Raw genomic sequence first — 57,671 nt, forward strand, 5'->3', positions numbered from 1 at the left:
GTGTCGGAAAACGGGCCTTCACCCGTGCAAGCAGCTCATGTCCATCCATGGGCTTCATCTGTACATCGCTGATAACCAGACCAATCTGATGAGAATCCAGCACCTTGAGTGCACTCTTCCCATCAACGGCGGAAACGACGCGATAACCTGATAACTCGAGGGTGTCGCTTAACGCCTCGCGCAGCGTTGCATCATCTTCAACGATCAGTACCGTTGCATCACTCATGCAGAACTCCTTACAACATTTTTTTGACCGCACTCTTCATAGCCCGCGCAGGCGGGTTCCTGCTCTTCATCAAGGTGCGACGACAGCGGTAATAGAATGGTAAAACAGGCACCTTCGCCGGGTGCGCTTTTAACGGTAAGTTTTCCCTGATGGCCCAAGACCACCGATTGCACAACAGCAAGCCCCAGCCCGGTACCATCCGGACGGGTTGTAAAGAAGGGATCAAATATTTGACGCTGATTCTCTCGACTAATACCCATGCCGTTGTCGCTTATTTTGATCAGCAGATCCCGCACCTGCTGCCGTACCTCTACTTTTAACGCCACCCGGCACTCTTGTTGCAGCGCATTCACAGCCAAATTCATCAAAGCACCTGAAAGCGCCGCCGAATTTCCGTCAATCCGTAGCGCGTCGACCGAACTGAAGCAACAGGTCAACTCGGCCCCCTGCTCCTGACAGAGCAACTCCAGGGACGGAATCCATTCACTCAACAGTTCTTCAACCCATAGCGGGGTCAATTCAAACTGCCCACCCCGGGCAAAATTGAGCATGTCGTTAACTTGGCTTTCCATGTGATGCAGGCGCCCAATACAGCGCGTGGAGAAACGCTGACGCTGCTCGGCGGTTAGATCATCACGAGACAGATGGGAGGTATAAAGCAGTGCTGAACTAAGCGGCGTACGAATCTGATGAGCCAGCTGGGCCGCCATCTCGCCCATGATACTCAGGCGCTTTCTGCGAGCGATACGCTCCTGCAACTGATGTGTTTCGGTCACGTCCAGCAACAGCAGGATTCTTCCCGATTCCGGCGCCAGGGAACGCTGTGTCAACGAAACCAGCCGCCCGGATATCAACCACTGGTCGCCTTCGCGCTGACCCGGCTTAAAATGGCGCTGCTGAATCTGCGGCCACGCGCTATGAATTTCGATGCCGGGCAACAGTTCCCGAGCGGCGGGATTGATCTGGGCGACCTGATCTTTACCGTCGAGTACCACGACGGCGGCGGGAAGCGTTTCCAACAGATGAGTAAGACGGTTGGCCAGTGACTCTTTCTCTGCCAGTTGTCGCAGACGCTCGCTTCGGGCTTCAGAGAGTTCCTGGGTCAGGCGGGAAACTTGCTGCTGCAACTGCTGGTACGAATCGACCAGCTGACCGGACACCTGGTTAAATATCTGAAAGGCGTCTTCCAGTTGTTCGCGCTGTACACTGTTGGGTGTTGCCATCGGCATGTTCCGTAATTTGACGCTGGTGGAGTAAATTCCACGTTTAGCAATCAGATAACAATAAACATGCCAATTTTATTATTCTTTAATTTTCAATGAGTTATTTTTTATAATAAAATGCTTGTCAAATATTTGTCGTTTCATGCGTACGCTGAAGACCGAATTTACGCAACTTTTCGACCAAGGTGGTTCGCCGCATATTGAGCCGTTTTGCGGCATGTGCCACGACACCATCCGACTCATCCAAAGCCTGGCGAATCAAATTCAGTTCCAGATTGTTGAGATGTGTTTTCAGGTCAATCCCCTCGTTGGGCAATCGCGGCACACTCTCCACAATCCCCGGCTCTTCCCCGGAGATCGTCACCTCGGGAAGATCACAGGTTGATTCCGGAGTGACGATGCCTACCCGGAACTTCTCCGGCAAATCCTTCACATCGACAACACCATAAGGATAAAGAATCGCCAGTCGTTCGATCAGATTGGCCAGTTCCCGTACATTCCCCGGCCATTTGAACTGGGTCAGCGCCATAACCGCCGCCGGTGTCAATCGTACTGAGCCGCGCTTCTCCTTTTCAATTCGCGCAATCAGATCATTGACCAGCACCGGGATATCATCCCGTCGCTCACGCAGCGGCGGCATTTCGATGGGAAATACGTTTAGCCGATAATAGAGGTCCTCGCGAAACCGGTCCTCTTTGATCGCTTCTTCAAGATTGCGGTGGGTGGCGGCGATGATCCTGACATTGCACTGAATCGTTTTGTTGCTACCAACCCGCTCAAAGGAGCGCTCCTGGAGCACCCGCAATAGTTTCACTTGCATCGGCATGCTCATATCACCGATCTCGTCCAGGAACAGCGTCCCACCATCGGCCATCTCAAAACGCCCCTGTCTGGCGCTAATCGCACCGGTAAAGGCCCCCTTTTCATGACCGAACAGTTCGCTCTCCAGCAGATCGGCAGGAATCGCCCCACAATTGACCGGGACGAAGGGTTTGCCACGCCGGGACGAGTTGTAGTGAAGCTTCCGGGCGACCACCTCTTTACCCGTTCCGGATTCACCCAACACCAGTACCGTTGCCTCGGTATCGGCTACCTGTTCGATCATTTTGTTGATCTGTTTGGTTGCCCGACTGTTACCCGACAGGCTGCGAAACAGTTCCAACGGGCGCTGACCGCTATTCTGGTTCCGGCAGTTTTCCTGGAAAAGTTGCGCTTTATACAGCAGGCCGATCAGCTCTTCATACTGTGTCGGCAGGGAAAGTGCCCCTATACAGGGTGACTCAATATGGGTACCGGAGGAAGATTCATCTTTAGATAAGAGTTGCAGGAGCGCCACATCACCCGCCTCTTCTTTGATTACAGACTGTAACCCTATTTTCTCATCGCTGGATAAATCAGGTCCGACCATGACAGAGGTGCACTGATCTTTGTTCCGCTCCACCAGCCTTTTTCTCAATGCGTCCAGGTTACTGACGGCTTCCAGTTCAAAATCGATAAAGTGGAATATGACGCGCAGGTAATCGATTCGTTCTTGCTCACCATCCAACAGCAATACGCAACCGTTATGCAACATTTTCAAGGCCTCTAACAGTTTACTCTCCATTGCCCATATCCTTGGACCCGGTGAAACTGCGTTGTTTTGACAAATCCCCCATGAGGCAAGGAGTTAACCAGCTTATGCGCCAATTGTCAAAATATTGTCGCCCATCAATGCGTTGACGTATGCGGGAGAGAAAAGAAAAATAGTGGCCTACAGACAGCTAACTAGCTTAACTAGTTGATATCATATTTTAGATAAGTATTGCTTTACATTGTTTATTAAAGATTTTTTAGTATTTTTATTCGATTTTACTAATTTAGGAATCCGATCGTCTGTCGGCCTTTTGTTGTGCGATCATGCGTCGATGATGACGGAATATCAGCCGGCTTAATAGCTCTTCGACCGGTTCATCCAGCACTTCAAAGGCAACCACTATTTCAGACTGCGCCGCTTGCTGCTTTACCTCGGTCACTACGGCAGGCAGTGTCAGGGGTTGTGCGAGGCGGCTGTCGATAAAGAGTGAGAGCCAAAGCGGATCACCCACAGCCGGAAGCTGTTCATCCGCCGTTAACCAAGAAGCTCCCTCCAACCAGAGCAATACCGACGCTTCCGTGGCTGCACGCTGCTCATTGCGCAGCAGCTGGGATACCATATCGAGTAACAGATCGAGTTTCGCCTCAACGCGCGCCAAATCTGCTGCAGCCCGTTCACCGGGTTCATCAGCATACTCATGATGAATATCCTGTGACAGTAACAGCGCCTTCAACACGCGCTCATTTTTCTCAACACTTTCCAGCCGATGAGATGGCTCATCGATCGTCCGCTGCTCCCAGCGCAGCAGCATATTGCCCTTGAACGACACGCCCCGGGAATTATGACCACCCTGCTCAGTTTCCATCCTATCTCTCATTTCGTCACGGTATTGATGTCATCGATCGACTATGCGCAACGATTCAGTCTACACAGTTGGCGTCGGCTTGACATCACCCAACAGGCAGCTTAGAAATAACGTTCAGTTATTATTATAGAAGGCGCGTCTTTTGAGTGACATCTCAACCGGTATGCTATTTGGCATACTCATCTTCCTGATCCTGTTATCGGCTTTCTTTTCGGGATCGGAAACGGCCCTCATGACGCTAAACCGTTACCGCCTGCGCCATTTATCCAAAATCGGACATCACGGCGCTGTCCGGGCAAGCAAGCTGCTGGAACGGCCAGACAGATTGATCGGGCTGATCCTGCTCGGCAATAATTTTGTCAACATCATGGCTTCATCACTGGCGACGGTGATCGCGCTCAGGCTGGGCGGCGAAGCCGCAATAGCCGCAGCCGCTTTCCTGCTCACGCTGGTGATTCTCATTTTTGCCGAAGTGGCCCCCAAAACCCTGGCAGCATTGAAACCGGAGCAGTTGGCGTTTCCCGCTGCCTTCGTCTACACCCCGCTTTTAAAAATACTCTATCCCCTGGTCTGGATAGTCAACAGTATCGCCAACAGGATCCTCCGCTTTCTGAACGTCTCTCCGGATGACATGGACGATCAGTTTCTCAGCAAAGAGGAACTCAGGACCGTGGTGATCGAAGCGGGCGCCATGATTCCAAAACGCCACCAGAAAATGCTACTCAGTATTCTCGACCTGGAAAAACTGGCCGTCGAAGACATCATGATTCCCCGCAACGAGGTGGATGGTATCGACCTGGAAGAGCCGATTGAGGAGATCGTCAAGCATCTGCAAAACAGTGCCTACACCCGCCTACCGATCTTTGACGGGGGTATCGACAACATCGTCGGGACCATCCACGTCAGAAAAGCGATGCACGCCCTCACCCACGGGGAACTCACCCACCCCGTGATACGTGAAATTTGTGATCCGCCCTATTTCATCCCTGAAGGCACCCCGCTCAACCGACAACTGATCAACTTCCAGCGAAAAAAACAACGCATCGGCATGATCGTGGATGAATACGGTGACCTGCTGGGACTGGTTACCCTGGTTGATCTTCTGGAAGAGATTGTCGGTGAATTCAGCACCGATCCCGCCGACAACATCCAGGAAGTCCAACCGCAGGAGGACGGCAGCTTTTTGGTCTCCGGCAGTGCCAACGTCAAAGAGCTGGTCCGCACCTATCACTGGGACCTGCCGGTGGATGGCCCACGCACCATCAGCGGGTTGATTATCGAATACATGGAGACTATCCCGGAACCCGGCACCAGCTTGTTGCTGGCCGGGTACCCGGTGGAGATTTTACAGATCAAGGACAACATGGTGCGTATGGTACGGATTCAGACCCAAAAACATCCCCAGTAGCCCAAGCTGGAGCGTTAGCCGATTCACAGAACCAACCACCGACCTCGTTCAATCCATTGTTTGCAACCCGCCGAAGCCTATACTTAGCGTTGTAGCGGACAATTTTCTATTTATTCCATTCAAAGACCGTGATCTCTTTCACATTGGCCACCAACACGCCTACAGTCTGCCACGAATCGGCCGTTAAGAGTGGTGCACCAAGTCGTTCCCAGGATAAGAAGACCATTAACACAAGAACCATCGACTGCCATGCCTAAGTTAACGTTATGTTTCAAAGGCCGCTTTATCGGACTGCACAATCTCGCTGCAGGGAGCAACATTATTGGCCGGGATGTGGATGCCGACATCCATATTGAAAGCCTGGCCATTGCCGGTCGGCATGCACAAATCACTATCAAAAGCGAACAGTGTCATATCTCACCACTTGATGACAATCTTATCCGTATCAATCAACGTCCAGTCTCTGAAGAGACCCAGCTAGCCCATGGAGATACCATCCAGATAGGCAAGCATGAACTTTTCTTTGCCGATGACGTTATCGAACTGGCCCCACGTGATAACGTCCATGCGATTGGAGACCCAGACAGAAAACCCAGAACTGCCGACAACGCCTTCGATCAACTCATCAGCAGCATCAACACGCTGCCAAGCGGCACTATCCAGATCCTGAGCGGCCGACACTTGGGAAAGATCATTCCGTTACAGCGGGGACTAACACGACTCGGCCTGACAGGAAATGAGTGTGCCGTCGTTGCGCATCGGGACGATGGGTATTACATCTCTCACCTGGAAGGCGATGTGCCACCAAAAGTCAACAACCGCTCCATCGACAATCGCTCCGTGCGACTGGAAGATGGCTGTGAAATCCTCCTGGGCAATACCCGCATGCGTTTTCATGAAGAAATTGAACAATCTGCCGCTATATGATTGACTCGGGATCAACCCCCATCCACTCAATCAATAGCCGGTATCGCCATGACCTCACAAGAACAAGACGACCGACGTCACTTTCAACGAATACTGTTCGATGCCCCGGTAGTCGTTTCAGTCGATGACAGGCCATTCCAGACCAAGCTGATCGACATTTCACTAAATGGTGCACTGATGGAGTCGGTAGACGGATTCGCGTGCCAACCCGGTGACAGGGTGACGCTCAATATCCGGCTCGGGGATGAGGCATCCATCGATATGGAAGCCCAAATCTCCCATCTGGAAGGCAATCAGGTGGGGATGCACTGCCTGCATATCGATATGGAGAGCATCGGCCACCTACGCCGGCTAGTGGAATTGAATCTGGGTGACCCCGAACTGCTAGAGCGCGAACTGTCTGCGTTGGGATAACCGGCTCAGCGGAACTGGCTAAAAAAGATCCAATACGTCCGACAACCGGTCTACGGCGGAGACCGTTATCCCTTCAATCGTCTTTTTCGGTGCATTGGCGCGCGGCACTATGGCGCGTTTAAAGCCATGCTTTGCCGCTTCCCGTAGTCGCTCCACCCCGTTCGGCACCGGGCGGATCTCCCCGGCCAGTCCCACTTCGCCAAATGCCACCAGTTCCGCCGGTATCACGCGATCACGAAAACTGGAGAGCACCGAGAGCAACAGCGGCAGGTCGGAGGCAGTTTCTGTAATCCGCACACCACCCACCACATTGACATAGACATCTTGATCAAACATAGCGACTCCGGTGTGTCGATGCAGAACCGCCAGCAACATGGAGAGACGATTCTGCTCCAGGCCAAGCGTGACGCGACGTGGATTAGAGAGCGGGCTCCCATCCACCAGGGCCTGCACCTCCACCAGCAGCGGCCGACTGCCTTCCCGCGTCACCAGTATTACGCTGCCGGGAACGGCTTCTCCATGTCGGGAAAGAAAGATAGCTGAAGGATTGTTCACTTCACGCAAACCCCGATCCGTCATGGCAAATACACCTAATTCATTGACTGCTCCAAAGCGGTTTTTGATGGTGCGGACAAGACGAAACTGGCTGCCTGACTCGCCCTCGAAATAGAGCACGGTATCCACCATATGCTCCAACACCCGCGGGCCGGCCAACGCCCCCTCCTTGGTAACATGGCCCACCAGAAACACCGTGGTACCGGTCTGCTTGGCAAACCGGACCAACTGGGCAGCAGACTCCCTTACCTGGGCAACGGAACCCGGCGCGGATTGTAGCTGCTCGGTATACAGCGTCTGGATCGAATCCACCACCATCACTGCCGGGCACTCTTGCCGCGCCAGCGCGATAATCCGTTCGACACCGGTCTCCGCCAGCAAGCGAATACCGCCGCTCTGCAAGCCCAGCCGTATGGCGCGCAGACTGATCTGTTCCGGCGACTCTTCGCCGCTGATATAGAGCGTGCTCATCCGTTCGGAGAGCTGGGCCAGTGTTTGGATCAGCAGCGTCGATTTACCAATGCCTGGATCACCGCCAATCAGCACCACCGAACCACCTACCAGTCCGCCCCCAAGCACCCGATCCAACTCCGCCAGACCAGTCGCCTCACCGCTACGTTGCTCGGGAGAGACATCGGACAAATTCCGTATCAGGTTCTGGTTGGCCTCTCCGGCATAACCGGCAAAACGTGAGCTGGCCGGCGCTGCGGTGGGAGCGATGGACTCCTGTAAGGTATTCCACCCTTTACAGTCGCCACACTGTCCGGCCCATTTCTGAAACTGACCGCCACAGTCGCTGCAGATATAAATCGTTTTCCCGCCCTTCTTACCGCTTACGCTCGCCATGCATCACCTATCCATTGGTCTCTTCAAACTGCACCCGCTGGGTCACGCCGCAAAACAGCTCATAAGCGATGGTACCGGCATGTTGTGCGATCTCTTCCGCCGGCAGCCCCTCTCCCCAAAGGGTCACCGGGTCTCCCACTTTGGCATCCGGTTGACTGCGCAGATCGATATTCAACATATCCATGGAAACCCGGCCTACCAGCGGTACCCGCTGGCCGTTAAGCAACACCGGTGTGCCGGAAGGGGCGTGGCGTGGATAACCGTCACCATAGCCGGCGGCGACCACACCGACCGACATCGCCTCCGGACAGACCCAACTGCCGCTATAGCCGATCGGACTCCCCTTGGCGAACCGATTCACCGCAATCAGCCGGCTCTGCAGCGTCATAGCGGATCGCAATCCGATCTGCTCACCGGTCTGACCCAGCATAGGAGAAGCACCATAGAGCATAATCCCGGGCCTGATCCAGTCACTCCGAGCCTCCGGCCAACCGATAATACCGGCCGAATTGGCCACAGAGCATTCCGTCCCAAAGCGATCGGCAAAGCGACTGAACAGTGCCAACTGGGTCGGCGTGGCCGGGTCACTCAGGTCATCGGCCGAAGAGAGGTGGGTCATCAGGCGCACCTTCTTGTCCACGGACGGATCATCCTGCAACGCTTGCCAGGCGGCCTCGACCGCATCCGGCTGAAAGCCCAACCGATGCATGCCACTATCGATTTTCAACCAGCAGGTCAGAGGGTGGGATAAGGGGTTGTCATGGAGGAGCGCAATCTGCTCCGGCTGCTGAACCGCCACTTCCAGCCGGTAGTGTGAAGCGGCCGCCAGTTCAGCCGCATCGAAGAAACCTTCCAACACGAGAATCGGGCGATCAATGCCGGCCTGCCGCAACTTGACCGCCTCCTCAACCCGGGCGACCGCCAAGGCGTCCGCCCCCGCGAGGTGGGGCGCCACCCGCAGCATGCCATGGCCATAGGCATTCGCCTTGATGACGGCATAGACGCGACTGCCTGGCGCCAGTTCCCGGGCTCTTTGCAGGTTATGCCTGAGCGCAGAGAGATCGATGCGTGCCGTGGGGCCCATCAGTACCCGGGGTCACCGTAGACATCATGGGCATAATTTTCGAATTTGGTGTATTCGCCCAAGAAAGTGAGACGTACGCTGCCGATAGGTCCGTTTCGCTGTTTACCGATGATAATCTCGGCAATGCCTTTATCCGGACTATCCTCGTTATACACCTCGTCACGATAGATGAAGACCACCAGATCCGCATCCTGCTCAATAGCACCGGACTCACGCAGATCCGACATAATGGGTCGTTTGTTGGTGCGCTGCTCCAGGCTACGGTTAAGCTGAGAGAGGGCAATGACCGGGACATTCAACTCTTTGGCCAACGCCTTGAGTGAGCGGGAGATGGTGGAGATCTCATTGGTGCGGTTATCGCTCATACCGGGTACCTGCATCAGTTGCAGATAATCCAGCATAATCAGCCCCAATTCACCGTGTTCACGCATCAGTCGGCGGGCGCGGGCTCGTACCTCCAAGGGGCTCAAGGCCGGCGTATCGTCGATATAGAATTTGGTTTCCGCCAGCATGCTCACGGCCGATGTGAGCCGGGGCCACTCATCATCCTCCAGCTTGCCGGTTCGCACCCGGGTCTGGTTGATCCGCCCCAGGGAGGACATCATACGCATCGCCAACGCTTCGCCCGGCATCTCCATACTGAAGACAGCGACCGGTTTACCACTAAGCAGTGCGACATTCTCCGCCACATTCATGGCGAAAGTGGTCTTACCCATGGAGGGACGGCCGGCCACGATGACCAGGTCTGCCGGCTGCAACCCGGATGTCATCTTGTCCAGATCGGCAAAGCCGGTGCTGAGACCGGTAATCGGCTGATCCTGGGCAAACAGGGTCTCGATCTTGTCCACCGCCTTGGTCAGCAGTGATTTAATACCTTCGAAGCCGCCCTTGCCCTTGGCGCCTTGCTCGGCGATCTCAAATACCCGACTCTCGGCCGCATCCAACAGTTCGGAGCTGTCACGCCCTTCGGGCCGGAAACCGCTATCGGCAATATCAGTCCCCACGCGAATAAGCTGACGCATCACCGAGCGCTCGCGAACGATATCGGCATAGGCGCGAATATTGGCCGCACTGGGGGTATCCTTGGCCAGCCCGCCCAGATAGGCGAGCCCACCGGCACTCTCCAATTGGCCGTGTCGCCCCAACTCCTCGGACAGGGTAATCACATCAAACGGCCGCTGTTGATCGGCCAAAACCTCGATCGCCCGAAAAATCAGTTGATGTTCGCGTCGATAGAAATCCCCTTCTGATACCCGATCCGCTACATGATCCCAGGATTGATTATCCAGCATCAGACCGCCCAGCACGGATTGCTCCGCCTGTATCGAGTGCGGCGGTACCCGCAACTGGTCGGTCATACCACTTTCATCGGGCATATCGGAAGGGAAAACGGAATTTTGCATGCTTCTCTGACAATCTGGCTTCTGTAACAGCAAAGGATACGGCAAAAATCGCTTGTCTGGAATTCTTCAGCGATTTTTTCGATCTGACGTGGCAATCGCCTCCAGCAGACCGCTACTGGGGAATCTGAAACAAAAAAACGCCGGGACCGAACGTATCGATCCCGGCGTTATTCGCTCAGCCGCAGGGCTTTATCAGGCCACTTCAGGCTTGATCACAACCTTCAGGGTTGCATCCACATCGGTATGTAGATGGACCTGAACGTCAAATTCACCGGTGTGGTGGAACGGACCCTCAGGAAGTCGCACTTCACGCTTCTCCAGCTCGCCACCTGCCGCAACAGTCGCTTCCGCGATATCGGCGGTACCGACCGAACCAAACAGACGGCCTTCATCGCCCGCTTTACGCTCGATGGTCACGGTCAAGGTTTCCAACTTGGCCTTGCGTGCCTCCGCAGCGGCCAGCGCTTCGGCTGCCTGCTTCTCAAGCTCTGCGCGACGCGCCTCAAATTCCTCAACGTTGCTCTTGGTTGCCGTAACGGCCTTACCGGAAGGAATCAGGAAGTTGCGACCGTAACCGGACTTCACGTTGACCTTATCACCCAGACCACCCAGGTTATCTACTTTCTCTAACAGAATAACTTCCATCGTTATTTCCCCTGTAACAGGTATTAAATCTTTAGCCCGCTTTGCCCGAACCACGCGGATTAAGGCGAGCCCTGAAATCAATCCATGCGTCTGTTATGCCAAGCGTTGCCAGTACAATCACTGTATGCGGCAAGGCAAACAACAGCAGCAGATATACGCCAATTAACCAACCCCTGCTTGAACCCAGCTTACCGACGACCCCATGTGCGACAGCCAATCCCTGGATGAACCAGGCCGCCAGCAACAGGAGCAGTACATACTCCGGAACCGACACGGCGGTTTGGCTCTGCGCCCAGCTCAATAGTGCCGCCAGGAGCAGTGCCATTGATAGCCACTTGGGTAGACGCAGCTGGTGAAACTCGCTGCGAAATCCACCTGGATTAAACAGCAGAGCCTGCCACCAACGCGCCAGAAGCAGAGACATCGTCAACTGCAGAAAAAATCCTGCTGCCACGACGCCCGGCATCCAATCTGCCATCAATGAAACCAGTGTCGCCTGCTGGCTGCTGTCCACAAGTTGGGCATCCACCAGCGACCCCACAAAGGGGCCCAGTAACGCTTTCCACTCAGCAACCGGATCAGCCGACTCGACAAACTGACCGCCAAGCATCACAAAACCCAAAACCATTGCCGCCAAGACGGCCAAGGCCAAAGACCGGCTCGATCTGAGCACCACCGCCACCAACCAGGCGGGGAGCCACATCAGGATTAAAAATCCAATAGCCAGGTTGACTCCACCTAATGCCAGCAGGGCAATAAAGCCGCTGGCGGCGGTGGCAACCCCCCATACGAGGGCCCCAGGTAGTGTGCCTTTCCGCAAGGTAACCAAGGCCACCACGGATGTGCTGAGTACACTCGCCGGCGGTATCAGCAGTGACAGAGCCGCCAACAGAATGGTTAACATCGCCGCCTGTGGTAACCCGCGCATCGCCCAGGATGCTAAAGCCTGCATTTACTCCGATCCGGCTAATTCAAGCAGTGCCTGCCGCATCAATTCGACGCGACGGGCAAAACAGCCTTAGTGGCTGTCGGTATACGGCAACAGCGCCAGATAACGGGCGCGTTTGATAGCCGTTGCCAATTGACGCTGATATTTGGCTTTGGTGCCGGTAATACGGCTGGGCACAATCTTGCCGGTTTCGCTGATGTAGGCTTTCAGCAGATTGAGATCCTTATAATCGATCTCAGTGATCCCCTCAGCGGTAAAACGGCAGTATCTTCTGCGACGGAAAAAACGTGACATATTAATCTCTCTATTCAATTCATGTTACCGGTCATCAAGCAAGCTGAATGACCCGAAATCTTCGCTATCACTGCCGTTTAGGCAGAAGCGACCTCATCTGCATCCTCGTCCTCATCATCGTCTTCATCGGAAAGATCGTCGTCCGAAGAGGATCTGGCATCATCACGATCATCCTGGGATTTCACCAGTGGTGAAGCTTCAGTAATAGCGTTATCGCATTTAATGACCATGTTACGCAGGATAGCGTCGTTATAGCGGAATACACTCTCAAGCTCTTCGAGAACCGCCGCACTACACTCGATGTTCATCAAGACGTAATGGGCTTTGTGCAGTTTTTGAATTGGATAGGCGAGCTGACGGCGTCCCCAATCTTCCAGACGGTGAATACGGCCGCCATCTGTCTCGATCAGTGAGCGATAACGCTCGATCATGCCGGAAACCTGGTCGCTCTGGTCCGGATGGACCATGAACACAACTTCGTAGTGTCTCATTATTTCCCCTTTCGGATCATAGAGCCTCCCACAGATGTGGTGAAGCAAGGAGTAAAGCGCGGAGATACCTCCACGCCAGGAAACCGCGAATTCTACATCGCCCCCGGGTGACATGCAACTAAACAGATGTATGGGTAATGGGCCTGCCTAAATAAGGCTCAATGGGTACTGGAGTGGCCCATACGTCAAGACCAAAAAAGGATCGGAAATCCGCTCAGTCAGGATGCATTCGCTGTCTGACCGCTTCGAACAGCGCGATACCAGCCGCCACCGACACATTCAGGCTCTCAACAACCCCCGCCATCGGCAGTTTTACCAGGACATCGCAAGCTTCCCGGGTCAAGCGGCGCATACCCTTTTCTTCTCCTCCCATCACGATCCCCAGCGGCCCTTTTAGGTTGGCCGCATAGAGGGAGGTTTCCGCCTCACCCGCAGTTCCCGCCAGCCAGACGCCCTGTTCAGTCTGCAACCACTTTAGGGTACGTGACAGGTTGGTAACCTGAATAAAAGGTACCGTCTCGGCGGCACCACTCGCCACCTTACAGGCTGTAGGAGTCAAACCGACGGAGCGATCCTTGGGTGCGATCACCGCATGAACCCCGGCGGCATCGGCGCTTCGCAGGCAGGCACCCAGGTTATGCGGATCCTGTACACCATCCAGAATTAACAGGAATGGAGCCACGTTCAATCCGGCCAGCAGGGTTTCCAGACTTTTCTCATCCAGCGCAGCGGGAACCTGTGTGCGGGCCACCACACCTTGATGGTTGGATCCCGCAGAAATCTGCTCCAACTGCTCGCGGGCCACGTAGTTGACTGGGATACCCGCCTCCCTGGCAAGTGTGATGACTTCCCGGATACGCCGGTCCTGCTTGCGCGCAGCCTCAATCCAAACCTCTACCAACGATCCCGCACCGTGCTTCAGCGCCGTTCTGACGCTGTGCAATCCGGCAATCAACTGACTTTCACTCATCCACAACCTCTTTGTAGCCAGGCTTGGCCGAATTTTTTATCTTCATCTCTCTGAATCGCCCATTTCAGGCTACTCATACATCACAGACGCTGGCTATTTTGCCTTGGGCTTACCACGCCTTGCCGCCGAAGTCTTCTTCTGGCGGGATATTTTGGCAACCGATTTTTGGCTAGCAGACATAGCGCCCTTATCAGCCGATGCCGGGGTACGTTTTTTTCTCTGTTTTTCCCGTGACCTATTCTCCCCCACCGTTTCTGCAGCAACGCGCCTCTTGCGCCGTGAATTCACTTTGGCGTCAACCGCCTCCACCAGCAGGAAATCGATCTTTCGATCATCCAGATTGACCGCCGCCACTTTGACTTTCACCTGATCACCCAGGCGGTATACCATGCCGGACCGTTCACCGGTGAGTCGGTGCCCTACCGGATCAAAGTGGTAGTAATCGTTGTCCAGAGCAGTGATATGTACCAGACCGTCGACATAGATCTCATCCAGTTCCACAAAGATACCGAATGAAGTGACCGAAGTGATGATACCGACAAACTCGTCACCGATCTTGTCCATCATGTATTCGCATTTAAGCCATGAGGTGACATCGCGGGTTGCCTCATCTGCCCGCCTCTCGGTGGCGGAGCAGTGTCTCACCCAGACCTTGCAGTTCGGTCTGTGAGTAATCGTAGTCCTCTAGCGTTCCACCCTTCAGCAGATGCCGGATCGCACGGTGGACAATCAGGTCCGGATAGCGCCGGATAGGCGAGGTAAAGTGAGTGTAGGCGGCAAACGAGAGCCCAAAATGTCCCTGATTCTCTGCACTGTAGACCGCTTGAGACAGCGAGCGCAGCAGTACCGTCTGGATCAGATGAAAATCGGGCCGATCCCGCACTTGCGACAGCAATTCGGCATAATCGCTGCTTTGCGGTTTCTCACCCCCCGGCATACGCAACCCCAGCTCTCCCAGGAACTCCTTCAAATCCAGCAGTTTTTCCGCCTGTGGCCCATCGTGATTCCGATACAGGGCCGGCAGTTTCTTGCGCTGTAAGAAGCGTGCCGCCGCCACATTGGCGGCCAACATACACTCTTCAATCAGCCGGTGCGCATCGTTTCGAAAGACCGGGACAATACGCTCCACCTTTCGCTCAGCATTAAACAGGATACGGGTTTCGGTGGTGTCGAAATCGATCGCACCCAGTGCGCTACGCACCCGTTGCAATACTCTGAACAGTGCATAGAGCTGGTGCAGGTGAGGCAACAAATCGGCATGGGTAGCACAGAGTTCGGGCTCGCCATCCAGCAACATATCCGCCACCTGGACATAGGTCAGGCGCGCATGGGAACGCATAACCGCTTCAAAGAAGCGCGACCGGGTCACCACACCGTCCTTGTTAATATAGAGTTCGCAAGTCATGCAGAGTCGGTCGACGTGGGGATTCAACGAACACAGACCGTTCGAGAGTACCTCCGGAAGCATCGGAATCACTCGGTCGGGGAAATAGACCGAGTTACCCCGCGCCTTGGCTTCGCGATCCAACGCACTACCGGGTTTGACATAACTGGAAACATCGGCGATACAGACCAGCAGACGCCACCCCTTGGGTTTCGCTTCACAGTACACCGCGTCGTCAAAGTCCCGGGCATCCGCGCCATCAATGGTTACCAGTGGCAGGTGACGTAGATCGACCCGCCCCTGTTTGGCATCCTCATCCACTTCGCTTCCCAGATGGGCGATCTCCTGCTGCACTTCATCCGGCCACTCCAGGGGTAACTGATGGGTCCGGATCGCCACATCCGTTTCCATACCGGGCGCCATGTGCTCACCCAGTACATCCTTGATCCGGCCGATGGGCTGAGTACGTTTGCTCGGCTGCTCAACAATCTCCGCCACCACCATTTGGCCGTTGCCGGCGCCGTTAAAATCACCCTCCGGTATTACGATATCCTGGTGCAGGCGTTTGTTATCGGGCACAACAAAGCCAACCCCCCTATCCATATAGAGTCGCCCGACTACCAACTGGTTACCCCGCTCCAGCACCTCGACCACCGCCGCCTCTTTACGTCCGCGCCGATCCAGCCCCACGACCCGGACCACGGCCCGGTCATTGTGCAGAAGTTGCCGCATCTGGCGCGGCGACACGAACAGATCCTCGCCCCCCTCATCGGGCCGCAAAAAACCAAACCCGTCCGGATGGCCGATGACGCGACCGGCAATCAAATCCTTGCTGTTGACGATACAGAGCGCACCGTTGCGGTTGCGCACAACCTGGCCGTCACGCTCCATGGCGTTTAGCCGTCTGCGTAGTGCCTCCAGGTCCTCTTCGCTACGCAGTGCCAGTTGGGCGGCTAACTCTTGCTGCGCCATGGGCACACCCACGGATGCCAAGTGTTGCAGAATAAACTCACGGCTGGGGATGGGATTGGCGTATTTTTTCGCCTCCCGGACATGATGCGGATCGATTTTTTTCGCGGATTTCTTACCAGAACTTCTAGCCAAAGGAGTTTCCCTGAATTTTGTTTATTGAAATGCCATTGTACCGTTGACAAGGATTAAATGTCGCTGTAAAGTTCGCGGCCTCTGGGATGTGAGCGCTAATTGTGCTGGCCAGACCGGATAAGCCGAGGTGGTGAAATTGGTAGACACGCTAGCTTCAGGTGCTAGTGGGGGAAACCCCGTGGAGGTTCAAGTCCTCTCCTCGGCACCAGCTTAAAAATCAAAGGGTTGCGAGAAATCGCAGCCCTTTTTTTATTTTCGGATGTAGCCACAACCTCACCCTATTGATCCGTTTCCAAATCGGATATCGGCGAATTGGGGATGTTTTGTGGATACTGCTTGAGAAAATCAAGAAACGCAGGCTCCGGCAACGGCCGGCTATAATAGTAGCCCTGGAAGATATGGCAGCCCTCGCTCAACAGTAACGCCGCCTGGGCCTGCTCCTCGACCCCCTCTGCCACCACAGTCAATCCCAGACTGCTGCCCATACCAATAATCGCTTTGACGATCGCTTTGTCATTATCGTCCACTTCCAGGTCTCGAACGAAAGAGCGATCGATCTTCAGCTTATTTATCGGTAACTGCTTGAGGCTACTCAGCGAAGAGTAACCGGTGCCAAAATCATCAATAACCAAGCCAAGCCCCCGCTGTTTCAGGCGTTCTAGCGCTTTGGCAACCGGCGCTGTAATCTCCATCACCAGACTTTCGGTTACTTCCAGCTCCAATACCTCCGGCGTCAGGCCGGTATCATCGAGTACCTCCGATATCAGCTGAGGCAGCGATTCCCGTTGTAATTGCCTGGCGGAAAGATTCACCGCAATGTAATCCAATTCATAGCCCATCGCACGCCAATGGGCAAAACAGTGGCAAGCCTGACGCAACACCCACTCACCGATCGGCACGATCAAGCCACTCGACTCGGCCAACGGAATAAACCGTCCCGGACCGATAATGCCCTTGTCCGGATGGTGCCAACGGATCAAAGCCTCGACACCCACGATGACGGATCTCTCCACATCCACATGTGGTTGGAAAAACAGCTCAAACTGTGACGCCGCAACGGCCATCCGCAAGTCATCCAGCAGCGCTGCACGTTCAGCGGCTTGCTGTGTCATCCGGTCATGATAGTGCATGAAGCTATTCTTCCCGGATCTTTTTGCCTGGTACATCGCAGAATCGGCGTTGCGCAGCATGGTTTCCGCATCATTACCATCTTCCGGAAAGAGACAGAGCCCAATACTGGCGGAGATGTGGAACGCGTTATCATCAACCGAGAAAGGCTTTTTCAACACTCGCAACAGCTTCCCGGCAATCGCCTGGGCATCTTCCGCCTGGTTCAACAAACCGGTGATTACCATAAATTCGTCACCGCCCAACCGGGCAACAATATCCCCTTCACGCACCGTGTGAGCGATACGCTCCGCGATGGTCTGTAACAGACGATCACCGGTGGAGTGTCCGAGGGTGTCGTTGATCTCTTTGAAATCGTCGATGTCGATATAGAGAAGCGCCAACGTTGACGCCTCCTCCCGTGCATATTCGATCACCTTGGCCAGATGCTCCATTCCCTTGAGTCGATTAGGCAGCGCGGTCAGGTGGTCATGATAGGCTTGATATCTAAGCCGCTCAGTCTGAAGGTTCAGGGCGTCAATCATGCCGTTGCAACTGTTGGCCAGGATCCTAAATTCCTTAAAATGAACCCTGTCTGTGTCGATACGCACGCGGCTATCAACGGCCTTATCGAATGCGCGTTGAAACAGCCAAAAATTTAGCGATAATTTTCGACCTATAAGAAAAGCGGCCAATGCAATCAGGATAACCGCCACCAGGTATACCCCCAAGGTGCCGACGATGCGTTGTTTGAGCCGGGATGCCAAGTCGTTTTCGCGCCGTTTGATCTCCTTTTCGAGGGTATCGGTATAGGCGCCGCTACCGATAAAGATATTCCATTCATCCATACCGACAATAAACGAGATTTTGGCCGCCTCTTCACCTGATGGCTTCTTCCATACATACTCGCTGAACCCACCTTCCGGCCGCGACATGGCCAGAGCAGCATTCTCCTGCACCACTTTCTTGCCATTTACATCCGTGATCTCCCAAATATTCTTCCGGCCACCAAAATACTCGCCGTTGGTTACATAGAGATCGCCCTGATAGGAGTTAATAAAGAAGTAACCTTCATCATTCAATCCATATTTCACCGAAGCAATATTGCGAAAAATCTCTTCCCGGATATTCGCTTCAATCTCTGACAGATAATCCCCGGTACCAATAATCCATCCGTAGGGAGCAAACAGTTTGACATAACTGTATTTGCGGTAATACCGACTCTGGTCATCCGGTCTAGGCCAGTTATAACGCAGAAACCCTTCGCCATCCCGATCGACAATGTCAATCATGTCATGTACCACCTTGACCCCTTTTTCAGAGAAGATCGCCTCTGCATGCTTGCCCTCAAAGGCAGGTTTGGGTGGAAACAGGTGCTCAATACCATTCAGAGAGGTGACAAAGTAATAGCCACGACCCTCATTGAAGCGGATGCTTCTCAGCGCCTCCCGTATCATGCGCTGAATCTGAGTATCGTCCAACCGATCACGGTTAATCTCATAAAGGTGGGTGGCAATGGCATGTGCTTCGTTCACCCGCTGCTTGATCTGCTGCTCCAGTAAGCGCTCGGCACGTGCCTTTTCTGACAACAAGAAGCCTTTTATCTTGAGCACTTCAGAGCGAAGGGTGGTCTTTTGAGTCTCCAGGTACTCAGCCCGGTAGCGCGCATTTTCCTGCGCCAGGTTTTCATATTCGCCATCAATCCAGAAATAGCCGATCAGCACCGTGGACAGAACAAAGACACTGCCCAACTGAAACAGAAGCGTTCTTATTATGCTGCCTTTCATGTAATAGCCGCGTTTACTGGAGACGAAAACTGAAGAATAAACACCCCCACCGGTCAAGTCCATGGGTAGTTTAGACGCTGTTGGTCAGGCTATCAGGCAACCGGTGCGATCAATAGGCTATAGGCTATAGGCGATCGGTGATGACGCCAGGAGGTGGTACACCTAGGGAACCTCAGACACTCGCTCAACGAGGTCATCCCCGGAATCTAAGCGATATCGACCTGCATCTTGCCACTTGAGCCCGACTCGGGCAAACAACCCACCGGCCACCATTCCACCGATGGCACCACCCAGTATCGACCCCAGTGTCCGTATCAGGGCGGCAGGTTCTGTGGTAGAGGCGGCCAACTGATAGCTGGCCAACATCGCTTCGTGCACGCTCCAAATGCTGCCAGCGATCACTACGGAAAGCAGCGCAGCGACCAGTGATCCAACCATTGGCAATGGCAAACGGCACGCCAGTCTGTCAGTCAATCTATAAGTTCCGGAGACGTAAAAAGCTCCTGTAATCGGCACCAGTATGAGCGCGGAAAAAAAACTGTTCAGCACTGCTCCGACCCATAAAGATAGCCAGAGCAAACTGCCGGCAAGCGCACCGGCAACCAGCCCGGTCAACGCTTTCATTAGCGCCCCACTCACCTCCCGATGGGTATTGCCGTAGATAAACCCAGCCACCACACCCGCCACCAGAGAAACCGCGGACATTTCGCTAAGCTGGCCGTTTTCCGCAACGATCAGATAGCCGATACCGGACGCCGCCCCGGCTAACGTTCCGATAATCGCCACCTGGAATGAACCGTAGAATGCTGCGCCCACCGCACCGGCAAAAGCGGCAGCCGGAATAATCACCCAATTACCGGCAATGCTTGGTATCAACATGCCGATAAAACCAATATAGAGCCCGCCGAAGATACTACCGACAAAGCCCCAGATAATGGCCCGAATAAGAAGATCGCTTTTTCTACTGTGGTAACCGATACGAAGGGAGGCGGATGTGGCTGATGGTTGCATGCCTTCGCGAGGCATGGCTGTACGGCTGGACTGCTTCATAGATACCGCTTTGTGTTGTAGTTATTTTAAAAAAATGCCGGCGTATCGTGAACCGTTCGGTCCCCTCCCACACTCCCCGGGGGAGGAGACCGACACGCTGGCTCAGGATCAGGTGACCTTCACCTGTACCATCTCTTCACCCTCCTCATCTGACAGGTGCACCGCACAGGCAATACAGGGATCGAAGCTGTGAATAGTACGCAGGATTTCGATCGGCTGTTTGGGATCGTGCAACTGATGGTTGTCTTGCAATGCCGCTTCATAAGCTCCCGCTTTACCCTCGCTATCACGTGGCCCGGCATTCCAGGTTGAGGGCACCACTGCCTGATAATTTTTAATCTTGGTATCCTTAATGACAATCCAGTGCCCGAGGGCTCCCCGTGGCGCTTCCATGTACCCCGCCCCCTGGCATTCACTTGGCCAGCTTGACGGATCCCACAGCTTGTCATTGAAGGTCTTGCTGTCTCCCCCTTTGATATTGGCCACCAGATCGTCATACCAACCCTGCATACCGTCAGCCAGGATCTTCGATTCCAGCGTGCGAGCGGCTGTTCGACCCAGCGTGGAGAACAGGGCATCGATAGGCACATCCAGCTTTTGCAACGCAAAGGTGGCCAATGCTTGGGTCGGCTCATGCCCTTTGGCGTAGAGCATTAACACCCGCGCCAGCGGGCCCACCTCCATCGCATTGTTTTTCCAGCGTGGAGATTTAAGCCAGGAATAGGCCTGCTCGACATCCAGATGTTTATAAGGCGGTTTGGGCCCGGTGTAATTGAGGTTGGTCTCACCATCATAAGGATGCAGACCCTTGTCCTTGCCGTCATCATAGTCGTACCAGGAGTGTTTCACGTACTCCTGGATCTGCGATGCATCGTGCACGTCGATTTCATGTACTATGCTGAGATCTCGATTCAGTATGACACCGGCCGGGAACAGGAAACCGGATGGATCGTTCATACTGGTAGCGGGCAGGTCGCCATAACACATGAAGTTACCCAGCCCCTCACCCCGCTTGAACCAATCCTTATAGAAGGAGGCAACGGCCAGCGTATCGGGCAGATAAACCTGATCCACGAATTCACGCATCTGATTGATGATGTCCTGAACCTGGGAGAGCTTCTTGGCATTGATGGCCGAATCCGAATTGAGGTCGATGGGTGAAGCCACCCCACCTACCAGGAAGTTGGGGTGCGGATTCTTACCGCCGAATATGGCATGCAGTTTGGCTACATCCCGTTGCCAAGTGAGTGCTTCGAGGTAGTGGGACACCGCCATCAAATTGGCTTCAGGTGGCAACTTATAGGCGGGATGCCCCCAGTAGGCTTTGGAAAAAATACCCAGTTGGCCGCCATCGACAAACCCCTTCAACTTCTTCTTCATGTCGGCAAAATAACCAGGCGACGATTTTGACCAACTACTCAGAGATTGGGCCAACTCGGACGTTGCCTTGGGATCAGCATTCAGCGCCGACACGACGTCCACCCAGTCCAGGGCATGCAGATGGTAAAAGTGCATCACATGATCATGGATATACTGGGCACCGATCATCAAATTCCGGATCAGTTGCGCATTTTTTGGGATTTCATAATTCAAAGCATCTTCGACGGCACGGATGGAAGCCATACCGTGCACCAGAGTACAGACTCCACAGATGCGTTGCACGTAAGCCCAGGCATCGCGTGGATCACGCCCCTTGAGGATTGTTTCGATGCCACGCACCATGGTGCCGGATGAGTAGGCCTGCCCGATATTATTGCCATCCATCTGTGCTTCGATGCGTAGATGGCCTTCAATACGTGTGATCGGATCAACGACAATGCGCTCGCTCATATTTCTGTTCTCCCTTAACCGCTCCCAGATATCGGTGAACGGTGTTTCGCGCACAGTGCGCTACAGCAATCTGTTATTTTCAATTGTCCCGTTCATCGAGAACGGAAGCCATGGCTATTCATTGGGTTGCGTTGTCTCTTCATCCACCACCAAGTGGTCTGCAATCAACTCGGAAAGCCCGACAACCGGTAGTTCAACCCGGTACTCTTCAAGCCCCTCTTCAATCACCAGGCGGCAGTTGGCACAGGCGGTCACCAGCACATCGGCACCAGTCTCTTCGATCTGGTCTTTCTTTTTCTTAAAGACCTTGATACGCAGCTCTTCCGCATCTTCATTGCTCGATACACCGCCACCACCGCCACAGCACCAGGCCATCTTGCCGTGATCTTTCATGTCCACAAAGTTAGTGGTAACCATGTTCATCAGACGCCGCGGTCCCTCAATAACCCCCCCCTTACGGGCAATCGAACAGGGATCGTGGAAGGTGTAGCAGTCGGTTTCCAGGTCTTGGGTCTTGATCCGTCCGGCGGCACGTAATTCATCCAACAATTCCAGGATATGAATCACCCGGAAAGGAAAGGGTCGTCCGACCAAATTAGGACCATCCCAGCGAATGGCGGTGTAGGCATGCCCACACTCCGGGCTAATGACGTTCTTCACCTTCAGCCGTTCTGCGCCATCGACGATACGTTGCACCAGGGTTCGGGCAATATCGCTGGAACCGATCTGTATTCCGGAGTTGGTCGCCTCAAAAGCGGTGGAACAGAGGGTCCAGCTGATCCCGGCCTGCTTGAATATCTTGGCCAGTCCCTGCAGGTATTCGGGAAAATTTATGATCTCCATAGAGGAGAGCAGAGCCAAATAGTCGGCCCCTTCCACATCCACGGGGATCTTCAAACCGCTATCAGCTTCGATGTGTTTGATCTGTGCTTCCAGCGCACTCAGCTTGATCCCCATCGGGCTACCGATGGTCACGGCGCGTGTCGTTGCCCCTTTGACCCCTTCAGGCGCATTTCCGGAAGCCACCATACCTTCACGGGTTTTGCGTACCATGTAGGCGATATCGTTACCGACCGGGCAGATCATGGAGCAACGGGCACACATGGTACAACTGTCGTAGAGCAACTCTTGCCACTCCTGCAGCATCTCATCGGTTACCGGCTTATGCAGACCCAGTACCTTCTTTATCTTTCCCACCAATGTGTATTCAGACTCCCAGACCCGGCGTAAGGGCTCCAGTTTGTAAATGGGTGTGTATTTTGGATCACCCGTTTCGGTATAGAAAAGACAGGCTTCGGCACACATACCACAGCTGACACAGCTGGAAAAAAAGGCGGCAACCGGTGCATCGATCTGTTCTTTCAGGGCATTGATTCCCCGTTCAAGTGTGGCTTCACTCATGACTCAACCCCCCGGCGGCCGCTCATGGCGCCGTTATACCAGCGCGAAAGAAAGACAGTGAACGTGTGCATCAACTTGGTGAACGGGAAGGCAATCATCAAAGCTTCCACACTCAATATATGCAGACCGAGAACGAAGGCATAAGGATTCACCATGCGGTGATAAGCCAGATAGCCGGTCAGTATGGGCAGGAAAGTCAGCCCCCACACCAACCAATCTTCCCAGGTGGTAATCTTTCGCATCACCGGATTCATGATGCGGTGCCAAAGTCCCGCCAACAGACCGATAATCGCCAACACGGCCGCCGCATCGACTATCGGTGTCGGCAGGCCGGGCCAAGCGAACCCGAAGGTAGCGCGGAACAGTTGAATATGCGGGACAAACAGTATCAGGCTGACAAACAGACCGATGTGAAACATATAACCAGTGACCACGGTAAGCGGTTGTCTTCTGAACGTGCCCAGATCGGGGATAGATCGAGTGAGAACGGTCTTCATCCCCGGGCCGAACTCGGTACCCTTGGCTTCGGCCAGATTCTGCTTACGCCCCAGTGAAATAATCTCAAACAAACGTAAGATGACACCAATTACAAAGATGGTAACGGCAATATTGAATGCCGTACCACGGGTCCAAATGAGAAAGTCCATCGGTTCATTCATGATGTTTTCTCCAGATCATCAATAGTGACAGTTCCATGTGCCTTCTTTGCCTCATCCTTGGTTTTGTAGTTGAGACCAGCCGCGGCAGCGCCCAACGCCAAACCGGCGGCCGCCGCAAATGCGACGGTTTGTGAATTGTCGCTAATCGGCACGGAGAGTGCGTTGTAGAATCCGCCTGCATCCCAGAACCGCGGTTCAGAACAGCCCAGGCAACCGTGTCCCGACTCCACCGGCCAACTGGTTCCCTGATTCCATTTGGCGGTGGCGCAGGCGTTATAGGTCATCGGACCTTTGCAGCCAAGCTTATAGAGACACCAACCAGCTTTAGCCCCTTTATCATCAAAGGTCTCGGCAAACAAACCCTTGTCATAGAAGGGCCGTCGATAGCAGCGATCATGGATACTCTGCCCGTAAAACACTTTGGGGCGTTTGTACTGATCCAGTTCGGGTATCGTGCCAAAGGTGAGGAAGTGGGCCAGCACGCCGGTGATCACAGTGGGAATCGGCGGACAACCTGAAACATTGATAATCGGTTTATCCTTGATGACATCGGACACGGAGACCGCCCCGGTAGGATTGGGGTTAGCCTGTGGCAGACCGCCAAACGCGGCACAAGTCCCTACCGCCACGATAGCCGCCGCATCCTTCGCCGTCTCTTCCAGCATTTGCAGGTTGCTAACACCGGCAATGGTGGAGTACCCCGGGTTGCCCAGTGGGATCGAACCATCCACCACCAGGATGTAATTCCCCTTGTTCTCAAGCATGGCCGCCTCACGGGCTGCCTCGGCCGCCTCACCGGCGGCGGCTTGCAGGGTATGGTGATAATCCAGGGAGATATGGTCGAAGATCAGACTCTCAACCGACGGCGAATGACTGCGGGTCAGAGATTCGGTGCAGCCGGTACACTCCTGAAATGAAAGCCAGATGACCGAAGGACGCTTGGCTTTTTCCAGCGCCTCGGCAATCGCCGGGACCATGGTTGGCGGCAGCGCCATCAGTGAGGCCGTTGCAGTGCAGAACTTCAGAAAACCGCGCCGCGTAACCCCGTGACGCCTTAGGCTGTCGCCCAGGGTACTTTGTTCAGCCATGTAACCTCCCTAATCTATTACGATCTCTGTCAATACTGTTGTTATTCTCACCACGGTCCTGATCAAACAGCAGGGCCGCTGCCATCTCTCTACGTTTTCGGCAAAACAGTTATGTCGATTTCTCCATCTCGGTATCCAACAGCTCTTCTAATTTACCCATGCTTTCGTACATGTCATCCGTCTGGGCACGTAGCAGATCCGGAATATCCACCACCTCAATCTGGAAGGCTATTCGCTCCTCTTCGGTGTTGTAATGATCGACAATCCAGACGCCGCTGAACCCGGTCTCTTTGACGGTTGTTTTGCCCAAAGCATCGAGCACGGCTACCACCTCCCCTTCACCCAGGAGTGAAAGAAGGCGAGCTTCGTCACCTGGCCCGAAAGGAATAGCCCGTAGGTCAATGATGGTAGGTTCACCGGTACGTACCAACCGCTTGAGCGCGTGACGCACTTCATTCAGCAGTGGCAGTGTATTGTGTGTCATCCCCGGCATTTCAGTCCCTGTTACCGATTGAGCGGCTTTATGATCGAATACGCTCATATGCTTATTTACTTTTAACACAAGACTATCCTTATTGTGAGAAATGGTTGATGACCCAGATCATGTTATCTTTTTCTTTCGTGAATATTTTTTTATCCATTCAATAACAATAACTTAATAATATATACCCGCCATCTGCCAACGTTAATTTGGCATATTAAACCCGGTCGGAACGGCGACAGAATCAGGGATGCCCAAGCGTCCATTGATCGATCAAATCCAACACTGTTTGCACCGCCGCGGGCAGGGCTGCGTCAACCACGAGGGATGGCTGTTCACCCCAATCAAGGCTTTCCGGCTCAATGCCGATCAATGCCCGTTTTTCAGGGTAATGATCAGAAAGACGGGCAATATCCAAAAGGTCGGTGAGGCCCACTTCGTGGACACTTTGCCTATTGCCCGTGAGGTAACGGTCCATCTCAGACTCCACGTAACAGACGATGGAACCTGGTGTGCCACCTGTCCTGGCGGCATCCACAACAATTAGCTGATCATGTTCCGCCAATAAGCCAGCAAGAGAAAAACTGAGCGTGCCACCATCGATAAAAACGGCATCCTCTCTGTCTGGATACTGTTCCTGTAGTCGCCGGATGACATGCACGCCTACCCCCTCATCCGTCAGTAGCGTATTGCCGATCCCCAATACCAGCGTTGTTCTCCGTTCAGACACCTTGATTTCCATCCCGATAAAAACTACTTAGGTACATATTAATATATAATTTATTACTAATTAAATGATCTCAATCAAAATCAAATTTACCTTAAATCGTTATCCTTAACCTGCAACAGTTCGTTAAAGACAATCTAGATCGGAGGGATGATATGAATAAGAGACGCCGCTTTCTTACTGCTGCACTCATAGCCACCTCTGCGGTTATGGCTCCTTTATCTGCTAACGCCTTCTGGGGATGGGGTCCCTGGGACGACTGGGGCGGCCCATGGTCCGGTGGACCTTGGGGTGGATACCCTTACTACGGAGGCTATCCCTATTATGGCGGCTACCCGCCTTATGGATATGGTTTTGCCCCCTATGGCTACTACCCCTACTACGGGGCCCCCTATCTTCCTGCCGCCCCCCAGCAACCGGCTGTAAAACCGAAACCGGAAGGGACAGACAAGTAGGTAGTGGGAATATGCGCCAAAAACGGCCACCTGTGCGCCAGGCAAACAACCATGAGGCACAGGTGGCTATCCCTTCCCTTCTTGCAACCAACCTGTACCCTATCACTGGCGCGCAACAGATCCGCTAAATAACTAGTTGTTGTTAACAGCGTCCACTTTAAGCACAATATATTGTGTTTTTTTGATTTCCCTTTTTTTTCCGATACTTATCTAATTTATTTACCCATAGAGGAGTTATAACCTGTTGTTTTTAAAATTTATTAGTCTTTTCTTATGCAGCATAAGCAGACTTGACAGAAGTCAACAAGCGCCATAATCTCCACCCATCCAAACACAACATATTGTGTTTTCATGCCAAACAGGGAAAGTAAAGCTACTATATATAGGGGTCGCACATGAGAGCAGAATTACCCGGATACACCCCAAACCGCTGTAGTTATTGAACACCCTTAACGACGTTGTGAAGTTTTAAACTTAGAAAAGCAATAACCGCCAGTGCGCACCGGAATTCCAAGTTCCGGATCCTGACGCAAAGCTGATATATCATATAAATATAAGAGCCCAAGGATTTGTGTGACATGAAAAGTGCCCACCTTAAAGCTGTACCCACTGCCGCTGTGGAGATTCCCTTGCAACCCGCCTCTCTTGACATCTGGAACACCAAGTATCGACTGAAGGCAAAGGACGGGACACCTGTCGACCAGGATATAGACGGCACCTATCGACGCGTCGCAAAAGCGCTGGCAGAGATCGAACTGACCCCCGAATTACAGCAAGAGTGGAAAGAGCGCTTTCTCTGGGCACTCAGACGTGGTGCCATCCCGGCCGGTCGTATCACCTCCAATGCCGGCGCCCTGGAGCATAAGCCCGCTACCTCAACCATCAATTGCACCGTATCCGGCACCATCTATGATTCTATGGATGAGATCCTGGGCAAGGTTCACGAAGCAGGGCTGACACTGAAAGCCGGCTGCGGCATTGGTTACGAATTCTCCACCCTACGACCCCGCGGTGCCTATGTGAGCGGTGCCGGTGCCTACACTTCCGGGCCACTCTCCTTCATGGATATCTATGACAAGATGTGTTTCACCGTCTCATCTGCCGGTGGAAGACGCGGCGCCCAGATGGCGACCTTTGACGTGGGCCATCCGGATGTCATGGACTTTATTCGTGCCAAGCGCGAAGCCGGGCGGTTACGCCAGTTCAATCTCTCCCTGTTGATCACAGAAGAGTTCATGGAAGCGGTGAAGCAGGATGCCAAGTGGGATCTGGCCTTTCCTATTTCGGAAAAAGAGCTTCACGAAGACGGCATCGACCTGACCAACAGCAAACAGATCATCTGGCGCGAATGGCCTTATAAAGAGGGCTTTATCGTCGATGAAACCGGCACCCGGGTGGCCTGCAAGATCTATAAGACCATTCGTGCCCAGCGGCTGTGGGATGTCATTATGTCCTCAACCTATGACTATGCTGAGCCCGGTTTCATCCTGATCGATAAAGTCAACGAGATGAACAACAACTGGTTCTGCGAAAATGTTCGTGCCACCAATCCCTGTGGTGAACAGCCTCTACCTCCCTATGGAGCCTGCCTGCTCGGTTCGATCAATTTGACCAAGTTCGTACGCAACGCCTTCACCCAGGAAGCGGCGTTTGATTGGGCCGAATTCCGCGAGGTCGTCGCCATCTTTACCCGTATGCTGGATAACGTGGTTGAAATTAACGGCCTGCCTCTGGAAGAACAGCGTAAAGAGATTGAGCTCAAGCGCCGCCACGGCATGGGTTATCTGGGATTAGGGTCCACGATGACCATGCTCGGCATGCAGTACGGCGATGCGGCATCACTGCGATTCACCGAAAAAGTGACCAAAGAGCTGGCCATGGTGGGCTGGAAGACCGGACTGGAACTGGCCCAGGAGAAAGGTCCCGCACCGATAATGGAGCAGGAATTCACCGTCACCAAGGAGATGCTCACCCAGCGCCCCGAGATGGCGGTCGACAACTGGAAAATCGGCGACAAGGTGAAGGGGAAAGTCCTGCATGCCAAGTACAGCCGGTATATGCAGCAGGTCGCCAGTGAAGATCCTGAACTCATTGAGCAACTGGCCGAAACAGGTTGTCGCTTCACTCATCACAGTTCTATCGCCCCTACCGGTACCATCTCACTCTCCCTGGCAAACAATGCCAGTAACGGTATCGAGCCCAGTTTCGCCCATCATTATGCGCGCAATGTCATTCGTGAAGGGAAGAAGAGCAAAGAGAAGGTTGACGTCTTCAGCTTTGAACTGCTGGCCTATCGGGAACTGATTAACAAAGAAGCCATGCCCTACTCCGACGATGCCGACAAGCAGTTGCCGGATTACTTCATTACTGCAGACCAAATTAAGCCGAAACAACATGTGGATGTCCAGGCGGCCGCACAAAAGTGGATTGACTCATCGATTTCCAAAACGGCCAATGTACCGACCGATTTTGATTACGATGCGTTCAAGGATATCTATCTATATGCCTATGAGCAGGGTCTGAAGGGCTGTACCACGTTCCGCTTCAATCCGGAAGCGTTCCAGGGTGTGCTGGTGAAAGAGGAAGACCTCGCCAATACCACCTATCAATTCACCCTGGAAGATGGCACGGTAATTGAGGCCAAAGGCAACGAGGAGATCGAATATGACGGCGAAATACATACTGCCGCCAATCTATTCGACGCGATGAAAGAGGGTTACTACGGCAAGTTCTAGGCCGCAGTAACAAACGAACCAAAGATCGCCAGAACTTTAGTCTGGCACACAGATTCAACCGATCAGTCAATACTGACAGGGTTAAGCAAATGGCAATCAAGATTGATAATAAAATCGTAGGCTACAGTGTCGCCAAAGAGGAAGAGGCCCCGGCACCCGTCGAGGTAAAAACGCCGGAAAGCAATATTATTCATATGCATGAAAAGGTGGCGCGCCCGGAGATGTTATTCGGTTCAACCTACAAGATCAGCACACCGCTTTCCGAGCATGCACTGTACGTAACCATCAATGACATCATCCTCAATCACGGTACCGAGCATGAGGTGCGCCGTCCCTATGAGGTGTTCATCAACTCCAAAAATATGGATCACTTCCAGTGGATCGTGGCCCTGACCCGCATTATTTCAGCGGTGTTCCGTAAGGGTGGCGATGTCACCTTCCTGGTGGAGGAGCTGCGTTCGGTATTTGATCCCAGCGGTGGTTATTTCAAGAAAGGCGGCAAGTACATGCCCTCTCTGGTGGCCGAGATCGGTGACGCCATTCACTGCCATCTGGTCATGATTGGCCTGCTGAAAGAAGAAGGCCCTGACGAGCACCAGCAAAAGTTGATCGAGGAAAAGCGCGCCCAGTATGAAGAGTCCATCAACCTGCGTGACAAAGAACACGACAGTGACTTTCCTGAGGGTGCCCAGCTCTGCAAAAAGTGCAATACCAAGGCAGCAATCCTGATGGACGGCTGCCTCACCTGCCTGAATTGCGGTGATTCAAAATGCGGTTGAGTCAACCCATACCGTGATAAGAAAAAAAGGCCCGTATAACGGGCCCTTTTCATGTGGCGTGTTTAACTGAGCCTTAAATGGTGCCCGGGGCCGGACTTGAACCGGCACGGTCGCAATGACCGGCGGATTTTAAGTCCGCTGCGTCTACCAATTTCGCCACCCGGGCAGAAGATTTTAAAGCGGATAAAATGGAGGCTGAGCCCGGAGTCGAACCGAGGTAGACGGTTTTGCAAACCGCTGCATAACCACTTTGCTACTCAGCCATTTATCTGTTCAGGAGCGGAAGTATCCAGTATTTACAGAACTTTTTCCACCACCTGAAGAAGAAAACCCCGAGTCGTTGCCCGGGGTATTCCGTAACTTGGAGCGGGAAACGAGATTCGAACTCGCGACCCCAACCTTGGCAAGGTTGTGCTCTACCAGCTGAGCTATTCCCGCGTCTCCTGATGCGCGGGCTATTGTAGTCTCCCAGCCGACAGTGTCAAGCTGAAGATCACCCTGATCAGTCGTTTTTCTCTTCCTCCGGATTGGACGAGTCATTGAGGCTTGGCCAGGCCGCCCTGAGGTACATAAACATCGACCAGAGCGTCAGGATGACGGCGACATACAGCAGCACGAAACCAATGGTATACAGTGGCAGACCATAAAAATCACTTCGGTAAATCATGAAAAAAATGGCTGTCATCTGAAAAGCCGTCTTGACTTTTCCTATAGCCGAGACCGCTATCTGCGCACGCGCACCAATCTCCGCCATCCACTCACGCAGAGCGGAAATGGTGATCTCTCTGCCAATGATTACCAGCACAGGAATAGCCAAACCCGGGATGGGATCCTGTTGTACCAAAAGGATCAATGCCGCCGCTACCATCAGCTTATCCGCCACCGGATCAAGAAATGCCCCCAGGGCCGATACCTGTTTCAATCGTCTGGCCAGATAACCGTCAAACCAGTCCGTGACCGCTGCCAGCGCGAACACCATGGCACAAGCCTCTGTCGCGTACTCCCAGGGGAGATAAAACAGCACCACAAAGACCGGGATCAAAAGTATCCGCAAGAGCGTCAGTATATTGGGTATATTCTGAAACATGATTCCCTATTTTTCTTCATGAAAGGCCGCATAGATCTGCTCAGCCAGTTTATGGCTGATACCTTCGACCCGTTCCAGATCAACGATACCCGCACGAACAATACCCTGCAGACCGCCAAACTGTTTTAACAGACGTTGCCGTCGCTTGGATCCTATCCCGGGGATTTGTTCCAGCACGGAGGTTTTACGACTTTTTTCCCGCCGCTGGCGGTGACCGGTAATGGCAAACCGGTGTGCCTCATCACGAATCTGTTGGATCAGATGTAGGGCCGGCGAATCTGCAGGCAGTATAATGGGGCTATCTGCACCGAACAAGAACAGTTGCTCCATACCGGGCCTGCGATCCGGCCCTTTTGCAACACCGACCAGTTGTACGCCCACAATAGCCAGCTCATCCAGCACATTGGCAGCCGCCTGCAGTTGACCCTTTCCACCATCGATAAACAAGATGTCGGGTAATACGCCCTCCCCCGACTGGATGCGCGTGTAGCGTCGCGTTAAAGCCTGGGCCATGGCCGCATAGTCATCGCCGCCCTGGATGCCTTCAATATTGAATCGTCGATAATCGGACTTGAGCGGCCCCGTCCCATCGAATACTACACAGGAAGCAACGGTCAACTCACCACTTGTATGACTGATATCGAAACACTCCATGCGGCCGGGCGATTCATCCAGAGACAAGGCTTGCTGTAACGCCTCGACACGTTTTTGCATCCCGGCCTTACTGGCCAGTCGTGCATCCAGCGCAAGTTGTGCATTCTGTACCGCCATACGCAACCATTGAGCACGATTTCCCCGCACCTGCAGGCGCAATTTAACTTGGCGTCCCCCCTCCTGGCTCAAGACCTCCTCGAGCAGAGACCTGTCATCCACCGGGTGACTCAGAAGAATCTCTTGTGGTATCTGTTTACCGATATAGTACTGCGGGATAAAGGCAGACAGGATTTCCCCCTCCCGCTCCGCACCGGCCGTACTGGGGAAAAAGCTCTTGTTCCCGAGATTGCGTCCGTTACGAATAAAAAACAGTTGAATGCAAGCTGCCCCCCCCTTCACGGAACAGGCGATAATGTCCATATCACCCCGCTCACCGGTGATGTACTGTTTCTCCTGGATTCGACTCAACGCCGCGATCTGATCGCGCAGCCGCGCCGCCTGTTCAAACTCCAGCGCCACAGAAGCCCGCTCCATTCGCTTCGCCAACCCATCGATCACTTGCCGGGTCTTGCCCTCAAGAAAAAGTACCGCATCTCTGACATCCTCGGCGTACGTCTCGGCTGAAATCAACCCAACACAAGGCGCACCACAACGCTTGATTTGATACTGCAGACAAGGTCGCGAACGATTATTGTAAAACGTATCATCACACTGCCGCACCGGAAACAGCTTCTGCAGCAACTGCAGGGTCTCACGCATAGAGCCGGCATTCGGATAGGGCCCAAAAAAGCGCCCCTTGGCCTGGCGTTTACCACGATGGTAGGCAAGCCGGGGAAAGGTATCGGCTGAGAGATAGATATAGGGGTAACTCTTATCATCCCGCAATAAGATATTGTATTTCGGCTTGAGGGACTTGATCAGATTATTCTCAAGAATCAGCGCCTCGGCTTCAGTATGAGTAACCGTGACTTCAATAGCTTGGATCCGGGCAACCATCAACTGAATTCGCCGATTCAAGGCACGGGTAAAGTAACTGCTGACCCGCCGCTTCAGATTCTTGGCCTTCCCCACATAGAGCACCGCTCCCTCGGCGTCGAGCATACGGTAGACGCCGGGCAGTCCAGTCAAATTTTTAAGGAAACTCTGGTGATCGAATACTGCTGTGGAATTTTCTGCCGCCATAGCGCCATTATAGAGCGTTCAGCAGATTTCTGGCACGGGCAAAAACGGCATGGAACATCTCGGGTGTGAGCCGCCGTGTCTGCGTGTTGTAGCGGCTGCAGTGATAGGAGTCGATCAGTCGCAGGCCGTTTGCGAGACGATGACAAGCCGCATGGGTAAACCGATAGGGCTTCCGTTTCAACCCCAAAGCTTTAAGCACGGCATGATGGGCAACCACACCCAAGGCGACAATGACAGCCGACTGCGGCAACGCGTTAAGCTCTTCTACGAGATAGCGATTACAGGTATTGATCTCACTGGCAACCGGTCTGTTCTGCGGAGGGAGACATTTAACCGCATTGGTAATTCGGCAGTCAGTCAGCTCTAAACCATCGTTGACCGACACCGACTCAGGCTTATTGCAAAACCCAAATTGGTGAAGTGTTTCATATAACAGGACTCCGGCATCATCCCCGGTAAAAGGTCTACCAGAAGCATTGGCCCCATGCATGCCCGGGGCCAAACCAACCACAAGCAGACGCGCAGCGGTGTCACCAAAGGGCGGGACCGGCCTGGCATAGTAGTCCGGATATTCGACTTTCACCTGATCCAGAAAGGAGGACAAGCGGGGACACCGGCGACAATCGGGATCAAATGACGTCAATTGGCAGTCGAAATCAATCCGTGGCGTATCGCCAGCAAGGTCAATTCCACATCCGTCTCAACATCAAGTTTTTCAAACAAGCGGTGACGATAAGTGCTGACCGTTTTGGGACTCAGGCAGAGGGAGTCGGAGATGAACTGGGTCTTTTGGCCTTGGGTAATCATCATCAAAACCTGCATCTCCCGCTGGGATAGCCGGTTAAAAGGTGAATCAGGATTACTCCCGGTCAACATCGCCAGGGTCAATTTCTGAGAAACTTCATTGGAGATGAAAGGACGACCGGAAGCCACCATCTTGATAGCCTGAAAAAGCTCTTCAGCCGGGCAGCCCTTGGTGAGATAACCAAGCGCACCGGCCTCATGCAACTGTTCTGGAAACGGGGCATCAGCGAGAACCGTTACAGCTATCACCTGGGTCCCCGGGTTTTGGCGGCGGACCCGACGGGTCGCCTCAATCCCACCGATTCCCGGCATATTGACATCCATCAACACCAGATCCGGCTTGAGCTGTTTCGCCTTGATAACGGCATCCTCGCCGCTCTCCGCTTCACCAATAACCTCTATCCCCGGAGAATCCTGGAGGATATGGCGAAACCCCGTTCGCACGAGCTCATGATCATCAACAAGTAGAACCTTGATCACTCAATCACTCCAATTGGGCCAAACATCCACTATTCCGGCCGTCCATAGATAGGAAATTAATAACTAATTATTCAATATGGAAAGCTAACTGTAACATAGCATGATGTCAAGATTGCGTTGACGACGGGCTATGTCTAATTTACCCCAAACACAGCCTATTCAGACTAAAATCAGGCGGATAATCGATTTGGAGTCAAAGCTCAAAGGCCCTATTGGTACTGAGCCTCAAATGCAGCGACAAACTCTGCATATTGGTCTACTGGCAGTTGATTGATACCGGCGGCACCACGTCGACCGCCACCGCTCGGAAATTGGTTACATAGCACATCCGCACCGCTTTTATTATTTGCCGGCGCACGCACACTGACTTGATACCCACCCTGAGTTCTCACCGTCACAATCGCATGGGCTCTTTGTGGATGGGCATTGGCCAAGGCATTGCCGAACACGCCACTCACCCGCCTTGCCCAAGGCGCATCTGGCAAGATGAAGACAGCCACCCTATCTGTTACATAGTCCGCTTTTACCACTTCGGCCTTGGCAAGATCGTCACGATAACCGTCATAAAGCCGCTGGTAACAAGAATCCGGATCAGATATAAAGTCCACCGGATTCGGGTAGGCAAGCAATGAGCAAAACAGGCTATCCGGGGCCACATGTAAATCCGCCACCGTTTCACCATAACCATTGTAATTAAGGCAGGTTCCAAGAAGGTGCAGTTGTTGCAGTTGCTCACTGGGCAGACCGGATTGCTGCCCGATAGTCTCTGCGACTTTCACCAGGTTATCGCCAAAGGCAGCCGTTAATGCCCAAGATCTAAATCGGCCTTTCAGATATTGATCAACCAATAGACTGGTGCAGACGCCAGAATCGGTATCAATTATTGCTTTTAGGTGAGGATGCGCGGGGATTTCACCTGCCAAATGGTGGTCCACATAAAACAGTTCAGCACCTGCATCCAGTAACCGGGCAACATCCCGTTTATTCTTATCCATGGAGATATCCAGAACATTTACCCGGTCACCCTCCCCAGCCACCACTTTGCGTAGCAGATTGATATCCCGCTTGACACCCGTAACCAGGATACTCTCCTGCGGATTAGCGAGTCGCAACTGTAGTAACGCGCAGATACCGTCGGCATCTCCGTTAAAGACATCAATAGTGGCCATCCGGCTACCCCTGTAGTGATTTCACTCAACGCCAGCTTAATAACGATAACATCGGTACATTTCCGTCAATGGGTATTGTACAACCGAATGATGCAGCGCGCGTTTAGGCGGGTCAGAAAATACCAGCAGATTGAGGATTGATTCGCGCCATCCCTGGCGCTCACCCTCCGGGCGTCGCCTGCGGCAACGTCCAGATCGGCTCCTGCCGATCTGTCGAACGAAGGGTTCTCACCAAGGCCTGTGTACTCCGCCAAATAAAAAGCCCCGCACAAGGCGGGGCTTTTTATTTGGCGGAGAGACAGGGATTCGAACCCTGGGAGGGCTACAAACCCTCGCTGGTTTTCAAGACCAGTGCATTCAACCGCTCTGCCATCTCTCCAAATTTTGAGTTGCGAAGAATACCCGATCCTCCTGGGTTTCGCCAGTACTTGACGCACTATTTTTAAGGACTTGATTTATTGAAGTTCCGCCTCAATTCAGTATGCTATGATCATCCAATCAAGCCTGAACCAACGGACATTTTTGCAGTCATACTAAGCAGTTGGACTGTACTATAAAACCTGCATAACCATCGGATTTAATGGAGAAATTGCAACATGAATCGATTTAACCAGACTATCGCACAACCGGCACAGAGTGCTCTTGCGGTAAATAAAGTCATCAAAAACACCTACATGCTGCTTTCGGCAACACTGCTGTTTAGCGGCGTAATGGCCATGGTTTCCATGTTCTTGGTTATGCCTCCGATGGCTTACATGCTATCCGTGATCGGCGCCATGATTTTAGGTATGTTCGTACTGCCCCGTACCGCCAATTCATCCGCTGGTCTTGGCGTGATTTTCCTGATTACCGGCCTGCTTGGCTTTGGACTCGGCGCAATTCTGACGCTCTATCTGAAACTGCCACACGGCCCTCAAATTATTGCCACTGCCCTGGGTGGGACAGGCGTGATTTTCCTGGGATTATCCGGCTACGCGCTAACCAGCAAGCGTGATTTCAGCTTCATGGGTGGATTCGTTTTTGCCGGCATGTTGGTCATGATGGTGGCCATTATCGCCAACATCTTCCTCCACTTGCCCTTCCTCTCATTGGCGATCTCTGCCGGCGTAATGCTACTGATGAGTGCCTATATCCTGTTCCAGACCAGCCAGATGATGAATGGTGGGGAGACCAATTACATCTATGCCACTTACAGCCTGTACATGGCCATTTTCAACATCTTCATCTCTCTGCTGCAGATTCTGGGCGTGTTCGGTGGAGACGACTGACCGATCGAGCTAATGACTAACTAACCCCGGCCTGTTGCCGGGGTTTTGTTTGGAGATGTAGATGGACAATATCTGGTTGCAGATTGCTCTGGCCGTCACCATGGGTATGATGCTGTTTTTCCTTTTCCCGAAAGCCAAACAGTGGATGGAACACGGCCCAAGGGCTCAGCAAGGTGACTGGATGGCGGCTGTAATCCCCCTGCTCGCCGTAGTGGGCTTTGTGTTGCTACTGATTATGTTGGTGTAAACGAAGATTCTCTTTCCGAGTAGGATAAAAAAACGCGGCCATGTGGCCGCGTTTTTTTATGTTCATGATGCACGATTTCAGTTAAGTCGCTCCATACCACCCATGTAGGGCCGCAGCACCTCGGGTACAAGAATGCTGCCATCTGCCTGCTGGTAATTCTCCATCACCGCCACCAGGGTACGCCCGACCGCCAGCCCGGAACCATTCAGTGTATGTACCAATTCAGGTTTGCCGGTTTCCGGATTACGCCAGCGTGCCTGCAGGCGACGTGCCTGAAAGTCTTCAAAATTGGAACAGGACGAGATTTCACGATAGGTATTTTGCGCCGGCAACCACACTTCGATATCGTAGGTCTTGGCAGCTGAGAAACCGATATCGCCGGTACAGAGGGTCACTACTCGATAAGGAAGCACCAGTTTCTGCAATATTGTCTCTGCGTGGCCGGTGAGTTCCTCCAGAACCTGATAGGACTCCGAGGGCCGCACTATCTGTACCATCTCAACCTTCTCAAACTGATGCTGCCTGATCATGCCCCGTGTATCACGACCATAGGAACCGGCCTCACTGCGGAAGCAGGGAGTTTGTGAAACCCACTTACGTGGCATATCCACATCCTCAATGATGACGCCTCTTACCAGATTGGTCACCGGCACTTCCGCTGTCGGGATGAGGTAGTAGGGAAACTCACCGGACAATTTGAATAGATCCTGCTCAAATTTCGGCAGTTGTCCGGTCCCTTGCAGGCTGTCTGCATTCACCATGAAGGGGACATAGGTTTCGGTGTAGCCGTGCTCGCGGGTGTGGGTATCCAGCATGAACTGGGCCAGCGCCCGGTGCATTCGCGCCAACGGCCCCTGCATGGTAACAAAACGTGATCCGGTAATCTTGGCCGCGGTTTCAAAGTCCAACCAACCCTTGGCATCCCCAAGATCCACATGATCTTTAGGCTCAAAGTCAAACTGTTTGGGCTCTCCCCAGCGGCGCTCTTCCCGATTGTCCGCCTCATCGTTTCCGTCAGGAACTGAACTGTGTGGAATATTGGGTATACCCAGGGCAATATCACTAAGCCGATCTTGTATCTGGTTTAACTCGTCCTGAGTCGCCTTGAGCTTTTCCCCCAAATCCGCCACTTCAGCCAGCAGTGGCTGAATATCCGCACCGGCCGCTTTTGCCTGACCAATTTGCTTGGACTGGCTGTTGCGTAGATTTTGCAGATCTTGAGCGGTCACCTGCAGTTTTTTCCGTGACGCTTCCAGGGAGCGGATCTGTTCCACATCCAGCACAACTCCACGTCGTTTCAGTTGCTCAGCAGTCGTCTCGAGTTCAGTTCTTAATAAGCGCGGGTCGAGCATGTTTTATTCACCACTGTTAACAAATGCCGGCCAACTCACAATGTGGCCAGGCTTGATAAAAGAGTATAAATGTTCAAGTACGGTGGACACCTTTTCAGGGTCGTCAAAAAACTCCAACACGATAGGTAGATCCAACGACATATCGATCAATGTCGAAGAGTGCATCGTGCCGGACTGTCCAAATCCGGCAATGCCACGAAAAGCGGTAACACCGGCCACCTGCTCTTTATCGTGCAACAGCTCCAGCAACTGCTGATACTGGTGCTTCCCTTCGGTGAGATAGATTCGAACCATGGTTACCGGTTTGCTGCTCATAACTGTCTCCCTAGTATCACACCGAACCAACAGGCCACCAGACAGGCACCCACCGACACAATCATGTTCAGGCCCGCTTTGGCAAAATCGGCTTGCTCAATCAGGTTGAGTGTCTCGATGGAAAAGGTGGAAAAGGTGGTAAATGCACCCAGAAATCCTACCAGCAAGGCACCGCGGACCTCGGGGCTGACATTCATTCGCTCCAGAAACAGGATATAAAGGAAACCCATCGCCATGGAGCCCAGTACATTGACCGTCAGCGTGCCATAGGGGAACCCTCTACCAAATAGACCATAGATACCATTGGAGACCCAGAAGCGCATCAACGCCCCGACAGCCCCGCCTGCCGCAATGGTAAAAACCTGAAACACTGATCCGGCCCCTTTGATAATCCAAGTGAAGCATTTTACACGCTGTTAGATGCCCCGAACACACAACAGCGCGATTTATCCACAAATCGTACTACTTCTTTTTACTTGCCTGGAGATCCAGCGCACGTAAGCGTTCAAGCTTCTCGGCGATTTTTATCTCAAGGCCCCGCTCCACCGGATAATAGTACTGCCGGGCTGAAAGCGTCTCTGGAAAATAGTTTTCACCGGCTGCATAGCCGTCCGGTTCATCGTGGGCATAGCGGTATTCTCTACCATACCCCAGCTCTTTCATCAGTCGGGTGGGTGCATTTCTGAGGTGCACCGGTATCTCATGGGTTCCCGATTCCCGGATATCCTGCAGTACCGCTTTGTAGGCGGTGTAGACCGCATTACTTTTTGGCGCGCAGGCCAGGTAGAGTACCGCCTGCGCAATCGCCAGTTCCCCTTCCGGACTGCCCAGCCGTTCCTGCGTCTCCCAGGCATTCAGGGCGATAGTCAGCGCACGGGGATCCGCATTGCCGATGTCTTCCGAGGCCATGCGCACCACACGCCGGGCAATATAGAGTGGATCACAACCACCGTCGATCATTCGGGCAAACCAATAGAGCGAAGCGTCCGGGGCGGAGCCCCGTACCGATTTGTGTAGAGCGGATATCTGGTCATAGAAGGCATCGCCCCCTTTATCAAAACGACGCAGATTACCGCCGATTACCTCTTCCACGGCCGAGCGGCTAATCTCTTCTCCGCCTGAAAGATCAGCGGAGATCTCCAATAAGTTCAGGGCCCTTCGCGCATCCCCATCGGCCGCTTCGGCAATCAGGCGGCGCAGCGCTGGATCCAGCGTCAATCCACGCCCGCCCAAGCCGTTTACCGCATCGTTCAGGGCCTGATCGAGAATCTGTTCCAGATCATCCGGTCCCAGGCTCTTCAATACATAGGTACGCGCCCGGGAGAGCAGTGCATTATTCAGTTCAAAGGAGGGATTCTCTGTCGTGGCACCGATAAACAGCACGGTCCCATCCTCCACATGGGGCAGGAAGGCATCCTGTTGCGCCTTATTGAAGCGGTGTACCTCATCGATAAAGAGCACCGTTTTTCGGCCATCCAAACGTCGGGCATCCCGGGCCTTCTCTACCGCGGCACGGATATCCTTCACACCTGAAAGGACTGCGGAAAGATTGAGGAATTGGGCACCGGAATGGTGGGCGATCAAGGTGGCGAGGGTGGTTTTACCGGTCCCGGGCGGCCCCCAAAAGATCAATGAGTGGAGCCGATCGGTTTCGATCGCCATGCGTAGCGGCTTTCCTTCCCCGACGATATGGGCCTGCCCGAGAAACTGGTCCAGGGTACGAGGACGCATACGATCTGCGAGGGGGCGGATCGACTCGGAAACCGCTTTTGAAAACAGATCGTCTGACACTCGATGGCCTTCGCTCATTGCTGGTAAAGATCGTAATATTCCGGTCGCGCAAAGACAAAAAAACCGGATTCGAACTTGGGATTCTGCTTGATATCGTAAAATTGAAAGCGTGTTATCTGACCAAAAGCATCCGTCATCTCCATCCGCTGTAGCAGATTCTGCTGGAATGCCAGCAGCACCCGGACGAACTGGCTCTCCTTGTCGCGGGGAATCAGCTCCACCCAGGCGAAACCCTGGCTATCACCGATATCGATTACTTCAAAATGCTTTTCAACCGGATCGCCGCCGATCAGGAACATGGCCGGTGTTCCTTGTAACGCCGAATCCTGGCTCTGCACACTCACCTGCTCCAGATCCGGATCCAAAAGCCAGATCTGACTGCCATCGGCAATAATCTGCTGCTTGTCCGGTTCCGCATAATCCCAGCGAAAAAGACCGGGACGCTGCATGGAGAAAACCCCTTGCGAACGGGCCGCTTGGTGCTGTTGGGGATCGAGTACGGATTGTTCAAAGCTGGCCTGCAGGCTCTGCATATCAGATAGAAATCGCTCCATCTGCTGTAGCGAACTGCTGGCGCCAGCCGGCATCGCGGCCAGCCAGAGTAGAGGGATAAGCCATTTAAACATTCGGGTCTGTTTTTTCACATCACATCTCAGGGGGAGGAGGCGCTAACACCTCTCGATTTCCATTTGACTGGGCAGGAGAGACAATGCCGGTCCGTTCCATCTCTTCAATCAGCCTGGCGGCACGGTTGTAACCGATTTTCAAACGCCGTTGCACACCGGAGATGGAGGCACGACGCGATTCGGTTACGATCTGGACCGCTTCGTCATACAGGGGATCGGTATCTTCCGTATCACCCACTTCTCCAGAGAGACCCGGAATCATCTCGGTTGGTTCCCTGAGTATCTCTTCAATATAGTCAGGCTTACCGCTTTTCTTTAGATGATCGACCACGCGATGCACTTCGTTATCATCCACGAAGGCACCGTGCAGACGCTGGGTAAAACTGCCTCCGGGCTGCAGATAGAGCATGTCACCATGACCCAGCAGATGTTCCGCACCCATCTGATCCAGGATGGTCCGGGAGTCGATCCGGGAGGAGACCTGAAAGGCGATGCGGGTGGGAATATTGGCCTTGATCAAGCCGGTAATCACATCCACCGAGGGGCGTTGGGTCGCCAATAGCAAATGGATTCCCGAGGCCCTTGCCTTCTGCGCCAGGCGTGCGATCAACTCTTCAACCTTTTTACCCACCACCATCATCATGTCGGCCAACTCATCGATAATGACAACGATATAGGGCAAACGCTCCAGGTTCGGAATCTCTTGAGCCTCGAACAGCGGATCTGGCTGGAATAACGGGTCCTTGATCGGTTCGCCCCGTTTTTCCGCGTCACTAACCTTCTTGTTGTACCCGGCAATATTTCTCACACCTAAAGCCGCCATCAATCGATAACGACGCTCCATCTCTCCCACACACCAGCGCAAGGCGTTGGCCGCCTCCTTCATATCGGTAACGACCGGGGTCAGTAGATGAGGAATGCCTTCATAGACAGAGAGCTCGAGCATCTTTGGATCAACCATGATCAGTCGAACCTCTTTGGGCGAAGCCTTGTACAACAGGCTCAGAATCATGGCATTGATCGCTACCGATTTACCGGAACCGGTGGTACCGGCAATCAAGGCGTGTGGCATCTTGCCGAGATCGGCCACGGCGGGATTACCGGCGATATCCTTACCCAGTGCCAGGGTCAGACGGGACTTGGCCGAATCATAGGCCTCGGATTTCAAGACTTCACTCAGGTAGACCATCTCCCGATGCTCATTCGGTATCTCCAGACCGATAACACTCTTGCCCGGAATCACTTCGACCACACGGACACTGATGGTGGAGAGCGCCCGCGCCAGATCCTTGGACAGATTGGTGATTTTGCTCGCCTTGGTGCCGGGCGCCAATTGCAACTCAAACAGAGTGATGACCGGGCCGGGATGTACCGCCACCACTTCCACTTCAATACCAAAATCCTTTAACTTCAATTCAACCAGCTGGGACATGGCGGCAAGCGCCTCTTTAGAGTAACCCAGGCCACTCTTACGGGCCTCATCCAGCAATCCAAGCGGCGGCAACCCACCCGACTCCGGCGTATCGAACAGCTGAACCTGCTTCTCTTTCTCTACCCGATCACTGGTTTTCACTTCCCGAATAACCGGTTCGATCTTTGGGGGGACGCGTTTTTCAATCCGCCTTTTCTCAGCCTTGAAGGTTTCACTGCGCCGCTTCTTCACCTCCTTTGCCTGGCGTGCTTCCGCCAGGCGCCCCTGGAACGACCCCAGATACCTGACAAACCGCAGTACCAGCCCCCCTACTCCATCCATCACCTTAAACCAGGAGATACCGGTAAACAGGGTAAATCCGGACAACATCAATGCCAGCAGCAACAGACTGCCACCGGCAAAGCTGAAGACACTCACCAACTGCTGTTGGAAGAATGCCCCGAGCATGCCGCCCGAGCCGCCGGGCAGAAATGTCGCGATATGTGACAAGTGCAGTGAAGCGAGACTGCTACCGGCAGTGAGCGTGACCAGAAAGCCCACCCATCGCAAAGAGACCATGGGAATATTCAGGCTGTTGTCGGGATTTCGCTCCTTAAGAATCAGCCAACCGCTCCAGCCGATCATCAGCGGAAACAGATAACCCCAAAGCCCAAACAGATTCAGCAGTACGTCGGCCAACCAGGCACCGACCAATCCGCCGGCATTCTCCGCAAACTCCCGCGGCCCGGCATAAGACCAGCCCGGATCATTCGGGGCATAGGTCACCAACGAGAGCATCAGGTAGGCAGAAATGGCCACCAGCAGTACCAACGCACCTTCTCTGAGGCGCTGACCGGCGACGTTGGCCCGGCCACTCTGCATCTGTTCTGTTTGACTGGCTTGAGCCACCTTATCCACCGAGATAAAAAATAGATTCTAAATTATATAGTTAGAGTATCTATTTAGTCTAATTTGATAGCTATTAACTATGTAGGCGTTATCGTCCTGATCAACCCTGGATCATGGCCGAATTCATGAAAAGAGTCTTTACCCCCCATCACGCTTTACGTACCATCGTCACCCATCCTGTCTTCAACCGGGAATACCCTGAAGGCAGCGGGCTTTCTCGGTCTCGATACGGAAACCCCATGGTTTGATTTTTTGCCTGGGTCGCCCCCATCTGTGGGTGACCCAGTCTGCACGGACATTCGCAGGAGTAATTATACATGAGTGATACCAAGCATTGCCGACTTCTGATTCTTGGATCAGGCCCAGCAGGTTATACCGCCGCTGTCTACGCCGCGAGGGCCAATCTCAATCCGGTGTTGATCACCGGTATGGAACAGGGTGGACAGCTAACCACTACCACTGAAGTGGACAACTGGCCTGGCGATTTCGCCGGCGTACAGGGTCCGGAACTGATGGATCGCATGCTAAAACATGCCGAAAGATTCGATACCGAAGTGATCTTTGATCACATCCATACGGCCGAACTGACCCAACGGCCATTCCGCCTGACCGGCGACCAGGGCAGCTACACCTGCGATGCCCTGATCATCGCGACGGGTGCTTCAGCCCAGTACCTGGGACTGGATTCGGAAGAGAACTTCAAAGGACGTGGTGTCTCCGCCTGCGCGACTTGTGACGGCTTTTTCTATCGAAACCAAAAAGTGGCGGTCATCGGCGGTGGCAATACCGCGGTGGAAGAAGCGCTCTATCTATCCAATATCGCCTCCGAAGTGATGGTTGTTCACCGCCGGGATAAATTCCGCTCCGAAAAGATCCTGTCCGATCAGCTCATACACAAGGCGGAAACCGGCAATGTCACCATTGAGTGGGATCACGTATTGGATGAAGTCCTGGGTGATCAGAGCGGAGTCACCGGCGTACGGATCAAGAATGTCAAAGATGAAAGCACCAAAGAGATCGACCTGATGGGTGTTTTCATCGCTATTGGGCACAAACCCAATACCGACCTGTTCAAGGGACAGCTTGAGATGCAGCACGGCTATCTCACCATTACCGGCGGCATGGAGGGCAATGCCACACAGACCAGTATTGAGGGAGTTTTTGCCGCCGGCGATGTCGCCGATCACGTTTACCGGCAGGCCATCACCTCCGCCGGAAGTGGTTGCATGGCTGCACTGGACGCCGAACGTTATCTGGATGCCATGGAATAATCGAAGCAGTCAGTAGTCGGGCACGGGATAGAGCAAACGCTACATCCCGTGTCCTTCGGCAACTATCCATTACCACTTTTCAATTGCAGCACGCAGTTGTTGAGCAACACTTCCTGTAGCCGGTTGATTGGCATAAACGATATGCCACAGCAGTAGCGGTTATCCTCGGGATCCTGTTTATGACTGACAACCGAGCGATTGCAGATCTCGGTCAGTATCATGATCTGCTCTTTCTCTCCGCAGACATCGATATCCAGCTTCATCACCAGACGCTCGCCCTTGCGGCCCAGTGGATCGATACTCTCCAGCCTCGCTCCGGTCATGCTGAGATCCTTCACCAGCACCGGCTGCCAGGCATCATCCTCATCCGGATTCCGGGTATTGCGCACCAGCGCCGGCATGTTGGTATTGATCCGCTCCGCATTGCGCACGGCCAGACTTTCGATCTCTGCCGGATAACTCATATGCAGATGTGGATAAGGCTTGGTTGCAGAGTGAGTGACGGTGGCCACAAAACCCATCACCTTGCTACCGTGCAGCAGACGTACCGCAAAGCGGGAGCCCTCTTTTATAAACTGAACCTTATCATGCACGACAGGCGTGGTAACGATAATCCCCTGCCCCGGCAAAGCGCCGATCAGGGTGACGGTATAACGATCATTGAACTCCGGTGAAATCCGTTGCAACTGGAGTACCTTGCCAACATGTGAATTCAGAATTTTTTCGGGCATGGAATTTATTTCGAGATACCTATATTGTTCATATCGCAGAGATTCACCAAAAAGGCAAGCACCGGTAATTATGATTTCATTGCTTGATCCAGACAATCCGGAACAGCCCTTCCCCGCTGTCGAGAAGGCGGAACAGGAGCCGGACGGGCTTCTGGCAGTCGGCGGCGACCTGTCATCTACCCGCTTGCTTAACGCCTACCGCCATGGCATCTTTCCCTGGTACTCATCTGAGCAACCAATTCTCTGGTGGTCGCCTAATCCCAGAACCGTATTGTTCCCACAGCGTATCAAGATCTCACGAAGTCTGGGGAAAAGTCTACGCAACCGCGACTACCACTTCTCCTTGGATAATGCGTTTGCCGAGGTAATCCACGCCTGCGCCATGCCCCAACCCGGTCGGGAAGAGACCTGGATCACCGATGAGATGAAACAAGCCTATATTCAACTTCATCGGCTGGGTTATGCCCATTCAGCGGAAGTCTGGGAAAACAGCCGCTTGGTCGGCGGTCTTTATGGTGTTGCCATCGGTCGGGTATTTTTTGGCGAATCCATGTTCAGCCTGACACGAGACGCCTCCAAGATCGCGTTGGTACACCTGGCCCAGATACTGGCCGACAAAGGCTTCGGCCTGATAGATTGCCAGGTCTACACCTCCCACTTGATCTCGATGGGCGCAGAAGAGATTGAACGGAGCTATTTTTGCGACCTTCTCCAGCGTTTCTGCTCCCAATCGGGATACCAAGGTAGCTGGACCGGGGGTATTCATGCTCCACGAGACTAGAGAGACAAGGACCATCCAGCTCTACCAGTCCGCGGAACACCCCTGCGCCTACCTGGATCAAAAGCAGTCCCGCAGCCTGTTTGTCGATCCACACCAGGTCCAATCCATGCGGATTTATGAAGCACTTATTGACCAGGGCTTCCGACGTAGCGGGGACATCATCTACCGCCCGGATTGCCTGAACTGCAACCAGTGTATTTCGCTACGCATTCCTGTCGCCGAATTCTCCCCGAGGCGGATTCAACGCCGCATATGGAACAGGCATCACGAGCATTTCAGGGTAGTCGAGCAAACGGCCGAATTTAATCCGGACCACTTCACCCTGTTTAAGCGCTACATCCACTCCCGCCATCCGGATGGAGAGATGGAAGAGACCAGCGAAGCGGGCTATCAGCAGTTCATTGCAAGTAGTTGGTCGAATAGCCGCAGCTTCACCTTCTATTATCAGGATCGGTTAGTAGCCGTCGCCGTCGCCGATATCCTGCGGCAGGGTCTGTCTGCCGTCTACACCTTCTTTGACCCGGAAATTGAATCGCTTAGCCCGGGTGTTTTCTGCCTGCTCTGGCAGATCAACGAGTGCAAAAGACGTCATCTCCCCTGGCTTTATCTGGGATATTGGGTACCCGACTGTCGGAAGATGTCATACAAGAGTCAATATCTTCCCCACGATGCGTATATCAATGGAACCTGGGTTCGAATCCAGCGGCATGAATAACCCGCAGGTAGCTCGATGCCCTGGACATTGGTTATTCATGACAGATAAAACACTTGCCTTATGCTGATTTTCACTCATAATTGCCCGCTTAATTTAGCGGGCAATGTGCTATAATCCGCGGCCAGCAACTCAAGGGTAACCAGGAAACCGAATGGCTAAAGAAGATTTTATTGAGATGGACGGAACGGTCATCGAGACCCTTCCCAATACCATGTTCCGCGTGGAACTGGAAAATGGTCACGTTGTGACAGCCCATATCTCCGGCAAGATGCGCAAGCACTATATCCGCATTCTCACCGGAGATACCGTCACTGTTCAGTTGACCCCTTACGACCTCAGTAAAGGTCGTATTACCTACCGCGCGCGCTAATTCGGAACCGATTGCTGCGTCAGTGAATGGCGCAGCCTTCCATCTCCAGCACAAGTTCTCCCTCGACGACGGTCACTCTGATATGGCCGCCTTCTGACAAGGATCCGAACAGCAGCTCCTCCGCCATCGGCTTTTTGATCTTCTCCTGGATTAAACGCGCCATGGGTCGGGCACCCATGGTTGAATCGTAACCGTGGGTTGCCAGCCATGCTTTTGCCTCGTCATCCAGAGACAAGGTGACATGCTTCTCTTCCAGTTGACCCTCAAGCTCAAAGATAAACTTGTCCACCACGCTGCTGATCACATCGAGCGGCAAAGATTTGAACTGGATAATCGCGTCAAGCCGATTGCGGAATTCCGGCGAAAACAGCTTCTTGATCGACTCCATTCCGTCGGTTGTGTGATCCTGTGGGGTAAATCCGATAGAGGCCCTGGCCATTTCACCGGCACCGGCATTGGTGGTCATCACAATCACCACGTTGCGGAAATCGGCCTTTCTACCGTTGTTGTCGGTAAGGGTTCCGTGGTCCATCACCTGCAGTAACAAATTGAAGACATCCGGATGTGCCTTTTCTATCTCATCCAACAACAGTACCGAGTGAGGATGTTTACTGATCTCTTCTGTCAGTAACCCCCCCTGGTCATAGCCCACATAGCCGGGGGGAGCACCAATCAAGCGCGATACCGTATGCCGCTCCATATATTCCGACATATCGAAACGAATCAGCTCAATGCCCAGAATACGTGCCAACTGACGGGTAACCTCGGTCTTTCCCACGCCGGTTGGGCCGGCAAACAGGAATGACCCCACGGGCTTCTGTTCATTCCCAAGTCCTGAACGACTCATGCGAATCGCCGATGTAAGAGTGGAAATAGCTTCATCCTGCCCATAGACCACCATCTTCAAGTTCCGATCCAGGTTCTTCAACGCTTCCACATCAGAGACCGAAACACTCTTTGGCGGTATGCGGGCCATTTTGGCGACGATATTCTCGATATCCTCGACCTCGATACGCTGTTTTCGATTGCCCTCGTCCTGCAGTTGAACGCTGGCGCCAGCCTCATCAATCACATCAATAGCCTTGTCCGGAAGATGCCGATCATTGATGTAACGCTCCGACAGCTCCGCCGCCGTTCTTAACGCTTCATTGGAGTAGCTGATATGGTGATGCTCTTCAAAACGGCTTTTCAGACCCTTCAGGATTTCAATCGTCTCTTCTACCGACGGCTCTTCTACATCAATCTTCTGGAAACGACGAGCAAGGGCCCGGTCTTTCTCAAAGATGCCACGGAACTCCTGGTACGTCGTCGAACCGATACAGCGCAGCTCACCCGATGCCAATACCGGCTTGATCAAATTCGACGCATCCATGACCCCACCCGAAGCGGCACCAGCACCGATGACTGTATGGATCTCATCAATAAAGAGAATGGTGTTGGGTTCCTTTTTCAGTTGTGCCAAGACCGCCTTGAGTCTCTTCTCAAAGTCACCCCGATACTTGGTACCCGCTACTAAGCTGCCCAAATCAAGCGAGTAAATGGTGCACTTGGAGAGAATTTCCGGCACTTCCCGATCCACGATCTTTTTCGCCAATCCTTCGGCGATGGCCGTCTTACCGACACCGGCCTCACCGACCAACAGCGGATTATTTTTCCTGCGCCGGCAAAGAATCTGAATCGTGCGCTCGATCTCATGCCCCCTTCCGATCAACGGATCTATTTTTCCCTGGCGCGCCTGCTCGTTCAGATTGGTAGAAAAATTATCCAGCGGATTGGAAGAGGGGGAGTCAACCTCAATCTCCTCACTGCTCCGACTGATCTCATCACGCTCTTCCGACTCGCCGTGGACCTTGGAGATCCCATGGGAGATATAGTTGACCACATCCAGGCGGGCTATATCCTGCTGATGTAGAAAGAAAACGGCCTGGGACTCCTGTTCGCTGAAAATAGCCACCAATACATTGGCGCCCGTCACCTCATCCCGTCCAGAAGACTGAACGTGGTAAACGGCCCGCTGCAGTACGCGCTGAAAGCCAAGGGTTGGCTGCGTCTCATGCTCCGTATCATCCGGCAAAAGCGGTGTCGTCTCTTCAATGAACTGATCGATATCGCGGCGTAATATCTCCGTGTCGGCCCCACATGCGCGTAAGACATTGGCGGCGGTAGGATTATCCAACAAGGCCAGCAGCAAATGCTCTACCGTCATGTATTCGTGGTGCCTGTCCCGCGCCTCCATGAAGGCCTGGTTCAGGGTAAATTCTAGCTCTTTACTTAACATGGCTGACCTTGGCTTCCTGGTAACAAGAGTGACTGAAATGGGTGCTTAACCTATTGACTACCTAACAACCTAACAGTTCGCTATAGGGCATCAGGCCTCCTCCAACGCACAGAGCAATGGGTGCTGATGGCTTCGGGAAAATTCATTCACCTGGGCCACTTTTGTCTCCGCCACATCCTTAGTGTAGACCCCACAAACGCCAACGCCACGGGTATGTACATTCAACATGATTTGGGTTGCTTTTTCACGATCCATCTTGAAAAACGACTCGAGCACCAGCACAACGAATTCCATAGGGGTGTAATCGTCATTTAGCAACAGGACCTTATACATAGGTGGCCGCTTGAGTTTCGGCTTGGAAGTCTCAACCGCCAGTCCGCCATCGTCATCATAAGGGTTTGCTTTATCCGTCATAGCCTAATTCTAGTAAAAAAAAAATGTACGTGAATAGCTTCCGCCGATAGAGAAAAGAGGAAATTTTATTCCCGACCTTGTACGCGTCAGCCTCTGATTATCGCCTATTTCCAGCCAAATTAATCCATCCCAACTACCTTGTTATTATCACGTAAAATGTACAAAGTTTGACCAAATGTTCCGAATCGCTATACTAATTAGATTGAGGGGGGTAGAAATTTAATTTATGATCGCCCTGGGATTTTTCTACCCGCTTCGCATTCGTAATCTGCATAACTCAATGGGCAGTAATTCAATAACAATAGCCCTACCGTTTGTGCTGAGACGAAACTAAGTCTGTACTGGAGTACTGGAGGAGTACGCGTTATGGCAACTGGCACTGTAAAATGGTTCAACAACGCTAAAGGCTATGGTTTTGTAACGCCGGATCAAGGTGAACAAGACATTTTCATCCACTTTTCTGCCATCAGCATGGATGGTTACAAGACCCTCAAAGAGGGCCAGAAAGTTCAGTTTGAACTGGAAGAAGGTCCCAAGGGCCTACATGCCGCCAATCTGCAGTCTATAGCAGAAGCTTAATATCTCTCGTTGTAGTCCCCGTACCGCCTGTTGCAATCCGGGTGGTGCGGGAGGCGCGGTTGCGCCCAGCTGTTTTTTCATACCCTTCTCCCCCAATGCCCCCCCCAGGCTTATCGCCTCCCTGCCGTACCCAATCGGTTATGAAGTGCCATGGCAAGCATCTCACTGGCTCCATTCGGCTTTAAACGCTCACCCTTTAAAAACCACCCAATAAAAAAGCCCGTGACACGTGGTGCCACAGGCTTGATTTACCCGCCAGACAGCGGCTTACATGTTGGCGATCATCGCGTCGCCAAATGCCGAGCAGCTCAGCAACGTTGAGCCTTCCATCAGACGTTCAAAGTCATAGGTTACCGTCTTCGCCTTGATTGCGCCAGACATCGCCTTGACTACCAGATCAGCCGCTTCAACCCAACCCATATGGCGCAGCATCATTTCGGCGGAGAGGATCAATGAACCGGGATTCACCTTATCCAGTCCGGCGTACTTGGGAGCGGTACCGTGGGTTGCCTCAAACATCGCCACGGTATCGGACAGGTTGGCGCCCGGAGCGATACCAATACCGCCCACCTGTGCAGCCAGCGCATCCGAGACATAATCGCCATTCAGGTTCAGCGTAGCAATGACATCGTACTCGGCGGGACGCAGCAATATTTGCTGCAAAAAAGCATCGGCAATGGAATCTTTTACGATGATTTCATTACCTGTTTTCGGATTCTTGAAACTGCACCAGGGACCACCGTCAATCTCGACGGCACCAAACTCCTCTTTGGCGATTTCGTAACCCCAATTCTTGAAGGCGCCTTCGGTAAATTTCATGATGTTACCCTTGTGTACCAGGGTAACGGAGCTGCGATCATTATCGATTGCATACTGCAACGCCTTGCGAACCAGGCGACGGGTACCATCGCGCGACACCGGCTTGATGCCGATGCCGGAGCACTCCGGGAAACGGATCTTGGTGACACCCATCTGGTCCTGTAGGAAGTTGATCACTTTCTTGACGTCATCGGTCCCCTCTTCCCACTCGATACCGGCATAGATATCTTCGGAATTCTCCCTGAAGATCACCATATCTGTCAGCTCCGGACGTTTCAGCGGGCTGGGAGTCCCTTCGTAATAACGGATCGGGCGCAGGCAGACAAACAGATCAAGGACCTGGCGCAGCGCGACATTCAAGGACCGCATACCACCGCCGACGGGTGTTGTCAGCGGGCCTTTGATGGAAACAGCAAATTCCTTAACGGCTTCATAGGTCTCTTCCGGCAACCAAGTATCGCCACCGTAAAGGTTATTAGCTTTTTCGCCGGCATAGATCTCCATCCAGGCAATACTGCGTTCGCCACCATATGCCTTTTCCACCGCTGCATCGATCACCTTTATCATCACCGGGGTGATGTCGATACCGATACCATCACCTTCAATGAAAGGGATAATCGGTCGATTGGGAACACTGAGGGAGAAATTGGAATTAACGGTAATCTTTTCGCCGTCAACCGGAACTTTAATCTTATCGTATGCCATGCGTGTTTCCATCGTTGTCCAAAAAAAATAATTCTAGCATCGGCCCTATGGTTAGGCGAAATTTTTTTTGTTTTTTTATAGGATACTCATACTATTTATTAACGAACTTACATTCCATGCGCAAAATACAGTCGCCACACCGAGGCTGGACACGGCAAAAGCTCTTGGCATGCTGCACAATCAGGGCATGATACTCGTTATAAATTGCTGCATCTGCGTCAAGCGCCGCTTCAAACCGGTCCTGTAATTGATCATAGGTCTCATTACCGGACACTAATCCAAATCTTGAAAAGATACGACGCGTGTAGGCATCGATAACAAAAACGTCACGTTCGAAGGCGTACAACAAGATGGCATCCGCCGTTTCGGGTCCGATCCCGTTCAAATTAAGGAGTCGGCGACGTAGATCCCCGGTCGACATCGTATGTAATTTTGCAAACCCCTCTTCATGAAGAAATCGACAAAGATTTTTCAGGCGTTTTGTCTTGATATTGAAGTAACCCGAGGGTCGCAGAAGTGGCGCCAATTGCTCTTCGGCGCAACTGGCCAGCTTATCCGCAGCCAGGAGATTCGCCGCCTTTAAATTATTGATCGCCAGTTCCACATTTCGCCAGGCGGTATTCTGGGTCAATATGGCGCCCACCATTACTTCGAACGGTGTATCGCCTGGCCACCAATGCTGGGAGCCATAGTGATGGAGTAGGATCCGATATATATGAACAAACGCTTGCTGCACGGAACGGACGGCGTCGACACTCACCGTTTGGGAGCGACTTTCTTCCTGGGCGATTTTCGCTTGCCGCTTTGGCTGCGCCTTTTTGGAGCCGGCTCCGGTACTGGACCGGTCGCAGACAACAGTTCACTCAGCTCCTGTTGAGTCAGCTCCCGATACCGTCCTGCCGCAACGCTACTATCCAGGAACAGGGGGCCGAAACGTACCCGTTTCAGCCTATTAACCTTGAGGTCGACCGACTCCCACAAGCGGCGTACCTCACGGTTGCGCCCCTCCATGATCACCACATGAAACCAGCGGTTACGCCCCTCTCCACCGGACTCCACAATATCCTCGAAGCGGGCAAACCCATCATCCAACTCAACACCGTTGACCAGTTGTTGTAGTTTGTCTTCTGTCACCTCGCCATTGACCCGCACCGCGTACTCACGTTCTATCTGCTGGGAGGGGTGCATCAGTTTATTGGCCAACTCACCATCGGTGGTAAATATCATCAAGCCACTGGTATTCAAATCCAGACGCCCGACAGCTATCCAGCGGCTGCCCACCAGTTTCGGCAACCGAGAAAATACCGTCGGCCGGCCACCAGGGTCGTCTCGTGTCACCAACTCCCCTTCCGGTTTGTTATAAAGGATGACTTGAGCCTCTTGCTTTTTAAGCCGCCACGCACCCACCTTGGTCCTGCCTATATAGATGGTATCTTCCGGCGTGACGCGATCACCCAGTTTTGCTGTCGCCCCATTGACCGAAACTTCACCCGCTTCGATCTGTCGTTCGATTTCCCTCCGAGACCCAAAACCGGCATTGGCCAACACCTTTTGAAGACGCTCGCCGGGTACCGCTGATAGCGGCTTATTCTTCATCTGTTTTCTCATTGATATCCGCTGGTTCGGTCGGTTGGAGAGGATCTGAATCCGCTACCGCTTCTTCTTCGTCCGCATGGATCGCAATCACCTCTGCAAGGTGATCTTCCGTTTCTTCCTCATCTTCAGTCCCTTCATTGTCAGACATCTCGACCAATACCGCGGCCGCCGACTCCGCCAAATTGCTCAGCGATTCATCCGTGGCCGCTTCACTGCCGGGTTCCGCCAGCTCCAACTCCCGGTTGATAGAATCCAGGTCACGGATCTGCTGCAGAGTGGGAAGTTCGTCCAGACTCTTCAAACCGAAATAATTGAGAAATTCGCGCGTTGTCGCATAGAGCGAGGGTTTTCCCGGTACATCACGCGTCCCCACAACGCGTACCCAGTCGCGCTCCAGCAGGGTTTTGACGATATTGCTGCTGACGCTGACACCGCGGATCTCTTCAATCTCACCACGGGTTATGGGCTGCCGATAAGCGATCAGCGCTAGCGTCTCCATCAAGGCTCTGGAGTAACGGGGAGCACGCTCTTCCCATAAACGGGAAACCCAGGGGGCAAACTCTTCCCGCACATTGATACGATATCCGCCGGCGACTTCGGCAATCTCGATACCGCGTCCGCTATACTCTCCACTCAGCGCGGCTATCGCCTCACGCAAGTCCTTTTTCTCCGGACGCTCCTCTTCCAGGAACAGTTCCAGCAAACGATCCAGGGTCAGGGGACCGCCTGCGGCCAACAAGGCCGCCTCTACTATCTGTTTCAGTTTTTCCATCATCGATATTTCAGCCAGTTCGATCTCTTTATAGGCACTGCCTGCTAATTTAACTACACAAGCGTTCTGATTGCGGGTGTACCCGGTTCATACCGGACGCCCCGTTTCGTCGCCCGAACGTCACGCCCGGAGGAGAAACAGGCAGCTCAAGCGATCACAACATCGGCGATCCGTTTGCCACCTGTCGGTACTATTGCTTCAATGTTCGGCCTGTGAAACAGCCTTGACATGGATCGGCCCAAAACTCTCCGCCTGAATCAGGTCGATCAAGGAGCCCTTGATCAGCTCCAGAACCGCAAGGAAGGTCACCACCACACCCAACCTACCCTCCGCGGGATCGAACAGTTCAGTAAATTCCGTGAAGCTCTCGGCGTTGATACGTTCCAGGATACCGGACATCTTCTCCCGTACCGAAAGCGCCTCCATCTGCACATGGTGATGGCTGAACATATCGACCCGGTGCATCACCTCCTTCAGGGCGAACAGGATTTCCCGCAGATCCACATCGGGCGGTCGGCGCTGAATAATCCGATCCGGCACGTCGGCTTCAGCCTGGAACAGGTCGCGTCCCAATCGGGGCAGATTGTCGATATCCTCGGCCGCCTGTTTGTAGCGCTCGTACTCCTGCAGCCTTCTAATCAGTTCCGCTCGCGGATCGCCTTCTTCATCTTCCAACTCCTCCTGTCTGGGTAGCAACATGCGGGATTTAATCTCCGCTAGCATCGCCGCCATCACCAGGTATTCGGCCGCCAGTTCCAGGCGGATATCCTTCATCAGATCGACATACTCCATGTACTGGGTAGTGATCTCGGCGATAGGTATATCCAGGATGTCCAGATTCTGCCGCTTAATCAGATAAAGCAGCAGATCAAGCGGACCTTCAAAGGCATCCAGGAATACCTCCAACGCATCGGGTGGGATATAGAGGTCTTTGGGGATGGTGGTCCAAGGTGCACCCTGCACTACAGCAAAAGGCATCTCTTCCTGTTCAGGATGCGGGTGCAGAGGCAGATTCAATTCCTTGTCAGGCATGGTATTCCCAGTCATTGTGACTTCAGCACGTCATAATACCCCGTTCCATACACGGCAAACATCTCCAGCCATCTGCAATAATGCGCACTAACGGTAATTCAGACACATGGCGTGACGCACTTCCGCCATGGTGGATTGCGCCATATCACGCGCCGCCTCACACCCTTCCGCGATAATGTTGCGCACCAGTTCCGGCTGTGCTTCAAACTCCCGTGCCCGCTCCTGGATCGGTTTCAGCTCCTGCAGGACGGCATCGATAACGGGCTGCTTGCACTCAACACAACCGATACCGGCGCTACGACACCCCTCCTGCACCCAAGCTTTAACCGCGTCATTGGAGTAGATGAGGTGAAACTCCCAAACGGGACAGCGGCCGGGATCTCCCGGATCGATACGACGTACCCGGTTGGTGTCGGTGGGCATGGTCCGTAGCGCTTTTTCAATCACTTCAGGATCATCTCTCAGGGCTATGGTATTCCCGTAGGATTTGGACATCTTCTGACCATCCAGCCCCGGCATTTTGGAGGCCTTGGTCAGCAATGGCTGGGGCTCCGGCAAAATCACCCGCCCGCTTCCTTCCAGATAACCAAACAGTCTGTCCCGATCGTTTACCGTGATATTCTGCTGACTATCCAGCAGCGCCCGGGCGGCATCCAGGGCCGCCTGATCGCCTTGCTCCTGATAGGATTTGCGATATCGACTGTAGAGCTTGGCATTCTTCTTACCCATCTTTTTGATGGCCTGCTCCGCCAAATCCTCAAACCCAGCCTCCCGACCATAGATATGGTTGAAGCGTCGCGCCACCTCCCGGGTCAACTCGACGTGAGCCACTTGGTCTTCACCCACCGGTACCAGACCCGCCTTGTAAATCAAGATATCCGCCGCCTGCAACAGGGGATAACCGAGAAAACCGTAGGTGGCCAGGTCTTTCTCTTTCAGCTTCTCCTGTTGATCCTTATAGCTGGGTACCCGCTCGAGCCAACCCAGTGGCGTAATCATGGAGAGTAACAGGTGCAGCTCCGCATGTTCCGGCACCTGGGATTGGATAAATATCTTGGCCTCGCCCTGATTAACACCGGCCGCCAGCCAGTCGATCACCATATCCGTGACACTTTCAGGAATGATGGTGGGATCCTCATAATGGGTCGTCAGGGCATGCCAGTCGGCCACAAAGAAGAAACACTCATATTCGTGCTGGAGTTCAACCCAGTTTTTCAAGACACCATGGTAGTGACCCAGATGAAGACGGCCCGTCGGTCGCATGCCGGAAAGCACACGCGCATGTTGCGCAGGAACAGAGTTCAAGTTTCTTACCTCAACTTAATGTTTTTATTACAAAATACTAACGAAAACGGTAGAACTAAAAGCACGCGGGAACTTCGTGAACCAGCGTAGCAAAGAGTTCAATGTAAACCCACTATCCAGGTACTGAAATTCTGCACCAGAAGAACACCGGGTTGCACAACGTTGCCTAGCAATCCGGAGAACAGGAGAGCCACGACGATCATCAAACCCCAGGGTTCCAATCGCGCATACTGCATCGCCAATCGGGGGGGCAACAGCGAAGCGACTACGCGCCCGCCATCCAACGGGAGAATAGGGATCAAATTCAAGACCATAAGAAAGGCATTAATGAGGATACCCGCCGACCCCATATAGACCATGGGTAGGGCGAACCAAGCGTAATTGTCGCCGAGTATGATTCCCAGATGGATCATGCCGGCCCAAAAAACAGCCATGATCAGGTTGGCACCGGGACCGGCAATGGCCACCAGGGCCATATCCCGCCGCGGCTGTCGGAGCCGTCGACCATCAACGGGTACAGGTTTAGCCCAACCGAACAAAAAACCGGT

The 57,671-nt window shown here is 53.3% G+C and carries 53 protein-coding genes, 5 tRNA genes and 2 pseudogenes (2 of these 60 cut by a window edge); 14 read left to right on the forward strand and 46 right to left on the reverse strand.

The window, feature by feature from the left end; genetic code table 11:
• From ACQY5R_RS03995 to ACQY5R_RS04010, 4 genes and pseudogenes are all read right to left on the reverse strand, one after another.
• Positions 1 to 226 (reverse strand): annotated as a pseudogene (locus ACQY5R_RS03995) (sigma-54-dependent transcriptional regulator) (it extends 1,205 nt beyond the left edge of the window).
• The gene (locus ACQY5R_RS04000; RefSeq protein WP_428604805.1) at positions 223 to 1,449 is read right to left on the reverse strand and encodes a sensor histidine kinase; all 1,227 of its coding nucleotides are present in this window, start codon (positions 1,447 to 1,449) and stop codon (positions 223 to 225) included. The pseudogene ACQY5R_RS03995 and the gene ACQY5R_RS04000 overlap by 4 nt, the downstream one beginning before the upstream one ends.
• Positions 1,450 to 1,573: 124 nt before the next feature.
• Complete coding sequence (locus ACQY5R_RS04005) at positions 1,574 to 3,052, reverse strand: sigma-54 interaction domain-containing protein (protein WP_428604807.1); 1,479 nt, start codon at positions 3,050 to 3,052, stop codon at positions 1,574 to 1,576.
• A gap of 253 nt (positions 3,053 to 3,305) precedes the next feature.
• A complete protein-coding gene (locus ACQY5R_RS04010; protein ID WP_428604810.1) occupies positions 3,306 to 3,887 on the reverse strand; it encodes a PilZ domain-containing protein in 582 nt (193 codons plus the stop codon).
• Positions 3,888 to 4,029: 142 nt separating this feature from the next.
• On the opposite strand from ACQY5R_RS04010, the gene ACQY5R_RS04015 reads away from it, so the two are divergent.
• The 3 genes from ACQY5R_RS04015 (at position 4,030) to ACQY5R_RS04025 (ending at position 6,636) form a co-directional block, all read left to right on the forward strand.
• On the forward strand, positions 4,030 to 5,295 hold the full coding sequence (locus ACQY5R_RS04015; protein ID WP_428604813.1) for an HlyC/CorC family transporter: 1,266 nt from the start codon (positions 4,030 to 4,032) through the stop codon (positions 5,293 to 5,295).
• 249 nt (positions 5,296 to 5,544) lie between these two features.
• Entirely contained in the window at positions 5,545 to 6,222 is a 678-nt protein-coding gene (locus ACQY5R_RS04020; RefSeq protein WP_428604815.1) for an FHA domain-containing protein, read from the forward strand.
• Between the two features lie 48 nt (positions 6,223 to 6,270).
• On the forward strand, positions 6,271 to 6,636 hold the full coding sequence (locus ACQY5R_RS04025) for a PilZ domain-containing protein (RefSeq protein ID WP_428604818.1): 366 nt from the start codon (positions 6,271 to 6,273) through the stop codon (positions 6,634 to 6,636).
• Between the two features lie 18 nt (positions 6,637 to 6,654).
• Here the strand turns inward: ACQY5R_RS04025 and radA are convergent, their stop codons facing one another.
• The 9 genes and pseudogenes from radA to rnr form a co-directional block, all read right to left on the reverse strand.
• Positions 6,655 to 8,037 carry a DNA repair protein RadA gene (gene radA / locus ACQY5R_RS04030; protein WP_428604821.1) on the reverse strand — a complete coding sequence of 461 codons (1,383 nt, stop codon included), beginning with the start codon at positions 8,035 to 8,037 and terminating at the stop codon, positions 6,655 to 6,657.
• Between the two features lie 7 nt (positions 8,038 to 8,044).
• Positions 8,045 to 9,121: an alanine racemase gene (gene alr, locus ACQY5R_RS04035; RefSeq protein WP_428604823.1), complete on the reverse strand. Its 1,077-nt coding sequence runs from the start codon at positions 9,119 to 9,121 to the stop codon at positions 8,045 to 8,047.
• Positions 9,121 to 10,479: a replicative DNA helicase gene (gene dnaB, locus ACQY5R_RS04040; protein ID WP_428604985.1), complete on the reverse strand. Its 1,359-nt coding sequence runs from the start codon at positions 10,477 to 10,479 to the stop codon at positions 9,121 to 9,123. Before dnaB ends, alr begins: the two co-directional genes overlap by 1 nt.
• Positions 10,480 to 10,716: 237 nt before the next feature.
• The gene (gene rplI / locus ACQY5R_RS04045) at positions 10,717 to 11,169 is read right to left on the reverse strand and encodes a 50S ribosomal protein L9 (RefSeq protein ID WP_428604826.1); all 453 of its coding nucleotides are present in this window, start codon (positions 11,167 to 11,169) and stop codon (positions 10,717 to 10,719) included.
• Between the two features lie 31 nt (positions 11,170 to 11,200).
• Positions 11,201 to 12,121, reverse strand: a complete 921-nt coding sequence (locus ACQY5R_RS04050) for a DUF2232 domain-containing protein (protein WP_428604829.1) — start codon at positions 12,119 to 12,121, stop codon at positions 11,201 to 11,203.
• 66 nt (positions 12,122 to 12,187) lie between these two features.
• Positions 12,188 to 12,412, reverse strand: coding sequence for a 30S ribosomal protein S18 (gene rpsR, locus ACQY5R_RS04055; protein ID WP_428604831.1), 225 nt, complete (start codon positions 12,410 to 12,412; stop codon positions 12,188 to 12,190).
• 77 nt (positions 12,413 to 12,489) lie between these two features.
• Positions 12,490 to 12,903, reverse strand: a complete 414-nt coding sequence (rpsF, locus tag ACQY5R_RS04060; RefSeq protein ID WP_428604834.1) for a 30S ribosomal protein S6 — start codon at positions 12,901 to 12,903, stop codon at positions 12,490 to 12,492.
• 214 nt (positions 12,904 to 13,117) lie between these two features.
• The gene (gene rlmB, locus ACQY5R_RS04065) at positions 13,118 to 13,873 is read right to left on the reverse strand and encodes a 23S rRNA (guanosine(2251)-2'-O)-methyltransferase RlmB (RefSeq protein ID WP_428604837.1); all 756 of its coding nucleotides are present in this window, start codon (positions 13,871 to 13,873) and stop codon (positions 13,118 to 13,120) included.
• 93 nt (positions 13,874 to 13,966) lie between these two features.
• Positions 13,967 to 16,361 (reverse strand): annotated as a pseudogene (rnr, locus tag ACQY5R_RS04070) (ribonuclease R).
• Positions 16,362 to 16,482: 121 nt separating this feature from the next.
• On the opposite strand from rnr, the gene ACQY5R_RS04075 reads away from it, so the two are divergent.
• A tRNA-Leu gene (locus ACQY5R_RS04075) sits at positions 16,483 to 16,569 on the forward strand.
• 70 nt (positions 16,570 to 16,639) lie between these two features.
• Here ACQY5R_RS04075 and ACQY5R_RS04080 read toward each other — a convergent pair.
• The 8 genes from ACQY5R_RS04080 to ACQY5R_RS04115 all read right to left on the reverse strand — a co-directional run bounded on the left by ACQY5R_RS04080 (position 16,640) and on the right by ACQY5R_RS04115 (position 26,506).
• The gene (locus ACQY5R_RS04080) at positions 16,640 to 19,255 is read right to left on the reverse strand and encodes a bifunctional diguanylate cyclase/phosphodiesterase (RefSeq protein WP_428604839.1); all 2,616 of its coding nucleotides are present in this window, start codon (positions 19,253 to 19,255) and stop codon (positions 16,640 to 16,642) included.
• 162 nt (positions 19,256 to 19,417) lie between these two features.
• Entirely contained in the window at positions 19,418 to 20,305 is an 888-nt protein-coding gene (locus tag ACQY5R_RS04085; protein WP_428604842.1) for a hypothetical protein, read from the reverse strand.
• A 108-nt stretch (positions 20,306 to 20,413) separates the two neighbouring features.
• Positions 20,414 to 22,135 (reverse strand): nickel-dependent hydrogenase large subunit, encoded by a 1,722-nt coding sequence (locus tag ACQY5R_RS04090; RefSeq protein ID WP_428604844.1) that lies wholly within the window; start codon positions 22,133 to 22,135, stop codon positions 20,414 to 20,416.
• Between the two features lie 114 nt (positions 22,136 to 22,249).
• The gene (locus tag ACQY5R_RS04095) at positions 22,250 to 23,536 is read right to left on the reverse strand and encodes a (Fe-S)-binding protein (protein ID WP_428604847.1); all 1,287 of its coding nucleotides are present in this window, start codon (positions 23,534 to 23,536) and stop codon (positions 22,250 to 22,252) included.
• Positions 23,533 to 24,195 carry a hypothetical protein gene (locus tag ACQY5R_RS04100; protein ID WP_428604850.1) on the reverse strand — a complete coding sequence of 221 codons (663 nt, stop codon included), beginning with the start codon at positions 24,193 to 24,195 and terminating at the stop codon, positions 23,533 to 23,535. The genes ACQY5R_RS04095 and ACQY5R_RS04100 overlap by 4 nt, the downstream gene beginning before the upstream one ends.
• Positions 24,192 to 25,283 carry a hydrogenase small subunit gene (locus ACQY5R_RS04105; protein WP_428604852.1) on the reverse strand — a complete coding sequence of 364 codons (1,092 nt, stop codon included), beginning with the start codon at positions 25,281 to 25,283 and terminating at the stop codon, positions 24,192 to 24,194. Before ACQY5R_RS04105 ends, ACQY5R_RS04100 begins: the two co-directional genes overlap by 4 nt.
• 109 nt (positions 25,284 to 25,392) lie before the next feature.
• Positions 25,393 to 25,845, reverse strand: a complete 453-nt coding sequence (locus ACQY5R_RS04110; protein WP_428604854.1) for a hydrogenase expression/formation C-terminal domain-containing protein — start codon at positions 25,843 to 25,845, stop codon at positions 25,393 to 25,395.
• 163 nt (positions 25,846 to 26,008) lie between these two features.
• Positions 26,009 to 26,506: a HyaD/HybD family hydrogenase maturation endopeptidase gene (locus ACQY5R_RS04115; protein WP_428604857.1), complete on the reverse strand. Its 498-nt coding sequence runs from the start codon at positions 26,504 to 26,506 to the stop codon at positions 26,009 to 26,011.
• Positions 26,507 to 26,646: 140 nt separating this feature from the next.
• On the opposite strand from ACQY5R_RS04115, the gene ACQY5R_RS04120 reads away from it, so the two are divergent.
• The 3 genes from ACQY5R_RS04120 (at position 26,647) to ACQY5R_RS04130 (ending at position 30,460) form a co-directional block, all read left to right on the forward strand.
• Positions 26,647 to 26,946, forward strand: a complete 300-nt coding sequence (locus tag ACQY5R_RS04120) for a sulfur globule protein CV3 (RefSeq protein WP_428604858.1) — start codon at positions 26,647 to 26,649, stop codon at positions 26,944 to 26,946.
• Between the two features lie 578 nt (positions 26,947 to 27,524).
• Entirely contained in the window at positions 27,525 to 29,681 is a 2,157-nt protein-coding gene (locus ACQY5R_RS04125) for an adenosylcobalamin-dependent ribonucleoside-diphosphate reductase (protein WP_428604861.1), read from the forward strand.
• Between the two features lie 89 nt (positions 29,682 to 29,770).
• A complete protein-coding gene (locus tag ACQY5R_RS04130) occupies positions 29,771 to 30,460 on the forward strand; it encodes an NrdJb (RefSeq protein WP_428604863.1) in 690 nt (229 codons plus the stop codon).
• Positions 30,461 to 30,538: 78 nt separating this feature from the next.
• On the opposite strand, the gene ACQY5R_RS04135 is transcribed toward ACQY5R_RS04130, so the two are convergent.
• The 9 genes from ACQY5R_RS04135 to ACQY5R_RS04175 all read right to left on the reverse strand — a co-directional run bounded on the left by ACQY5R_RS04135 (position 30,539) and on the right by ACQY5R_RS04175 (position 36,215).
• Positions 30,539 to 30,626, reverse strand: a tRNA-Leu gene (locus ACQY5R_RS04135).
• Between the two features lie 23 nt (positions 30,627 to 30,649).
• Positions 30,650 to 30,723 (reverse strand) — tRNA-Cys (locus ACQY5R_RS04140).
• Between the two features lie 99 nt (positions 30,724 to 30,822).
• Positions 30,823 to 30,898 (reverse strand) — tRNA-Gly (locus tag ACQY5R_RS04145).
• A gap of 64 nt (positions 30,899 to 30,962) precedes the next feature.
• On the reverse strand, positions 30,963 to 31,547 hold the full coding sequence (gene pgsA / locus ACQY5R_RS04150) for a CDP-diacylglycerol--glycerol-3-phosphate 3-phosphatidyltransferase (RefSeq protein WP_428604865.1): 585 nt from the start codon (positions 31,545 to 31,547) through the stop codon (positions 30,963 to 30,965).
• Between the two features lie 6 nt (positions 31,548 to 31,553).
• Positions 31,554 to 33,383 (reverse strand): excinuclease ABC subunit UvrC, encoded by a 1,830-nt coding sequence (gene uvrC, locus ACQY5R_RS04155; protein WP_428604868.1) that lies wholly within the window; start codon positions 33,381 to 33,383, stop codon positions 31,554 to 31,556.
• 7 nt (positions 33,384 to 33,390) lie between these two features.
• Positions 33,391 to 34,026 carry a uracil-DNA glycosylase gene (locus ACQY5R_RS04160; RefSeq protein WP_428604871.1) on the reverse strand — a complete coding sequence of 212 codons (636 nt, stop codon included), beginning with the start codon at positions 34,024 to 34,026 and terminating at the stop codon, positions 33,391 to 33,393.
• The gene (locus tag ACQY5R_RS04165; protein WP_428604874.1) at positions 34,023 to 34,667 is read right to left on the reverse strand and encodes a response regulator; all 645 of its coding nucleotides are present in this window, start codon (positions 34,665 to 34,667) and stop codon (positions 34,023 to 34,025) included. Before ACQY5R_RS04165 ends, ACQY5R_RS04160 begins: the two co-directional genes overlap by 4 nt.
• 209 nt (positions 34,668 to 34,876) lie before the next feature.
• Positions 34,877 to 35,662 (reverse strand): acetyltransferase, encoded by a 786-nt coding sequence (locus ACQY5R_RS04170; RefSeq protein WP_428604876.1) that lies wholly within the window; start codon positions 35,660 to 35,662, stop codon positions 34,877 to 34,879.
• A 462-nt stretch (positions 35,663 to 36,124) separates the two neighbouring features.
• Positions 36,125 to 36,215 (reverse strand) — tRNA-Ser (locus ACQY5R_RS04175).
• A gap of 217 nt (positions 36,216 to 36,432) precedes the next feature.
• Between ACQY5R_RS04175 and ACQY5R_RS04180 the strand changes: the two genes are divergently transcribed.
• Both ACQY5R_RS04180 and ACQY5R_RS04185 read left to right on the forward strand, forming a co-directional pair.
• Complete coding sequence (locus ACQY5R_RS04180) at positions 36,433 to 37,104, forward strand: Bax inhibitor-1/YccA family protein (protein ID WP_428604878.1); 672 nt, start codon at positions 36,433 to 36,435, stop codon at positions 37,102 to 37,104.
• A 61-nt stretch (positions 37,105 to 37,165) separates the two neighbouring features.
• Positions 37,166 to 37,351, forward strand: coding sequence for a hypothetical protein (locus ACQY5R_RS04185; RefSeq protein WP_428604881.1), 186 nt, complete (start codon positions 37,166 to 37,168; stop codon positions 37,349 to 37,351).
• Positions 37,352 to 37,428: 77 nt separating this feature from the next.
• Here ACQY5R_RS04185 and serS read toward each other — a convergent pair whose 3' ends face one another.
• From serS to ACQY5R_RS04215, 6 genes are all read right to left on the reverse strand, one after another.
• On the reverse strand, positions 37,429 to 38,703 hold the full coding sequence (gene serS / locus ACQY5R_RS04190) for a serine--tRNA ligase (protein WP_428604883.1): 1,275 nt from the start codon (positions 38,701 to 38,703) through the stop codon (positions 37,429 to 37,431).
• 3 nt (positions 38,704 to 38,706) lie between these two features.
• On the reverse strand, positions 38,707 to 39,018 hold the full coding sequence (locus tag ACQY5R_RS04195; protein WP_428604886.1) for a DUF190 domain-containing protein: 312 nt from the start codon (positions 39,016 to 39,018) through the stop codon (positions 38,707 to 38,709).
• The gene (gene crcB, locus ACQY5R_RS04200) at positions 39,015 to 39,389 is read right to left on the reverse strand and encodes a fluoride efflux transporter CrcB (protein WP_428604888.1); all 375 of its coding nucleotides are present in this window, start codon (positions 39,387 to 39,389) and stop codon (positions 39,015 to 39,017) included. Before crcB ends, ACQY5R_RS04195 begins: the two co-directional genes overlap by 4 nt.
• A 91-nt stretch (positions 39,390 to 39,480) precedes the next feature.
• Complete coding sequence (locus tag ACQY5R_RS04205; protein ID WP_428604891.1) at positions 39,481 to 40,749, reverse strand: replication-associated recombination protein A; 1,269 nt, start codon at positions 40,747 to 40,749, stop codon at positions 39,481 to 39,483.
• A gap of 74 nt (positions 40,750 to 40,823) precedes the next feature.
• The gene (gene lolA, locus ACQY5R_RS04210; protein WP_428604894.1) at positions 40,824 to 41,453 is read right to left on the reverse strand and encodes an outer membrane lipoprotein chaperone LolA; all 630 of its coding nucleotides are present in this window, start codon (positions 41,451 to 41,453) and stop codon (positions 40,824 to 40,826) included.
• A 1-nt stretch (position 41,454) separates the two neighbouring features.
• The gene (locus tag ACQY5R_RS04215; protein WP_428604987.1) at positions 41,455 to 43,728 is read right to left on the reverse strand and encodes a DNA translocase FtsK; all 2,274 of its coding nucleotides are present in this window, start codon (positions 43,726 to 43,728) and stop codon (positions 41,455 to 41,457) included.
• 344 nt (positions 43,729 to 44,072) lie between these two features.
• Between ACQY5R_RS04215 and trxB the strand changes: the two genes are divergently transcribed.
• Entirely contained in the window at positions 44,073 to 45,026 is a 954-nt protein-coding gene (gene trxB / locus ACQY5R_RS04220; RefSeq protein ID WP_428604897.1) for a thioredoxin-disulfide reductase, read from the forward strand.
• A 62-nt stretch (positions 45,027 to 45,088) separates the two neighbouring features.
• On the opposite strand, the gene ACQY5R_RS04225 is transcribed toward trxB, so the two are convergent.
• A complete protein-coding gene (locus ACQY5R_RS04225) occupies positions 45,089 to 45,757 on the reverse strand; it encodes a flagellar brake protein (RefSeq protein WP_428604900.1) in 669 nt (222 codons plus the stop codon).
• A gap of 70 nt (positions 45,758 to 45,827) precedes the next feature.
• Here ACQY5R_RS04225 and aat point away from each other — a divergent pair, with 70 nt between their 5' ends.
• From aat to infA, 3 genes are all read left to right on the forward strand, one after another.
• Positions 45,828 to 46,538 (forward strand): leucyl/phenylalanyl-tRNA--protein transferase, encoded by a 711-nt coding sequence (gene aat, locus ACQY5R_RS04230; protein WP_428604903.1) that lies wholly within the window; start codon positions 45,828 to 45,830, stop codon positions 46,536 to 46,538.
• On the forward strand, positions 46,522 to 47,253 hold the full coding sequence (locus ACQY5R_RS04235; RefSeq protein ID WP_428604906.1) for an arginyltransferase: 732 nt from the start codon (positions 46,522 to 46,524) through the stop codon (positions 47,251 to 47,253). The genes aat and ACQY5R_RS04235 overlap by 17 nt, the downstream gene beginning before the upstream one ends.
• 151 nt (positions 47,254 to 47,404) lie before the next feature.
• Complete coding sequence (gene infA, locus ACQY5R_RS04240; protein ID WP_029134356.1) at positions 47,405 to 47,623, forward strand: translation initiation factor IF-1; 219 nt, start codon at positions 47,405 to 47,407, stop codon at positions 47,621 to 47,623.
• 19 nt (positions 47,624 to 47,642) lie between these two features.
• On the opposite strand, the gene clpA is transcribed toward infA, so the two are convergent.
• Together clpA and clpS are read right to left on the reverse strand one after the other, a co-directional pair.
• Complete coding sequence (clpA, locus tag ACQY5R_RS04245; RefSeq protein ID WP_428604910.1) at positions 47,643 to 49,901, reverse strand: ATP-dependent Clp protease ATP-binding subunit ClpA; 2,259 nt, start codon at positions 49,899 to 49,901, stop codon at positions 47,643 to 47,645.
• Between the two features lie 90 nt (positions 49,902 to 49,991).
• Positions 49,992 to 50,315, reverse strand: coding sequence for an ATP-dependent Clp protease adapter ClpS (gene clpS, locus ACQY5R_RS04250; RefSeq protein ID WP_428604912.1), 324 nt, complete (start codon positions 50,313 to 50,315; stop codon positions 49,992 to 49,994).
• Positions 50,316 to 50,681: 366 nt separating this feature from the next.
• On the opposite strand from clpS, the gene cspD reads away from it, so the two are divergent.
• Entirely contained in the window at positions 50,682 to 50,894 is a 213-nt protein-coding gene (gene cspD, locus ACQY5R_RS04255) for a cold shock domain-containing protein CspD (RefSeq protein ID WP_029134353.1), read from the forward strand.
• Between the two features lie 267 nt (positions 50,895 to 51,161).
• On the opposite strand, the gene icd is transcribed toward cspD, so the two are convergent.
• The 7 genes from icd to ACQY5R_RS04290 form a co-directional block, all read right to left on the reverse strand.
• On the reverse strand, positions 51,162 to 52,418 hold the full coding sequence (icd, locus tag ACQY5R_RS04260) for an NADP-dependent isocitrate dehydrogenase (protein WP_428604915.1): 1,257 nt from the start codon (positions 52,416 to 52,418) through the stop codon (positions 51,162 to 51,164).
• 91 nt (positions 52,419 to 52,509) lie between these two features.
• Positions 52,510 to 53,049 (reverse strand): endonuclease III domain-containing protein, encoded by a 540-nt coding sequence (locus tag ACQY5R_RS04265; RefSeq protein ID WP_428604918.1) that lies wholly within the window; start codon positions 53,047 to 53,049, stop codon positions 52,510 to 52,512.
• Positions 53,050 to 53,174: 125 nt separating this feature from the next.
• Positions 53,175 to 54,014: a 23S rRNA pseudouridine(2605) synthase RluB gene (gene rluB / locus ACQY5R_RS04270; RefSeq protein WP_428604921.1), complete on the reverse strand. Its 840-nt coding sequence runs from the start codon at positions 54,012 to 54,014 to the stop codon at positions 53,175 to 53,177.
• Positions 54,004 to 54,789 (reverse strand): SMC-Scp complex subunit ScpB, encoded by a 786-nt coding sequence (gene scpB / locus ACQY5R_RS04275; RefSeq protein WP_428604924.1) that lies wholly within the window; start codon positions 54,787 to 54,789, stop codon positions 54,004 to 54,006. Before scpB ends, rluB begins: the two co-directional genes overlap by 11 nt.
• Positions 54,790 to 54,984: 195 nt before the next feature.
• Positions 54,985 to 55,818, reverse strand: coding sequence for a segregation and condensation protein A (locus ACQY5R_RS04280; protein ID WP_428604927.1), 834 nt, complete (start codon positions 55,816 to 55,818; stop codon positions 54,985 to 54,987).
• An 87-nt stretch (positions 55,819 to 55,905) separates the two neighbouring features.
• Positions 55,906 to 57,123 (reverse strand): tryptophan--tRNA ligase, encoded by a 1,218-nt coding sequence (locus ACQY5R_RS04285; protein ID WP_428604930.1) that lies wholly within the window; start codon positions 57,121 to 57,123, stop codon positions 55,906 to 55,908.
• Positions 57,124 to 57,221: 98 nt separating this feature from the next.
• On the reverse strand, positions 57,222 to 57,671 hold the 3' portion of the coding sequence (locus tag ACQY5R_RS04290; RefSeq protein WP_428604933.1) for a site-2 protease family protein. The gene runs 207 nt beyond the window's last position; only the last 450 of its 657 coding nucleotides appear in the window; the start codon falls outside the window, past its right edge; it ends in the stop codon at positions 57,222 to 57,224.

The organism is Sedimenticola sp., from assembly GCF_050289425.1.
Classification (GTDB): Bacteria; Pseudomonadota; Gammaproteobacteria; order Chromatiales; family Chromatiaceae; genus Sedimenticola.

Coding starts and splice junctions, on each gene's coding strand:
- ACQY5R_RS04000 (WP_428604805.1), bottom strand. CDS start 1,449: ATGGCAACACCCAACAGTGTACAGCGCGAACAACTGGAAGACGCCTTT.
- ACQY5R_RS04005 (WP_428604807.1), bottom strand. CDS start 3,052: ATGGAGAGTAAACTGTTAGAGGCCTTGAAAATGTTGCATAACGGTTGC.
- ACQY5R_RS04010 (WP_428604810.1), bottom strand. CDS start 3,887: ATGGAAACTGAGCAGGGTGGTCATAATTCCCGGGGCGTGTCGTTCAAG.
- ACQY5R_RS04020 (WP_428604815.1), top strand. CDS start 5,545: ATGCCTAAGTTAACGTTATGTTTCAAAGGCCGCTTTATCGGACTGCAC.
- ACQY5R_RS04025 (WP_428604818.1), top strand. CDS start 6,271: ATGACCTCACAAGAACAAGACGACCGACGTCACTTTCAACGAATACTG.
- radA (WP_428604821.1), bottom strand. CDS start 8,037: ATGGCGAGCGTAAGCGGTAAGAAGGGCGGGAAAACGATTTATATCTGC.
- alr (WP_428604823.1), bottom strand. CDS start 9,121: ATGGGCCCCACGGCACGCATCGATCTCTCTGCGCTCAGGCATAACCTG.
- dnaB (WP_428604985.1), bottom strand. CDS start 10,479: ATGACCGACCAGTTGCGGGTACCGCCGCACTCGATACAGGCGGAGCAA.
- rplI (WP_428604826.1), bottom strand. CDS start 11,169: ATGGAAGTTATTCTGTTAGAGAAAGTAGATAACCTGGGTGGTCTGGGT.
- ACQY5R_RS04050 (WP_428604829.1), bottom strand. CDS start 12,121: ATGCAGGCTTTAGCATCCTGGGCGATGCGCGGGTTACCACAGGCGGCG.
- rpsR (WP_428604831.1), bottom strand. CDS start 12,412: ATGTCACGTTTTTTCCGTCGCAGAAGATACTGCCGTTTTACCGCTGAG.
- rpsF (WP_428604834.1), bottom strand. CDS start 12,903: ATGAGACACTACGAAGTTGTGTTCATGGTCCATCCGGACCAGAGCGAC.
- rlmB (WP_428604837.1), bottom strand. CDS start 13,873: ATGAGTGAAAGTCAGTTGATTGCCGGATTGCACAGCGTCAGAACGGCG.
- ACQY5R_RS04080 (WP_428604839.1), bottom strand. CDS start 19,255: ATGAAAGGCAGCATAATAAGAACGCTTCTGTTTCAGTTGGGCAGTGTC.
- ACQY5R_RS04085 (WP_428604842.1), bottom strand. CDS start 20,305: ATGAAGCAGTCCAGCCGTACAGCCATGCCTCGCGAAGGCATGCAACCA.
- ACQY5R_RS04090 (WP_428604844.1), bottom strand. CDS start 22,135: ATGAGCGAGCGCATTGTCGTTGATCCGATCACACGTATTGAAGGCCAT.
- ACQY5R_RS04095 (WP_428604847.1), bottom strand. CDS start 23,536: ATGAGTGAAGCCACACTTGAACGGGGAATCAATGCCCTGAAAGAACAG.
- ACQY5R_RS04100 (WP_428604850.1), bottom strand. CDS start 24,195: ATGAATGAACCGATGGACTTTCTCATTTGGACCCGTGGTACGGCATTC.
- ACQY5R_RS04105 (WP_428604852.1), bottom strand. CDS start 25,283: ATGGCTGAACAAAGTACCCTGGGCGACAGCCTAAGGCGTCACGGGGTT.
- ACQY5R_RS04115 (WP_428604857.1), bottom strand. CDS start 26,506: ATGGAAATCAAGGTGTCTGAACGGAGAACAACGCTGGTATTGGGGATC.
- ACQY5R_RS04120 (WP_428604858.1), top strand. CDS start 26,647: ATGAATAAGAGACGCCGCTTTCTTACTGCTGCACTCATAGCCACCTCT.
- ACQY5R_RS04125 (WP_428604861.1), top strand. CDS start 27,525: ATGAAAAGTGCCCACCTTAAAGCTGTACCCACTGCCGCTGTGGAGATT.
- ACQY5R_RS04130 (WP_428604863.1), top strand. CDS start 29,771: ATGGCAATCAAGATTGATAATAAAATCGTAGGCTACAGTGTCGCCAAA.
- pgsA (WP_428604865.1), bottom strand. CDS start 31,547: ATGTTTCAGAATATACCCAATATACTGACGCTCTTGCGGATACTTTTG.
- uvrC (WP_428604868.1), bottom strand. CDS start 33,383: ATGGCGGCAGAAAATTCCACAGCAGTATTCGATCACCAGAGTTTCCTT.
- ACQY5R_RS04170 (WP_428604876.1), bottom strand. CDS start 35,662: ATGGATAAGAATAAACGGGATGTTGCCCGGTTACTGGATGCAGGTGCT.
- ACQY5R_RS04180 (WP_428604878.1), top strand. CDS start 36,433: ATGAATCGATTTAACCAGACTATCGCACAACCGGCACAGAGTGCTCTT.
- ACQY5R_RS04185 (WP_428604881.1), top strand. CDS start 37,166: ATGGACAATATCTGGTTGCAGATTGCTCTGGCCGTCACCATGGGTATG.
- serS (WP_428604883.1), bottom strand. CDS start 38,703: ATGCTCGACCCGCGCTTATTAAGAACTGAACTCGAGACGACTGCTGAG.
- ACQY5R_RS04195 (WP_428604886.1), bottom strand. CDS start 39,018: ATGAGCAGCAAACCGGTAACCATGGTTCGAATCTATCTCACCGAAGGG.
- ACQY5R_RS04205 (WP_428604891.1), bottom strand. CDS start 40,749: ATGCGTCCTCGTACCCTGGACCAGTTTCTCGGGCAGGCCCATATCGTC.
- ACQY5R_RS04215 (WP_428604987.1), bottom strand. CDS start 43,728: ATGCAGAGTGGCCGGGCCAACGTCGCCGGTCAGCGCCTCAGAGAAGGT.
- trxB (WP_428604897.1), top strand. CDS start 44,073: ATGAGTGATACCAAGCATTGCCGACTTCTGATTCTTGGATCAGGCCCA.
- ACQY5R_RS04225 (WP_428604900.1), bottom strand. CDS start 45,757: ATGCCCGAAAAAATTCTGAATTCACATGTTGGCAAGGTACTCCAGTTG.
- aat (WP_428604903.1), top strand. CDS start 45,828: ATGATTTCATTGCTTGATCCAGACAATCCGGAACAGCCCTTCCCCGCT.
- ACQY5R_RS04235 (WP_428604906.1), top strand. CDS start 46,522: ATGCTCCACGAGACTAGAGAGACAAGGACCATCCAGCTCTACCAGTCC.
- infA (WP_029134356.1), top strand. CDS start 47,405: ATGGCTAAAGAAGATTTTATTGAGATGGACGGAACGGTCATCGAGACC.
- clpA (WP_428604910.1), bottom strand. CDS start 49,901: ATGTTAAGTAAAGAGCTAGAATTTACCCTGAACCAGGCCTTCATGGAG.
- clpS (WP_428604912.1), bottom strand. CDS start 50,315: ATGACGGATAAAGCAAACCCTTATGATGACGATGGCGGACTGGCGGTT.
- cspD (WP_029134353.1), top strand. CDS start 50,682: ATGGCAACTGGCACTGTAAAATGGTTCAACAACGCTAAAGGCTATGGT.
- icd (WP_428604915.1), bottom strand. CDS start 52,418: ATGGCATACGATAAGATTAAAGTTCCGGTTGACGGCGAAAAGATTACC.
- rluB (WP_428604921.1), bottom strand. CDS start 54,014: ATGAAGAATAAGCCGCTATCAGCGGTACCCGGCGAGCGTCTTCAAAAG.
- scpB (WP_428604924.1), bottom strand. CDS start 54,789: ATGATGGAAAAACTGAAACAGATAGTAGAGGCGGCCTTGTTGGCCGCA.
- ACQY5R_RS04280 (WP_428604927.1), bottom strand. CDS start 55,818: ATGCCTGACAAGGAATTGAATCTGCCTCTGCACCCGCATCCTGAACAG.